At 72.4% G+C, this 57,671-nt stretch carries 43 protein-coding genes, 3 tRNA genes and 1 riboswitch (2 of these 47 running past the window's edge); of the genes, 24 read left to right on the plus strand and 22 right to left on the minus strand.

The window, feature by feature from the left end; all coding sequences use genetic code 11:
- Together ABD208_RS12270 and purD are read left to right on the plus strand one after the other, a co-directional pair.
- A protein-coding gene (locus ABD208_RS12270; RefSeq protein ID WP_344103127.1) for an adenylosuccinate synthase crosses the window boundary here: on the plus strand, nt 1-1,289 show its 3' portion. 4 nt of this gene lie to the left of the window's left edge; 1,289 of the gene's 1,293 nt are visible here — the last part of the coding sequence; its start codon lies beyond the left edge, outside the window; the stop codon is at nt 1,287-1,289.
- Nucleotides 1,290-1,314: 25 nt separating this feature from the next.
- Nucleotides 1,315-2,610 carry a phosphoribosylamine--glycine ligase gene (gene purD / locus ABD208_RS12275; protein ID WP_344103129.1) on the plus strand — a complete coding sequence of 432 codons (1,296 nt, stop codon included), beginning with the start codon at nt 1,315-1,317 and terminating at the stop codon, nt 2,608-2,610.
- 56 nt (nt 2,611-2,666) lie between these two features.
- On the opposite strand, the gene ABD208_RS12280 is transcribed toward purD, so the two are convergent.
- The 3 genes from ABD208_RS12280 to ABD208_RS12290 form a co-directional block, all read right to left on the minus strand.
- A complete protein-coding gene (locus ABD208_RS12280; protein WP_344103131.1) occupies nt 2,667-4,448 on the minus strand; it encodes a cellulase family glycosylhydrolase in 1,782 nt (593 codons plus the stop codon).
- 205 nt (nt 4,449-4,653) lie between these two features.
- A complete protein-coding gene (locus ABD208_RS12285) occupies nt 4,654-6,477 on the minus strand; it encodes a glycoside hydrolase family 6 protein (protein WP_344103134.1) in 1,824 nt (607 codons plus the stop codon).
- A 182-nt stretch (nt 6,478-6,659) separates the two neighbouring features.
- Nucleotides 6,660-7,673, minus strand: a complete 1,014-nt coding sequence (locus ABD208_RS12290) for a LacI family DNA-binding transcriptional regulator (RefSeq protein WP_344103136.1) — start codon at nt 7,671-7,673, stop codon at nt 6,660-6,662.
- Between the two features lie 193 nt (nt 7,674-7,866).
- Here ABD208_RS12290 and ABD208_RS12295 point away from each other — a divergent pair, with 193 nt between their 5' ends.
- The 4 genes from ABD208_RS12295 to ABD208_RS12310 all read left to right on the plus strand — a co-directional run bounded on the left by ABD208_RS12295 (nt 7,867) and on the right by ABD208_RS12310 (nt 11,844).
- Complete coding sequence (locus ABD208_RS12295) at nt 7,867-10,173, plus strand: substrate-binding domain-containing protein (RefSeq protein ID WP_344103138.1); 2,307 nt, start codon at nt 7,867-7,869, stop codon at nt 10,171-10,173.
- Between the two features lie 182 nt (nt 10,174-10,355).
- A complete protein-coding gene (purS, locus tag ABD208_RS12300; protein ID WP_344103140.1) occupies nt 10,356-10,625 on the plus strand; it encodes a phosphoribosylformylglycinamidine synthase subunit PurS in 270 nt (89 codons plus the stop codon).
- On the plus strand, nt 10,625-11,338 hold the full coding sequence (gene purQ, locus ABD208_RS12305; RefSeq protein ID WP_344103142.1) for a phosphoribosylformylglycinamidine synthase subunit PurQ: 714 nt from the start codon (nt 10,625-10,627) through the stop codon (nt 11,336-11,338). The genes purS and purQ overlap by 1 nt, the downstream gene beginning before the upstream one ends.
- A 2-nt stretch (nt 11,339-11,340) precedes the next feature.
- On the plus strand, nt 11,341-11,844 hold the full coding sequence (locus ABD208_RS12310) for a GNAT family N-acetyltransferase (protein WP_344103256.1): 504 nt from the start codon (nt 11,341-11,343) through the stop codon (nt 11,842-11,844).
- A gap of 19 nt (nt 11,845-11,863) precedes the next feature.
- Here ABD208_RS12310 and ABD208_RS12315 read toward each other — a convergent pair whose 3' ends face one another.
- Nucleotides 11,864-12,331, minus strand: a complete 468-nt coding sequence (locus ABD208_RS12315; protein WP_344103145.1) for a HEPN domain-containing protein — start codon at nt 12,329-12,331, stop codon at nt 11,864-11,866.
- A 653-nt stretch (nt 12,332-12,984) separates the two neighbouring features.
- Complete coding sequence (locus ABD208_RS12320) at nt 12,985-13,800, minus strand: MBL fold metallo-hydrolase (protein WP_425561105.1); 816 nt, start codon at nt 13,798-13,800, stop codon at nt 12,985-12,987.
- A 506-nt stretch (nt 13,801-14,306) separates the two neighbouring features.
- Between ABD208_RS12320 and ABD208_RS12325 the strand changes: the two genes are divergently transcribed.
- Entirely contained in the window at nt 14,307-16,748 is a 2,442-nt protein-coding gene (locus tag ABD208_RS12325) for a glycoside hydrolase family 3 N-terminal domain-containing protein (RefSeq protein ID WP_344103147.1), read from the plus strand.
- Between the two features lie 147 nt (nt 16,749-16,895).
- On the opposite strand, the gene ABD208_RS12330 is transcribed toward ABD208_RS12325, so the two are convergent.
- The 3 genes from ABD208_RS12330 to ABD208_RS12340 all read right to left on the minus strand — a co-directional run bounded on the left by ABD208_RS12330 (nt 16,896) and on the right by ABD208_RS12340 (nt 22,177).
- Complete coding sequence (locus tag ABD208_RS12330) at nt 16,896-20,204, minus strand: S8 family serine peptidase (protein ID WP_344103149.1); 3,309 nt, start codon at nt 20,202-20,204, stop codon at nt 16,896-16,898.
- Nucleotides 20,205-20,384: 180 nt separating this feature from the next.
- Nucleotides 20,385-21,587 (minus strand): O-succinylhomoserine sulfhydrylase, encoded by a 1,203-nt coding sequence (locus tag ABD208_RS12335; protein ID WP_425561108.1) that lies wholly within the window; start codon nt 21,585-21,587, stop codon nt 20,385-20,387.
- An 86-nt stretch (nt 21,588-21,673) separates the two neighbouring features.
- Complete coding sequence (locus ABD208_RS12340) at nt 21,674-22,177, minus strand: rhodanese-like domain-containing protein (protein ID WP_344103151.1); 504 nt, start codon at nt 22,175-22,177, stop codon at nt 21,674-21,676.
- Between the two features lie 222 nt (nt 22,178-22,399).
- A riboswitch (SAM riboswitch) is annotated at nt 22,400-22,515 on the plus strand.
- A gap of 30 nt (nt 22,516-22,545) precedes the next feature.
- Here ABD208_RS12340 and ABD208_RS12345 point away from each other — a divergent pair.
- The 3 genes from ABD208_RS12345 to ABD208_RS12355 all read left to right on the plus strand — a co-directional run bounded on the left by ABD208_RS12345 (nt 22,546) and on the right by ABD208_RS12355 (nt 26,152).
- Entirely contained in the window at nt 22,546-24,006 is a 1,461-nt protein-coding gene (locus ABD208_RS12345; RefSeq protein WP_344103153.1) for an aminotransferase class V-fold PLP-dependent enzyme, read from the plus strand.
- A gap of 122 nt (nt 24,007-24,128) precedes the next feature.
- Nucleotides 24,129-24,965 (plus strand): mechanosensitive ion channel family protein, encoded by an 837-nt coding sequence (locus ABD208_RS12350; protein ID WP_344103156.1) that lies wholly within the window; start codon nt 24,129-24,131, stop codon nt 24,963-24,965.
- 203 nt (nt 24,966-25,168) lie between these two features.
- Nucleotides 25,169-26,152, plus strand: coding sequence for a helix-turn-helix domain-containing protein (locus tag ABD208_RS12355; protein WP_344103158.1), 984 nt, complete (start codon nt 25,169-25,171; stop codon nt 26,150-26,152).
- A 24-nt stretch (nt 26,153-26,176) separates the two neighbouring features.
- Here ABD208_RS12355 and ABD208_RS12360 read toward each other — a convergent pair whose 3' ends face one another.
- Nucleotides 26,177-28,327 carry an acyl-CoA dehydrogenase family protein gene (locus tag ABD208_RS12360; protein ID WP_344103160.1) on the minus strand — a complete coding sequence of 717 codons (2,151 nt, stop codon included), beginning with the start codon at nt 28,325-28,327 and terminating at the stop codon, nt 26,177-26,179.
- A 61-nt stretch (nt 28,328-28,388) separates the two neighbouring features.
- Nucleotides 28,389-29,105: a TetR family transcriptional regulator gene (locus tag ABD208_RS12365; protein WP_344103162.1), complete on the minus strand. Its 717-nt coding sequence runs from the start codon at nt 29,103-29,105 to the stop codon at nt 28,389-28,391.
- A 130-nt stretch (nt 29,106-29,235) separates the two neighbouring features.
- Between ABD208_RS12365 and ABD208_RS12370 the strand changes: the two genes are divergently transcribed.
- Genes ABD208_RS12370 through ABD208_RS12380 form a run of 3 tightly spaced genes read left to right on the plus strand, consistent with a single transcriptional unit; the run spans nt 29,236 to nt 32,971 of the window.
- Nucleotides 29,236-30,573, plus strand: coding sequence for an acetyl-CoA C-acetyltransferase (locus ABD208_RS12370; RefSeq protein ID WP_344103164.1), 1,338 nt, complete (start codon nt 29,236-29,238; stop codon nt 30,571-30,573).
- A 59-nt stretch (nt 30,574-30,632) separates the two neighbouring features.
- Nucleotides 30,633-32,000: a 3-oxoacyl-ACP reductase gene (locus tag ABD208_RS12375; protein ID WP_344103166.1), complete on the plus strand. Its 1,368-nt coding sequence runs from the start codon at nt 30,633-30,635 to the stop codon at nt 31,998-32,000.
- 5 nt (nt 32,001-32,005) lie between these two features.
- Nucleotides 32,006-32,971 carry a MaoC/PaaZ C-terminal domain-containing protein gene (locus ABD208_RS12380; protein WP_344103168.1) on the plus strand — a complete coding sequence of 322 codons (966 nt, stop codon included), beginning with the start codon at nt 32,006-32,008 and terminating at the stop codon, nt 32,969-32,971.
- Nucleotides 32,972-33,070: 99 nt separating this feature from the next.
- On the opposite strand, the gene ABD208_RS12385 is transcribed toward ABD208_RS12380, so the two are convergent.
- Complete coding sequence (locus ABD208_RS12385; protein ID WP_344103170.1) at nt 33,071-33,400, minus strand: hypothetical protein; 330 nt, start codon at nt 33,398-33,400, stop codon at nt 33,071-33,073.
- 276 nt (nt 33,401-33,676) lie between these two features.
- On the minus strand, nt 33,677-34,444 hold the full coding sequence (locus tag ABD208_RS12390; RefSeq protein WP_344103172.1) for a DUF2599 domain-containing protein: 768 nt from the start codon (nt 34,442-34,444) through the stop codon (nt 33,677-33,679).
- 97 nt (nt 34,445-34,541) lie between these two features.
- On the opposite strand from ABD208_RS12390, the gene ABD208_RS12395 reads away from it, so the two are divergent.
- Complete coding sequence (locus ABD208_RS12395) at nt 34,542-35,228, plus strand: DUF222 domain-containing protein (protein WP_344103174.1); 687 nt, start codon at nt 34,542-34,544, stop codon at nt 35,226-35,228.
- On the opposite strand, the gene ABD208_RS12400 is transcribed toward ABD208_RS12395, so the two are convergent.
- A complete protein-coding gene (locus ABD208_RS12400; protein WP_344103176.1) occupies nt 35,177-36,067 on the minus strand; it encodes a hypothetical protein in 891 nt (296 codons plus the stop codon). The two genes, ABD208_RS12395 and ABD208_RS12400, sit on opposite strands and share 52 nt — an antisense overlap.
- A 338-nt stretch (nt 36,068-36,405) precedes the next feature.
- Here ABD208_RS12400 and purL point away from each other — a divergent pair, with 338 nt between their 5' ends.
- The gene (purL, locus tag ABD208_RS12405; protein ID WP_344103178.1) at nt 36,406-38,727 is read left to right on the plus strand and encodes a phosphoribosylformylglycinamidine synthase subunit PurL; all 2,322 of its coding nucleotides are present in this window, start codon (nt 36,406-36,408) and stop codon (nt 38,725-38,727) included.
- Nucleotides 38,728-38,868: 141 nt separating this feature from the next.
- Complete coding sequence (locus ABD208_RS12410; RefSeq protein ID WP_344103180.1) at nt 38,869-40,575, plus strand: RNB domain-containing ribonuclease; 1,707 nt, start codon at nt 38,869-38,871, stop codon at nt 40,573-40,575.
- On the opposite strand, the gene ABD208_RS12415 is transcribed toward ABD208_RS12410, so the two are convergent.
- Nucleotides 40,559-41,719: an endonuclease/exonuclease/phosphatase family protein gene (locus ABD208_RS12415; protein WP_344103182.1), complete on the minus strand. Its 1,161-nt coding sequence runs from the start codon at nt 41,717-41,719 to the stop codon at nt 40,559-40,561. The two genes, ABD208_RS12410 and ABD208_RS12415, sit on opposite strands and share 17 nt — an antisense overlap.
- A gap of 61 nt (nt 41,720-41,780) precedes the next feature.
- Here ABD208_RS12415 and ABD208_RS12420 point away from each other — a divergent pair, with 61 nt between their 5' ends.
- The 5 genes from ABD208_RS12420 (at nt 41,781) to purM (ending at nt 50,496) form a co-directional block, all read left to right on the plus strand.
- Nucleotides 41,781-42,149, plus strand: coding sequence for a sterol carrier family protein (locus ABD208_RS12420; protein ID WP_344103184.1), 369 nt, complete (start codon nt 41,781-41,783; stop codon nt 42,147-42,149).
- Between the two features lie 351 nt (nt 42,150-42,500).
- On the plus strand, nt 42,501-47,135 hold the full coding sequence (locus ABD208_RS12425; protein WP_425561109.1) for an ExeM/NucH family extracellular endonuclease: 4,635 nt from the start codon (nt 42,501-42,503) through the stop codon (nt 47,133-47,135).
- Nucleotides 47,136-47,287: 152 nt separating this feature from the next.
- Entirely contained in the window at nt 47,288-47,647 is a 360-nt protein-coding gene (locus tag ABD208_RS12430; RefSeq protein WP_344103188.1) for a hypothetical protein, read from the plus strand.
- 74 nt (nt 47,648-47,721) lie between these two features.
- Nucleotides 47,722-49,269 (plus strand): amidophosphoribosyltransferase, encoded by a 1,548-nt coding sequence (gene purF, locus ABD208_RS12435; protein WP_344103190.1) that lies wholly within the window; start codon nt 47,722-47,724, stop codon nt 49,267-49,269.
- Between the two features lie 117 nt (nt 49,270-49,386).
- Nucleotides 49,387-50,496, plus strand: a complete 1,110-nt coding sequence (gene purM / locus ABD208_RS12440) for a phosphoribosylformylglycinamidine cyclo-ligase (RefSeq protein ID WP_344103193.1) — start codon at nt 49,387-49,389, stop codon at nt 50,494-50,496.
- 82 nt (nt 50,497-50,578) lie between these two features.
- Here the strand turns inward: purM and ABD208_RS12445 are convergent, their stop codons facing one another.
- Nucleotides 50,579-50,806 carry a DUF3073 domain-containing protein gene (locus ABD208_RS12445; RefSeq protein WP_344103195.1) on the minus strand — a complete coding sequence of 76 codons (228 nt, stop codon included), beginning with the start codon at nt 50,804-50,806 and terminating at the stop codon, nt 50,579-50,581.
- A 517-nt stretch (nt 50,807-51,323) separates the two neighbouring features.
- Here ABD208_RS12445 and ABD208_RS12450 point away from each other — a divergent pair.
- Entirely contained in the window at nt 51,324-51,533 is a 210-nt protein-coding gene (locus ABD208_RS12450) for a BldC family transcriptional regulator (protein WP_344103197.1), read from the plus strand.
- 50 nt (nt 51,534-51,583) lie between these two features.
- Here ABD208_RS12450 and ABD208_RS12455 read toward each other — a convergent pair whose 3' ends face one another.
- The 5 genes from ABD208_RS12455 to ABD208_RS12475 all read right to left on the minus strand — a co-directional run bounded on the left by ABD208_RS12455 (nt 51,584) and on the right by ABD208_RS12475 (nt 53,714).
- Nucleotides 51,584-51,922, minus strand: a complete 339-nt coding sequence (locus tag ABD208_RS12455) for a DUF3618 domain-containing protein (protein WP_344103200.1) — start codon at nt 51,920-51,922, stop codon at nt 51,584-51,586.
- A complete protein-coding gene (locus ABD208_RS12460) occupies nt 51,919-52,347 on the minus strand; it encodes a phage holin family protein (protein ID WP_344103202.1) in 429 nt (142 codons plus the stop codon). Before ABD208_RS12460 ends, ABD208_RS12455 begins: the two co-directional genes overlap by 4 nt.
- A 926-nt stretch (nt 52,348-53,273) precedes the next feature.
- Nucleotides 53,274-53,346: transfer RNA gene (locus ABD208_RS12465), tRNA-Phe, on the minus strand.
- A gap of 66 nt (nt 53,347-53,412) precedes the next feature.
- Nucleotides 53,413-53,486: transfer RNA gene (locus ABD208_RS12470), tRNA-Asp, on the minus strand.
- A gap of 155 nt (nt 53,487-53,641) precedes the next feature.
- Nucleotides 53,642-53,714 (minus strand) — tRNA-Glu (locus tag ABD208_RS12475).
- Nucleotides 53,715-53,806: 92 nt separating this feature from the next.
- Between ABD208_RS12475 and ABD208_RS12480 the strand changes: the two genes are divergently transcribed.
- Entirely contained in the window at nt 53,807-54,151 is a 345-nt protein-coding gene (locus ABD208_RS12480) for a metallopeptidase family protein (RefSeq protein WP_344103262.1), read from the plus strand.
- Nucleotides 54,152-54,165: 14 nt separating this feature from the next.
- Here ABD208_RS12480 and ABD208_RS12485 read toward each other — a convergent pair whose 3' ends face one another.
- Nucleotides 54,166-55,308, minus strand: a complete 1,143-nt coding sequence (locus tag ABD208_RS12485) for a M15 family metallopeptidase (RefSeq protein WP_344103205.1) — start codon at nt 55,306-55,308, stop codon at nt 54,166-54,168.
- Between the two features lie 582 nt (nt 55,309-55,890).
- Here ABD208_RS12485 and ABD208_RS12490 point away from each other — a divergent pair.
- Nucleotides 55,891-57,378, plus strand: a complete 1,488-nt coding sequence (locus tag ABD208_RS12490) for a protealysin inhibitor emfourin (RefSeq protein ID WP_344103207.1) — start codon at nt 55,891-55,893, stop codon at nt 57,376-57,378.
- 51 nt (nt 57,379-57,429) lie between these two features.
- Here the strand turns inward: ABD208_RS12490 and ABD208_RS12495 are convergent, their stop codons facing one another.
- Nucleotides 57,430-57,671, minus strand: the 3' end of a protein-coding gene (locus ABD208_RS12495) for a glycerophosphodiester phosphodiesterase (protein WP_344103209.1). 844 nt of this gene lie beyond the right edge of the window; only the last 242 of its 1,086 coding nucleotides appear in the window; its start codon lies beyond the right edge, outside the window — the gene reads right to left on this strand; it ends in the stop codon at nt 57,430-57,432.

A 57,671-nucleotide genomic window follows, 5' to 3' on the forward strand; every position in this document is an offset into this window, starting at 1 on the left:
CAGGCGTGGTGCTCGTCGGTGCCCAGTGGGGCGATGAGGGCAAGGGGAAGGCGACGGATCTCCTGGGTTCGCGCGTCGACCATGTCGTGAAGTTCAACGGCGGGAACAACGCGGGTCACACCGTGGTCATCGGCGACGAGAAGTACGCCCTGCACCTCCTGCCCTCCGGGATCCTGTCGCCGGGAGTCGTGCCGGTGATCGCGAACGGCGTCGTCGTCGACATCGACGTGCTGTTCGAGGAGCTCGACGCGCTCGAGGCGCGCGGCGTGGACGTCTCGCGGCTGCTGGTCTCCGGCAGCGCGCACGTCATCGCGCCCTACCACCGCACGATCGACAAGGTGACCGAGAGGTTCCTCGGCAAGCGCCGCATCGGCACCACCGGACGCGGGATCGGGCCCGCGTACGCGGACAAGATCAGCCGCGCGGGCCTGCGGATGTGGGACCTGTTCGACGAGAAGATCCTGCGTGCCAAGATCGAGGGTGCGCTGGACCAGAAGAACCACCTGCTCGTGAAGGTCTACAACCGCCGCGCCGTCGAGGTGGACGAGGTGGTCGAGGAGCTGCTGCGCCACGCCGAGCGGCTGCGGCCCATGGTCACCGACACGTCGGTCGTGCTGAACAAGGCGCTCGACGAGGGCAAGAACGTCCTGTTCGAGGCGGGCCAGGCCACCATGCTCGACATCGACCACGGCACCTATCCGTTCGTCACCAGCAGCAACGCGACGGCGGGCGGCGCGGTCACCGGCTCCGGCGTCGGCCCCACCCGGATCGACTCGGTGATCGGCGTCATCAAGGCCTACACGACGCGCGTCGGCGAGGGCCCGTTCCCCACGGAGCTGTTCGACGACAAGGGCGAGTTCCTGCTCAAGCAGGGCGGCGAGTACGGCGTCACCACGGGCCGCGCGCGCCGCTGCGGCTGGTACGACGCCGTCATCGCCCGGTACGCCGCGCGCGTCAACGGCCTCACCGACCTCGTCCTGACCAAGCTCGACATCCTCACCGGCATGGAGAAGGTCCCGGTCTGCGTCGCCTACGACGTCGACGGCGTCCGCCACGACGAGATGCCCACGGACCAGACGGCGTTCCACCACGCCAAGCCGATCTACGAGGAGTTCGACGGCTGGTGGGAGGACATCTCCACCGCCCGCAGCCTGGCGGACCTCCCGAAGAACGCGCGCACCTACGTGGACGCCCTGGAGCAGATGTCGGGAACCCGCATCTCCGCCATCGGCGTCGGCCCGGCGCGCGACCAGATCATCCCGGTCCACGACCTGATCCACCCTCGCTGAGCCAACCGCCGTAGACTCGGGGTCCGTGAAGATCCTCGTCGTCGGGCCCGGGGCCCGTGAGCACGCCATCGTCCATGCCCTCGCCGCCGAGTCGGCGTCCGGCGAGGCTCACGAGCTCCACGCCGCGCCGGGCAACCCCGGAATCGCCGCCCGGGCCACGCTGCACGCGGTGGACGCGAGCGACGGCGCCGCCGTGACGGCTCTCGCGCAGGAGATCGGCGCGGAGCTCGTCGTCGTCGGCCCGGAGGCGCCGCTCGTCGCCGGGGTCGGCGACGCGCTGCGCGAGGCCGGCTTCGCCGTCTTCGGCCCGGGCGGCGAGGCCGCCCGCCTCGAGGGCAGCAAGGCGTTCGCGAAGGAGGTCATGGCCGCCGCGAACGTCCCGACCGCGATGGCCCACGTCTGCACCGACCTCGACGAGGTCGCCGCGGCGCTCGACGCCTTCGGCGCCCCCTACGTCGTCAAGGACGACGGCCTCGCGGCCGGCAAGGGCGTCGTCGTCACCGACGACCGCGCCGCCGCCCTCGCCCACGCCCGCGACGCCCTGGAGGCCCGCGGCGAGGAAGGCCGCGTCGTGATCGAGGAATACCTCGACGGCCCCGAGGTCTCGCTCTTCTGCGTCTGCGACGGCACCACGGTCGTCCCGCTCGCCCCCGCCCAGGACTTCAAGCGGATCTTCGACGGCGACGAGGGCCCCAACACCGGCGGCATGGGCGCCTACAGCCCGCTCCCCTGGGCCCCCGAAGGCCTGGTCGACGAGGTCGTGACCCGCGTCGCCCAGCCCACCGTCGACGAGATGGCCCGCCGCGGCACCCCGTTCAGCGGCATCCTCTACTGCGGCCTCGCCCTCACCTCACGCGGCCTGCGCGTGGTCGAGTTCAACGCCCGCTTCGGCGACCCGGAGACCCAGTCGGTCCTGGCCCGCCTGATCACCCCCCTGAGCGTGGTCATGCGCGCCGCCGCCCGCGGCGAGCTCGCCGCCCTGCCCCCGCTCCGCTGGCGCGACGACGCCGCGGTCACGGTGGTCATCGCCTCCGCCGGCTACCCGGCGTCGTCCCGCACGGGCGACCCGATCACCGGCCTGGGCGAGGCGGAGGCCGCCGACGGCGTCCACGTCCTCCACGCCGGCACCGCCCTCGACGACGAGGGCACCCTGATCTCCGCGGGCGGCCGGGTCCTCTCCGTGGTCGCCCTGGCCCCCGACCTGACGTCAGCCCGGGACAAGGCCTACGAGGCCGTCGGGAAGATCGACCTCGAGGGCTCCCGGCACCGCACCGACATCGCGGCCAAGGCGGCCGCGGGCACCCTGACCACCCCGGTCTGACCCTCGGCGCAGACGCGACGACGTCGTTCCGTCGTCGTCGCGTCCGCGCCGCGACGTCAGGCGCAGCTCACCGCCAGAGCAGCAGGCGCCGACCCGCTGGCCTGGAACCCGTACGTCACCGACGCAGCAGGTCCGATGTTCCCGTTCCACGCCAGGTTCTTCACCGTCACCGGCGAGGTCCCCGACATCGTCCCGTTCCACAGGCTGCCGATCGTGACCCCGCTCGGCAGCGTGAACGTCGTCGTCCAGCCCGACCTCGCAGCCGCGGCCGTGACCGTGACCTCGGCCTGGAAGCCGCCGGACCACGAGTTCACGACCCGGTAGGCGGCGGTGCACGCACCGGTCCCGCCCGTGGGGCTGACCGAGGGCGACGCCGTCGGCGTCACGCTCGGCGTCGGGGACGACGACGGCGTCGCGCTGGGCGACGGCACCGTGCCGCCGTTGAGCTCCGTCACCGAGATCCCGGTGGTGGAGCCGGCCCCGCCCAGCGGCACCTGGTGGTCGGCCGAGACGAACTTCCCGCCGCTCTGCCACAGCGTCGGCTTCAGCAGCGCGTACTTCTCCTCGTCCCAGCTCGCCCAGTCGTTGAGCAGCAGCCCGCCCGTGTCACCCGAGTTCGGGTTGAGGCACCAGAACGTGTGGCTCAGGCCGCGGTCCACGATGAGGTCCGCCATCGCCTGCATCCACTTCTCGTTCGGGCCGCCGTCCATGAACCCGCCCCACTCGCCGATGAGCAGCGGCGAGGTGCCCTCCTTGTGCAGGTAGAGCCAGTTCGGGTCCCACACGTCCCGCTCGAGGGTCGCGCGCGACCACTCACCCTTGAACCACGGCTGCTCGAACACCAGGGGCCCGTAGTCGTGCGGGCTGTAGACGAGCTGGTCCTGCTGCGCGCCCAGGTCGATCGGGTGCTGCCGGGCGCCGCGGAAGTTCCCGCCCCACCAGGTGTTGTGGTACTGCGTCTTGTCGGTCGAGGACCAGGAGACGCCGTCCTTCGGGTAGGTCTCGTTGCCCTCGACGAAGATCAGCAGGTTCGGGTTGATCGCCAGGATGCGCTGGGCCGCCGTCTCCGCGACGTGCTTCCAGTTGTCGGCATCTGTCGAGCCGTCCCACTTCGCGCGCGGCGTCTCGTCGGCCTTGCCGTGGGGCTCGTTCTTGATGTCGGCGCCGACGATCGTGTCGTTGTTCCTGTACGTCGTCGCCACCCACTCCCACGCCTGGTAGAACTGCTCCGTCGTGAAGCTCGCGTTCCACCACACGGGGTGGATGTGGCCCGAGTTGTCCGCGGCGGCCGAGTGCACGTCCAGCACGACCTTGAGGCCGTACTTCTCGCACAGGCTCAGGAACTGGTCGAACACCTGCTTGCTGTTCTTCCCCTCCAGCTCGGGGTTCGCGTAGGTGTTGACGCTGATCGGCTTGTAGGTCCCGGCCTTCCACTCCGTGAGGAGCTCCACCGAGATCGGCACGCGCACGGTGTTGATGCCGCGGTCGGCCATGCTCCTGGTGATCTTGTCCATGTTCCCCGACCACAGGCCGTGGAACACGCGCTCGCCGGCGTTGAAGCCGAACCAGTTGGCGCCGGTCAGCTTCACCTCCTTGCCGGCGGCGTCGACGATCTTGTTGCCGCTGGTGTGCAGCCAGTCGTCGCCGGAGGCGGCGGGTGCCGCCGCGGCGACTCCCGCGGCGGGCAGGGCGGCGCTCGCCGCGCCGGCCGCGGAGGCGGCGGGCCCGGTCAGGCCGACGACGGCGACCGCCGCGAGGGCTACGGCCGCCGTGCCGAGCCGGGCGGCCCGTCCGGCCACCGCCCGGGCGACGATGCCCGGGGCGTGATGCAGTCTCATCGGAGACTCCTTACTTTCTGTTGCGGGGTTTCCCTCGTGCTGCCCGGCACGGGCCGGGAGCCCGAGGGCGGTGCCCGGGGGACCGGACGGTCCCGGACACGAGCCGCGCGGGGGAGGTCGCCGTCCGGCGACGCTCCCCCGCGCGGGGTTTCACTGCTGCGGCACCATCGTGCCGGTCTTGCGGGTGGAGCTCAGCGGGTCAGGCTCAGGCGCAGGTCAGGGCGCCCGCGGTCGGGGCCGTGCCGTTGCCGATGAAGCCGAACGCTGCGGTGCCGCCGGCACCGAGGTTGCCGTTCCACCCGACGTTCGAGACGGACGTACCCGACAGGGTGCCGTTCCAGACCTGGTTCACGGTGGTGCCGGAGGGCAGCGTGACCTTCCAGCCCGTGATCGGGGCGGAGCCCGCGGTCACGGTGACGTCGGCCTGGTAGCCGCCGCCCCACGAGTTCGTGATCCGCAGGACGGCGGAGCACTTGCCGGTGACCGGGTTCGACGGGGACGCCGAGACCGACGGGGAGACCGAGGGCGACGCGGACACCGAGGGGGAGACCGACGGCGACGCGGAAGCCGACGGGGAGACCGAGGGCGACGCGGACACCGACGGGGAGACCGACGGCGACGGGACCGTGCCGTCCGGGCTGATCACCGGGTAGGCGTTCTGCACCAGCATCTCGAACTGGGCCTGGAACCACTGGCCCGAGAGCGGGGCGCCGGGCAGGGCGCCCGTCAGGTTGCCGCCGAGCGTGCCCGAGGAGTACGTCGGGTCGCACATGCGGTCGAGGCGCTTGCCCTCGTCGTTCGGGATCTCCTCGGAGGAGCCGTCCGACTCACCCGGGGGCTTCACCCAGACGTAGGCGTCGAGGTGCGAGCTCGTGTAGCCGGACGGAGCGACGGTGGGCCGCTCGCCGATGCCGGCGCCGGACGGGTTGCACCACGCACCGCGGTGGGTGCGGCGGTCGATGCGCGACTCGTTCACGTAGGTGTCGAGCGACGTCGACGTCGAGACCTTGGTCGGACGGGCCGAACCGCCCCAGCCGTTACGCGAGGTGTCGACGAGCATGCCGATGCTCGACGGCGCGCCCTGCGCGGTCATGAGCGAGTAGAGGCGAGCGGTCCAGTCGACCTCGTCGAAGTTCGAGTTCCACTCGTAGAACTTCGAGGAGCGCACCTGGCCGCCGCCGACCTGCAGGGTCGGGTCGGTCAGGTAGGGCTCGACCAGCGGGGTCGAGTTCGCCGTGTTGGTGACGAAGCCCGCCACCGACGCCCAGCCGTACCGCGAGCCCTTGATCACGTTCGAGAACTCGGTCGCCATCTTGGTGGCGTTGTCGTCCCAGCCGAGCCAGCCCGAGTGGGCCGCGTCGATGTAGGAGTAGACGTTGCCGACCTCGTACAGCTCGCTGAGCGCGTACTGCACGCCCTCGCGGTAGTACGGCGCGGACACGCTGCAGTCCGGGTCGGACATGTTGGTGACCATGTTCGGCAGCGAGTCCGGCTCGATCGTCGCGACGATCCGCAGGTTGTCGTAGGCCGGGTCGTCGAGCAGCGCGACGATCGGGTCGATGTACTCGGTCTTGTAGCGCGTCATGCCCTCGGCCGTGGGGGGCAGCTCGCCGTTCGAGGCGAGCGCGAAGCAGTCACGGCCGGGCAGGTCGTAGATGACCAGGTTGAAGACCAGGGCCTCGCCGCCGGACTGGGCGTCCGCCTGGTCGAGGTGCCACTTCAGGCCGTGCTGGCGGTCGGTCCCCTCGATGGCCCGGATGCGGTCCATCCAGACCGAGGTCGGCTGCGTGCGGATGGCGGCCATCTGCTTCGCGAGGGTCGGGTTGCTGCCCGCCACCTGCGCCGCGGCGCCGTCCACGGATGCCTGCCAGTCAGGGTTGATGTACTGCTTCGCGCCGACGAACGGGTTGTCGACGAGGGCTGCCGATGCCGTCGGGGCGGTGGCTACCGCGATCATTGCCGACGCGGCGATGAGCGCCCCCGCGGCCCCGGCCGCGGCGCTCGCCCGCAGCCTCTTGTTTCGTTGCACGATGACCTCCCGGGTCGTTCTTGGCGGCGCCGCCGGTCCTCCTTCATCGGTGGGACCGGCAGGCGCGCGCACCCCGCAGGCCTTTCTGCGGCGGCTGTCGAATCGTTGCCCGGTCGGATCTTTGGCCGACACCTGACGAATCGTTTAGGTACCCGGATCCGCAGGGCGGCGAAAACCTCCGCCTAGGGGGTGGGGGGTGCCGTGGAGCCGCGGATCAGCAGGCCTCCGACGTCGACCGGCTTGGTCTGCGGGGCCTTCTCGCCCTTCGCGTCGTCGGCGCGCAGCACGCCGAGCAGCGCGTGCCCGACGGCGTTGCCCAGGGCGTGGACCGGGTACGGCACCGCCGTGAGCGACGGCGTCGTGAGCCGGCACGCGGGTGAGTCCGTGCCCGCGACGACCGAGAGCTGCCATGGCACGGCGATGTCGAGCCGGCGTGCGACGTCGAGCACGATCCCGGCGGTGACGTCGTCGTCCGTGACGACCGCCGTGGGCCGGCTGCCGGACGATAGGAGCGATCCCACCGCCGCGGCGGCGCGATCCACGCCGTCGCCGGACACCGCGTCGAACTCGATGCCCGATCCGGCGAGCGCGCTGCGGATCGCGGTGGCACGACGGCGCGTGGCCAGCAGTCCCTCCGCCCCGGTCAGCATCGCCACGCGCCGGTGCCCCAGGTCCGCCAGGAACTCGCCGACCTGTGCGAAGGCGGTCGCGTCGTCGAGCACGACGCTGCGCCACGCGGCCGGCGTCGGCACCAGCGGCTCGTCGATGAGGACCACGGGCGCGGGCAGGTGGCGCAGGGCCGCCAGGCGCGCGTCCTCGGTCCGCAGGCCGGTGACGACGAAGCCCGCGTACCGGCGTTCGGCCCACCACCGGCGCATCAGGTGCGCCGCGTGCTCGACGCTGCTGGCCGCGTGCACGGCGAGCGTGACGTCGCCGTCGTCCAGGATCTCCGAGGCCGCGGTGACCAGGTCGAGCGTGGAGCCGGCCCGTGCGCCCGCGGCGCCGTCGTGCACCGCGACGAGCGCGGCCGCGCCGGGCCCCGCGCGGAGCGAGCGTGCGGCCGTGGCGGGGCGCCAGCCCAGCTCGTCGGCCACCCGGAGCACGCGTTCGCGCGTGACCTCCGCGACGCCGCGCCGCCCGTTCAGGGCGTACGAGACCACCGCGGTGGACACCCCCGCAGCCCGTGCGACGTCCACGATCGTGGGTCGCCGTTTACCGCCGCCGGGGCGCGATGGAGCGCCCCGGGGGCGGGGTGAGGGCCGAACTTCGCCCTTGCCGGTCGGGTTTTCAGAATCTTCGTGATGATTCGGTCGCGCCGTCGAGACCATTCCCGTAGCATGCCCTGTCAGCACATACTTTGCACAGCGTCGACGAGGACGGGGTGTAGCCATGACATCCGTAAGAGGCAAGTACTCACTGGCAGTGTTGTCGCCGGTGGTGGGAGGGCACTACTTCGGCAAGGTGCTTGCCGGGGTGTCGCGTGCGGCGCGCTCCGGGGGACACCGGGTCGTCGTCGTGCAGACGTATCCGGCGGATCTCGAGCGGGCGCAGTTCCCCGAGGAGCCGCCCATCGGCGTGCCCGTGGGGCTCGACGCCGCCGACGGCCTGATCATCGTGACCCAGGCCGTCGACGCCGACACCATCGAGCGGCTGGGGAACGAGGAGCGGCCGATGGTGCTGGTCGGGGAGCATGCGGCCGGGCCGCAGGCCCCCGCCGTCGCGCCCGACAACGCGGGGGGCACGCGAGCGGCGGTCGAGCATCTTGTGAGCCATGGACACACCGAAATCGGTTTCGTGGGGAACCTGCGGCAGTCCGACATCGTGGAGCGCTTCGAGGCGTACCAGGCCACGCTGCGCGATCACGGCATCGAGCCGCAGAACAAGTGGGTCTACCACGCCGCGGACAACCAGGAGGCGTCGGGCGCGGCCGCCGCGCGCGAGGCCCTGGCCGCCGGGATGCCCACGACGGCGACCTTCGCCGCGACGGACCGCAACGCCGCCGGTTTCACGCGGATGCTGCAGGTCAGCGGGCTCGCGCTGCCCAAGCGGCAGGCGGTCATCGGCTTCGACCACTCCGACCTGGGCGCGCGCATGCGGCCCCGGCTGGCGACGGTCGACCCGCACCACGACGGCGTCGGCGAGCTCGCCGTGTCGCTGCTCGTGGCCCAGATCCGGGGCGAGCGGCCGCGCGGGCGGCACCTGTCGGCGGCCAGCCTCATCACGCGCGAGTCGTGCGGGTGCCGCGAGCCGAGCGTCGGCCTGGTGCAGGGCGGCGACGAGGCGGCGTCGTCCTGGGCGCGGCTGGCGGGCGTCGCGGGGATCGTGCTGGACGGCGCGGGGGCGACCCCGGGCGTCGAGGCGTGGATGCGCAGCGTGCAGCGGATCGTGCGCAGCGCGGACACCCTCGCGCTGCTGCCCGACGCCGATGCGCTGGCCTCGCTCTCGGACATCACGCGGGCCCTGCGCCCGCACCCGGAGGCGCTCGAACAGCTGGTCCCGGCGCTGCGGGAGCTCGAGGAGGAACTCGCCCGGGCGCGCAAGGCGGGCACGGGCCGGACCTCCGGGGACCCGGGGCCGACGGCGCGCCGGCGCGCGGTGGCGCGCGCGATGACCGACGTCGTCGTCGCCGTGAGCACCGGCTGCACGCAGACCCTGCTGGCCCGCGCGGGCCGCCTGGAACGGACCATCGGCGAGCAGTACGAGCTCGACCTGGGCCTGCTGCACGCGGACGCCGCCACGATCCGGACGCTGCGCTGGCTGCCGAAGGGCCACCAGGGCCCGGCGACCCTCGCGCTGTGGTCGGACGCCGCCGAGCGGCTCGCGCATCCGCCCGTGCCGGACGAGGTGCCGCGCCCGGGGCTGCCGGACTACGCCGGGGAGATCGACGGCCCGGCGCCGCGCCCGCCGGCGGGGACGGCCGCGGATCCCGCGCGGCTGCTCACCGTGGTGGGAACGACGGCGACGTCGCCGCAGGTCAGGTCGCTCGTGGGGCAGAAGCTGCCCGTGTCGCAGTTCCCGACCCGCGCGCTGCTGGACTCAGCGGACGGCATGGCGTTCGTGATCCCGGTCACGTTCGACACCAGCGACTGGGGGCTGCTGCTCATCGGCGGGGCCGTCGACACGCACGCGACCAGCGCGCGCGACAAGTTCGACCACTGGGCGGCGATGCTCGCCGTCGCGCTCGACCGGGAGGCGCGCCTGGTGTCGCTGCGCACCCAGCGGGCCGCGCTGGCGGACATGGCCGCCCGGGAGCGGGCGCTCGCGCTCGACCTGCGGGCCGGGCAGGTGCGGTACCGGCTCGTGGAGGAGGTCGCCCTGGAGGGCACCTGGGACTGGGACATCACCACGGGTCACGTCTACTACTCGAAGACGTGGAAGTCCCTGCTGGGGCTGCCCTGCGACGCGGTCGGCTCCGGCATCGAGGAATGGACCGGGCGGGTGCACCCGGACGACCAGCGATCCGTGCAGTCGGCCATCGCGAAGCAGCTCGCGGGGGCGCCGGAGCCGCTGGACCTGGAGCACCGCCTGCGGGCCGCCGACGGGCGCGAGCTGTGGGTGCGCGCGCGGGCCACGACGGTCACGGACGACGCCGGCGTGCGGGCCCGGATGGTGGGCGTCCTGATGGTGCTGGGCCGCGAGGGCGAACGGGGGCCCGTGCGGGTCGCGGGCGGCGTCGAGAGAGGGCTGGGGACCTGAGGGCCGGCGGCGGCCGGGGGCCGGCTGACCGCCGGCCCGCTGTCGGCGGAGGGCCAACCGATAGCCTCAGCCAACAACCTTGGCCAACATCACAGTTGTGACTTGTGAATCGCCGCGACGCCCGGGGCGTGCCTCCCAGTAGAATCGGCCCCGGTATCCCAACGTCATTCAAGGAGCCCCGCGTGGGACGCGTCGTCGTCGAGGTCATGCCCAAGCCCGAGATCCTGGACCCCCAGGGCAAGGCTGTCGTCGGGGCGCTGCCGCGCCTCGGCTTCACGCAGTTCAGCGGTGTCCGGCAGGGCAAGCGTTTCGAGCTCGAGGTCGACGGCGAGGTCACGCCGGAGATCCTCGAGCAGGCGCGGAAGGCCGCCGAGGAAGTGCTGTCGAACCCGATCATCGAGGACGTCGTGTCGGTGACGGCGTCCGACGCCTCGACCGCCCCGGCCGCCTGATGGGCACGCTGAACAGCGCCCGGATCGGCGTGGTCACGTTCCCGGGCACGCTCGACGACCGCGACGCGGCGCGCGCGATCCGGCTCGCCGGCGGCGAGCCGGTCGCGCTGTGGCACGCGGACGCGGACCTGCAGGGAGTCGACGCCGTCGTGCTGCCGGGCGGCTTCTCGTACGGCGACTACCTGCGCGCCGGTGCGATCAGCCGGTTCGCCCCGGCGATGGCCTCGATCGTGGACGCCGCGAACGGCGGCATGCCCGTGCTCGGCATCTGCAACGGCTTCCAGGTCCTCACCGAGGCCCACCTGCTGCCGGGCTCGATGATCAAGAACGACCACCTGCACTTCGTCTGCCGTGAGCAGACGCTCAAGGTCACCAACGCCAATACGGCCTGGACCAACGAGTTCGCCACGGGTCAGAGGATCACGATCCCGCTGAAGAACCAGGACGGCCAGTTCGTCGCCGACGACGCCACGCTCGACCGCCTCGAGGGCGAGGGCCGCGTCGTCTTCCGCTACGACGGCCGGAACCCGAACGGCTCCCGCCGCGACATCGCGGGCATCACGAACGAGCGCGGCAACGTCGTCGGCCTCATGCCGCACCCGGAGCACGCGGTGGAACCGGGCTTCGGCCCCGCGGGCGCCGACGGGCCGCGCTCGGGCACGGACGGCCTGCAGTTCTTCCGCTCGGTCCTGGCGTCCCTGGTCCGCGCGTGACGATGACGACCGGCACCACGTTCGGCCGGCTCACGGCGGTCCGGGTGCCATTCGATCACCCGGACGCCGTCGCCCTGCGCCAGGCCGCCGTCCGCGAGCTCGCCGAACGCTACGGCAACGACGAGGACAGCAAGGAAGTCATCGAACCGGCCACGATCGCCGCGACGATCGTCCTCCGCGTCGCCGACGTCGCCGCCGCGGGCGGCAGCATCCGCGACGTCTCGCTGTCCGACGACGGCGTCGGCGGCCACCACCCTCCGGCCACCGGCGAGCTCAAGCGCATGTTCGTCGTCAAGGACTTCCGCCGCCGCGGCCTGGCGAAGCGCCTGATGGAGGAGCTGGAGTCCGCGGCACGGGAGGCGGGCCTGACCCGGCTGGTCCTGGAGACGGGCACGGGACAACCGGAAGCCGTCGCCCTCTACGAGAAACTCGGCTGGACCCGCATCCCGCCCTACGGCAAATGGGCGGACAGCGACGACCAGCTCTGCTACGGCAAGAGCCTCTGATGTTCCACTTCCCCACGCCTCAGTAGACCGGCATCTGGTCCAGGACACGTGCGGCCATGTCGATGATCTTCTCTGCCTTGGGAAGGTCCTCGAGTACGTCGTCCTTCTCTGCGTGCGGCCCGTCGAAGTCCGGGTACTCGTTCTGGTTGCGGGTCCGGCGTATGAGATCGAAGGGGCGGAGTACCTGACCGAGAGGAGGTACGAGTTGCGCTGCGACTGCCTCGTGGGTGGCGATGTGGCCGCCACTGGATGTCGGACGCAGGCCCTGGTTCGCCAGGACGGCTACCAGTGATTTCCGTGCGGCGTCGTACAGCGCCGTGTAGGCCAGGGCCGGGTCTGTCATCGCCAGGTCGCGCGCTGCCGAGGCGTGCAGGCGAGCTTGCTCGAGCAAGAAATCTGCCTGTTCACGACTCGCTGGTACTCGCTGCAGGTGGCGCTCCTTGATCATCCTGTCGATGTGCTCGCGTCCCTGTTCCCATCGAAGCATTCCTGGATTTTCCCTTGCCTGGTCTGATGTCGATCCGTGGCCTCGTGAGGACCGACTGGACGAACGGATCGGGACTGTCTGCGTTCCAGGCAGCGGGCCTTATCCGCCGGATATTGACCTCGAACCCGCCGAGCCGTTCGCTGGATCGCGTTGCGACGTCGTACAGGACATCGCGATCTGCGGTACCGACGACGAGCACGTCGACGTCGTTCGGGGGAGGTCCGGGCTCGCCCTCGTATCGGGCAGCCCATGATCCGTAGATAAAGGCTAGATCAATTCCGTCGATCTCGCACAGTTCGTCCTCGAGGACCGGAAGTGGGCCAAAGGTCGCGATCAGGAGGTCCGTGAGCGGGCGGGTCAGGCGGCTGCTCTCGCCTCGCCTGACCAGGCGGACGTTCCCGAGGCGCCGGTCAGTGAGCAATCCCGCTTCCACCAGTCGGCTCACCTCGCGAGACGTGGCGCCGTGGGTCGCGTGGGCGGCCTCGGTCAGTTCGCCGACCGTGTACTCACGATCGGGCCGGAGGTAGGTCTGAGCGAGGATGCTGCCCTGAACGCGAGAACGCAGGATCGGGAGCAGTTCGGGATGGCCAGTGTGCACAACTCTCACCGTAGCGTGCCTGATGTGGATTAAGTCTATGTAACTTGATCCTAGCTTACAACCCCCCGCGGAGGTAGCGGAGCTGGGCCAGGACGCTCTGGCGGGCGGCGGGAAGGACCGACGGGTCGACGTCGTCGTACACGGCACGGACGACGTCGTCCGTCAGGGTCGAGAGGTCTCCGTCAGGGATCGCGTCGTCCGTCCCCAGGTGCTTGAGGGCCTTGCGGATCTGTTCGAGGCGGTCGATGCGGTGGGCCCGGTAGAGGCGGACCGCCGCTGCCAGGTCGGGGAGGGGGTCGCCGTGGGCGGGGAGGCCCGTCGTCGACTCGCCCGCGACGGATTCCAGGAGATCGAGGCTCTCCAGGTAGGCGCCGAGGGAGCCGTCCGGTTCGGCGATGACCGTGGTGCCCTTGCCCAGGACCGTGTCGCCGGTGAGGACGACGGTCTCCGGGAACGGGGTGAGGCCGTTGGTCGGGCCCGTGACCGCGAACGACACCGAGTCGCCGGTGTGGCCGGGGGTGGCCAGGACCTCGATGCGGAGGCCCGCCGCCCGGATCAGCTCGCCGCCGCGGAGCGGTTCCGCGCCGAGGCAGTGCGCGGGGTCCATGGCCCGGACCGGGGCGCCGGTGCGGTGGCGCAACCCCGCGGAGCCCGCCGTGTGATCGGCGTGCCGGTGCGTGATCAGCACCAGTTCCACCGGGCCGGCTGCCGCGAGGGCATCGAGGTGTGGCCCCAGGTCCGGCCCCGGGTCGACGACCACCGAACTCTCGGAACCCGGTGCGCGCAGCACGTAGGAACGCGTCCCGTCGAGGGTCATCGGCCCGGGGTTCTCGGCACGTTGCACGGAGACGAACGGCGTCACGGTCCTCACCCGCCCCACGCTACGCGTCTCGCCGGGGTCGCGGGCTCCGGCGGGAGACCCACGACCCGGCGTGCCGGGATCACCCGATCGTGTAGGCGCGCTGGATCGTCTCCTTGACCGTGTTGCCCGCGGCGTCCGTGGCCTCGGCGCGGAGGGCGATCACGCCGGCGCCCGAGGGCGCGTTCACGGTGGCGACACCGTTGGTGAGCGTGGCGCGGTGCCAGGTGGTGCCCTTGTCCGCCGACCACTATGAGGGCCGACGGTATGCCAGACCTGGACGGAGGACGTCCTGCGGTTTGTTCCGGACGGTTCTGTGTGTGACTCCGGCGCCCTGTGTGAGCCGTCTCCCCGTCGTAACGTTTCGGGTCCTGGAGGCCGGCGGTGGGATGGCCTGCACTGGTGGAGCGCTCTCTATCCATTCCAGGTAAAGATCTGGCCATTCTGACGTCCCGGGCGGGCTCGATCACGAGCACGCCGGCCAGTTCGCGTGTCCGCTCACCGACGAGAGGAACGTCATGCACCGCACCAGCAAGTCGCCACGGCCCGGACATCGCCACCGGCAGATACCCGGGAAGCCCGTCCGCGCCGTCGTCGTCCCCGCGATCCTGGCCGCGGCCACGCTCGCGTCGGCCGGGATCGTCGCCGCTCCGGCGTCCGGGAGCGTGACGAGCGCCGAGCGCGGAGCCGCCCCGGCCGCCGTCGTCTCCGCCGCGGCACCGGCCGTTCCGCTGAGCGACGCCGCCTACCGCGACGCCGAGCTGCCGACCGAGGATCGTGTCGCCGATCTGCTCGCCCGCATGACCCTGGCCGAGAAGGCCGGTCAGATGACCCAGGGCGAACGCGGCAGCCTGGCCGGGAACCCGCAGCACATCGCGGAGCTCGGCCTGGGGTCCGTCCTGTCGGGTGGCGGTTCGGCGCCCGGCACGAACACGCCTCAGGGCTGGGCCGACATGGTCGACGGCTTCCAGAGGCAGGCCCTCTCGACCCGTCTCGGGATCCCGATCCTGTACGGCGTCGACGCCGTGCACGGGCACAACAACCTCGCCGGCGCCACGATCTTCCCGCACAACATCGGCCTCGGCGCCACGCGCGACCCGGAGCTGGTCCGTGAGGCCGCCCGCGTGACGGCCGTCGAGACGCGCGCCACCGGCATCCCGTGGACGTTCTCGCCGTGCGTCTGCGTCGTCCGTGACGACCGCTGGGGCCGCACCTACGAGTCCTTCGGCGAGGACCCCGAACTGGCCACCACGCTCGGGGCCGCCGCGATCGGCGGTTACCAGGAGGCCGGCGTGCTCGCGACCGCCAAGCACTTCGCCGCCGACGGCGACACCCAGTTCGGCACGGGCGAGGGCAACTACACCGTCGACCAGGGCATCACCGTCCAGAGCCGCGAGCAGCTCGGCAGGATCAGCCTGCCCCCGTACAAGGCCGCCGTCGCGGCCGGCGTCGGCTCGGTCATGCCGAGCTACTCCAGCGTCGACCTCACCGACGACGGCACCGGGAACCCGGTCAAGATGCACGCGCACCGCGACCTGATCACCGGCTGGCTCAAGGGGCAGCAGGGCTTCGACGGCTTCGTCGTCAGCGACTGGGAGGCCATCCACCAGATCCCGCCGCGCGCGTCGGACTCCCCCACCCGCGCCCAGATCGTCGCGTCCGTCAACGCGGGCGTCGACATGGCCATGGAGCCCACCCAGTACCGGCGCTTCCACACCCGCCTGATCGAGGCCGTCCAGGCCGGTGAGATCCCCGTGTCGCGGATCGACGACGCCGTCTCGCGGATCCTGACCGCCAAGTTCGAGCTCGGCCTGTTCGAGAACCCGTGGGCGGATCGAACCGGCGCGGCCCGCATCGGGTCGAGCGAGCACCGCGCGGTCGCCCGCGAGGCGGTCGCGGCGTCGCAGGTGCTCCTGAAGAACGACGGGGGCGCCCTGCCGCTCGACCCGTCCGGCACCGTCTACGTGGCCGGCCGCAACGCCGACGACCTGGGCAACCAGATGGGCGGCTGGACCCGCACCTGGCAGGGCTACTCGGGCAACGGCCACACCGGGACCACCATCCTCGAGGGAATCCGGGCCACCGGCAGCGCGGTCACGTACAGCAAGGACGCGTCCGCGCCGATGAACGGGGCCGACGCCGCGGTCGTCGTCGTCGGCGAGACGCCCTACGCGGAGGGCTGGGGCGACGTCGGCGGGCCGCGGTGGTCCGACGGCGGCGTGCTGCGGGAGCCCAGGTCGATGTCGCTGCAGTCCGGCGACGCCGCCCTGGTGGACCGCGTCTGCGCGGCGATCGAGACCTGCGTGGTGCTGGTCGTCTCGGGCCGTCCCCAGGTCGTGACCAGCCAGCTGGCCGGCATCGATGCCCTGGTGGCCTCCTGGCTCCCGGGCTCGGAGGGCGCGGGCGTCGCGGACGTCCTGTTCGGCCGCACCCCGTTCACCGGCAAGCTCCCTGTGTCGTGGCCGCGGGACGCGGCATCGCCGGTCACCAACGTCGGCGACGCGAGCTACGACCCCCAGTTCCCCTACGGCTGGGGCCTGACGACCGGCGGCCCGAGCCCGACGCCGTCGCCCACGCCGACCCCGACGCCCACGCCGACCCCGACCCCGACGCCGACCCCGACCCCGTCGACGAGCCCGTCGCCGTCGCCCACCCCGTCGACGTCGCCGACGCCGTCACCGACCAGCGGAACCTGCTCGGCGAGCCTGCGCGTCGTCAACTCATGGGGCGGCGGCTATCAGGCCGAGGTCACCGTGACCGCCGGATCCGGCGGTCTCAACGGCTGGCGCACCACGCTTCCGTCCGGCGTCACCGTGACCCAGGTCTGGAACGGCACCCTGAGCGGCAACACGGTGTCCAACGTCAGCTGGAACGGCAACCTCGGCGCGGGCCAGTCCGCGAGCTACGGCTTCATCGGCTCCGGCTCCACGCCCTCCACCACCACGTTGACCTGCGGCTGAACCGGTAGCCCTGGCCCTGCGGCGAGTCTCGCCGCGCGAGGTGGCCCTCCGGTCCCGGCGTGGCACCGCGAAAGCGCATCGCCGGGGCGGTACCCCTGTAGCGGGTACCGCCCCGGCGATGTGGCGCTCACGATCCGAGGGTGCGGACTACTCGATCGTGTAGGCCTTGCGCACCGTCTCCTTCACCGCGTTCCCGGCGGCGTCGGACGCCTCGGCGCGGAGCGCGACCGCGGTCGTGCCCGCCGGGGCGTTCACGGTGGCGACGCCGTCGTGCAGCGGCGCACTCCGCCACGTGGTGCCGTTGTCGGCGGACCACCAGAGGCGAACCTCGGAGGCGCCGTCGGCGCCCTTGACCTTGACGCCGATCTCGGTGCGGCGCGGGGCCGCCCCGCGGGTGGTGATCCCGTCGACGTCGTAGCGGACGTCGAGCAGGGTCCGCGTCGCGAACTCCTCCTCGGCGACGGGCTCGGCCCGGAAGGTCCACTCGCCGGTCACCTTCTTGCCCGTGTACCACCACGAGGAGCCCGGGGTGGAGCTGTAGGAGACCTGATACCGCGCCCCGGCCTCCGGCGTCGTCAGCTCGGCGAACTCCGCGTCCCCGTCGAAGACGGTCTCGCCGTCCTGGACCACCGTGATGTGGCTCGCGTTCTTCTCGTCGATGCTCCAGTACTCGTGTCCCGCGGCGTCCGACCAGCCGCTCGGCACGACGGCGAGCTGGTCGCCGAGCTGCTGGACGGTGCCCAGCGGGGAGCGCGGCGCCCCGGCGAACTCCGTCGCGTGCCGCGAGCCGGGCGCGTAGGAGGCCAGCGGTGAGGCGTAGATGCCCGTCAGCCAGTCACCGTCGTCCTCGAACCGGTCGTACCACGCGTCCTGGTACCACCGCACGTTCCGGGTGCTGACGTAGTCGACCCGGCGGCCGGGCTCGGCCTCCGTCAGCATGCCCATCGCGAAGGTGCGCCCGGTCGCCAGCGGTGCCCAGCCGGCCGAGACGACCGAACCGCGTGCCGCGTCGTGGAACGTCGTCCTCATCCGGGCGAGGTCCTCGGCCCGCGCGACGAAGCTGCCCTTGCGCACCACGGTCTGCCGGAAGGCGAGCTGGTAGTTGTAGGCCGGGGTCTCGCCGCGCCGGGTGGGCTGGCTGAGGTCGCCGCCGACCACGAGGTCGAACGTGCCGACGGTCACCGGCTTGGTCGGCGAGACGAAGGTCTTCGTCTCGGCGCCGAGCATGGTGCCCGCACCCATGCTGAACCCCTTGGCGTCCGTGCGCTCCGTGTCGAGTGTGAGCAGGTTGAGGTCCGCCGGCTTGGGCGTGTCCATGGAGACCGGCATCGCCTTGCGGGCGTCCAGCGTGATCGTCCTCGGGCCCGTCACGGTGAACTCCGGGGCGTACGCCTGCACGATCCTGGTGAACGACGAGTTGGCCATCGTCGTCGTGACCGAGTACCTGCCCGCCGGGACGCGGAACTTCTTGGCGGAGCCCTCGGAGAAGCCGAACTTCGCGTACTTGCCGGCGTCGTTCACGTTGAGCACGGAGTGGTCCCCGAGGCCGTTGAACGGCTTGCCGTTCTGCCCGGTCATCTTGACCGTGAGGTCGAAGAGCTGCGGCTGCTTGCGCCAGCCCACGACGGTCCGCACGGCCTCGCCGTCGGCCGCGGTCGCGACGAGCGTGCCGCCGTACAGGCCGATGCGGCCCGGTCCCTGGTCCACGGTGATCGTCACCTTGGCGGTCCCGCGGGCCGGGACGGTCACCTGCTCGGCCGAGAGCCGCGCGCCCGTGGCGGGCTTGCCCGACGGGCCGTTCACCGCGAGGTCCAGGTCCAGCACGGCCTCGGTGTCACCGGTGTTCCGGTAGGTCACGGTCTTGCTGACCGTGTCGTCGTGCGGGTACTCGAACATCCCGAAGGACACCGACCCCGGCAGCGCCAGGACCTGCTGCTCGATCGCCGTCGGCAGGAAGATGCGCCCCGCGCCCTCCTGGAACACCGTCGCCCCGGTGGTTTCGGCCGATCCCATCAGCGCGGCCTTCAGCCGAGCGGCGGACAGCTTCGGCCGGGCCTCCAGCAGCACGGCCGCGGCCCCCGCGACGTGCGGCGCGGCCATCGACGTGCCGCTCGCGGCCACGTACCGGGTGCCGACGACCTCGCCCATGGTCGTGCCCGCGGCGCGCGCCGCGACGATCCCGTCACCGGGGGCGACGACGTCGGGCTTGATCGCCCCGTCGACGCGCGGACCCCTGCTCGAGAAGTCCGTCAGCTTGTCGTCGTCGCCCACGGCGCCGACGGTCAGGGCCGACGACGCGGCGCCGGGCGTCCCGATCGTCTCGTCGCCGCCGTCGTTGCCCGCGGCGATGACGAACAGGGTGTCGTGCTCGGCGGTGAGCCTGTCGACGGCCCGCGACATCGCGTCGCTGCCGTCCGTGTACCGGGACGAGCCCAGGGACATGTTCACGACGTCGGCGCCGTTGACCGCGGCCCACTCCATGCCGTCGATGATCGACGACGTGTCGCCGTACCCGTCGTCGGTCAGCACCTTGCCGACCATGAGGTCGGCGCCCGGCGCCATGCCGGAGTTCTCGCCGCCGGACGCCTCGCCGGAGCCCGCGACGATCGAGGCGACGTGCGTGCCGTGCCCGTGGCCGTCCTTGACCGAGCCCGTGCCGGAGAAGTCCTTCTTCGCCACGACCAGCTCGTCGAGGTCGGGGTGTGTCGCGTCGATGCCGGTGTCGAGCACCGCCACCTTGACGCCCGCGCCGGTGTACCCGGCCTCCCAGGCCTGCGGCGCGCCGATCTGCGGCGCCGAGTCCGCGTCGAGCGCCTGGACCGGGGCGTCCAGCCAGACGTGCGCGATCTCGGGTGCGTCGCCCGCGGCGAAGGTGGTGACGCCGGCCGTGCCGGTCTGCTCGAGCAGGGCGTCGATCAGCTTCGCCCCGGCGGCGGCGTCGACGTCGTCGGACACCGCGTTGACGGACTCGAGGACGCGTGCGGGCGTGACGCCCGCCTCCGCCCAGCCGGGGCCGGACGCGAGCGTCGAGGCGTTCCCGCTCCGGGCCGAGGTGCCGTGCTCCGCCTGCTGCACGATCACCGGCAGCGTGCCGCGGTTGCCGAACCCCGCGTCGGCGAGCCCGGCGACGTCGAACAGGGCCTCGTCGAGCTGTTCGCCCACGAGCCCGGCGACGTCCGCGGGGATGACGTAGAAGCGCTCGCCCGCGGTGCGCTGGAAGAAGGCGATGTCGCCGCGGCCCGCGGCGGGGCGGACGGCGACCGACCGGGTGCCGTCCGGCGCCGTGGTGACCTGCACGCGGTCGCCGGTCAGGAGCGTGACGGTGACGGGCTTCGCGACGGTCCGTGGAGCTGCCGCAGGTGGTGCCGTGGGCGCGGCGAAGGCGCTGGGTATCGCGCCTCCGCTGGTCAGCAGCGCCACGGCGAGGGCCGCGGCGGCGGTTGCTCGGGTACGCATTGAGGAGATCCCTTCCTCGTTCTGGGGAGACGATCACCGGCGTCCGCCGGCGATCGTTCCCCGAACGTAAACCCGGCCTACCAGGCGAAACAATCAAAGTAGGCAGGGTGGATGGTGACCTGGATCACACGGTCCAAAGCGTTGTGGCCGAAGAAGGAAGTTTTTCGGAGATCGCGTGAATCAGTGCGCCGCGAGGGCCTGCTCGACGTCCTCGACGAGGTCCCGGACGTCCTCCAGGCCCACCGAGAGCCGGACCGTGGTCCCCGTGATGCCGACCGCCGCGCGGCCCTCCGCGCCGAGCTTGCGGTGCGTCGTCGTCGCCGGGTGCGTGATCAGGGACTTGGCGTCGCCGAGGTTGTTGGAGATGTCGATGACCCGCAGCGCGTCGAGGAAGGCGAAGGTGCGCTTCTTCGCGGCGTCGTCGTCGGACCCGGGCGGGACCCGCAGGTCGAAGGTCACGACCGTCCCGCCGCCCGACATCTGCGACCGGGCCAGCTCCACCTGCGGGTGCGAGTCCAGGAACGGGTAGCGCACGCCTGTCACGCCGTCGAACCCTTCCAGCGCCTGCGCCACCTCGACGGCCGACGCCGACTGCGCCGCCACCCGCACCGGCAGCGTCTCCAGCCCCTTGAGCAGCGTCCACGCGTTGAACGGCGACAGCGACGGCCCGGTGTTGCGGATCAGCGTCTGCACGGGCCCGGTGATGAACTCCTCGGAGCCGAGGACGGCGCCGCCCAGCACGCGGCCCTGGCCGTCGATGTGCTTGGTCGCGGAGTAGACGACGACGTCGGCGCCGAGCTCCAGCGGCTGCTGCAGCAGCGGCGTCGCGAACACGTTGTCGAGGATCACGGTGGCGCCGGCCTGGTGGGCGAGCTCGCACACGGCGCGGGCGTCCACGATGTCCTGCATGGGGTTCGACGGCGTCTCGAAGAACACGACGTCGGCCGGCGTGGCCAGCGCCTCCTCCCACTGGGCGAGCACGTGCCCGTCCACGTAGTCCGTCCGCACGCCCCACTTGGCGAGGATCTCGTCGAAGATCACGACGCTCGACCCGAACAGGGCCCGCGCCGCCACGATCCGCGAGCCGCTCCGGACCAGCGCCGCCAGCGCGGTGAACACCGCCGACATGCCGCTGGCCGTCGCGTAGCAGGCCTCGGCGCCCTCCAGGACGCGCAGCCGCTCCTCGAACGTGTGCACGGTCGGGTTGCCGTAGCGGGAGTACACGAACCGGTCGAGGTCGCCCTTGAAGGCGGCCTCGGCGTCGGCGGCGGAGTCGTAGGTGTAGCCCTGCGTGAGGAAGACGGCCTCGCTCGTCTCCTGGAACTCGGAGCGCGCGTGGCCCGCACGCACGGCGAGGGTCCGGGGACGGGCGTTGGCGGGCAGGGGCTTGCGCCCGGACCCGCCCGGGATGCCGCCGGCGGGGGAGGCGCCGGTGCTCAGCCTCCGTCGCTCCTCGTGCTCGCCGGTCGTCACGCGCCGGCCTCGTCGATGATGCCCTTCCAGGGCAGCTCGCGGACCTTCCAGCCGTTGTGGTTCCGCACGCCGTCGGGCCCTGCCGGGCCCTCGAAGCCCTCGAGCACGTTGTACGACGGCGCGATGCCCGCGCTGGTGGCGAGCCGCGCCGCGCCGATCGAGCGCTGGCCGGAGCGGCACAGGAAGACGACGGGGCCGGTGCTCTCGCCGACGCCCGACTTCAGCTCCTCCAGGAACGCCGGGTTCGGGCGGCCGTCGGCGTGCACCCACTGCGTGAACACGACGTCCTTGCCCAGGGAGGCGGCGTCGGGCACGCCGATCGTGCGCCACTCGCCCTCGGTACGGACGTCCACGAGGACGGCGCCGGGCTCGCCGGCGAGGAGGTCCCAGGCCTGCTGCGGGGTGATGTCGCCTGCGTAACCGGCGGCGGGACGCACGCTGCTCGCGTCGAAGGGCCGCGGTTCGGGCTGGGCCTGGGTGGGGTTACCGGGGTCGGTCATCGCACTCCTCCATCGGTCGTGGCGGTAGCACCCTGGGCCGGTCGCCCGCGTCCGGTGCGCGCGGGTCTCCCGCGGGTTGCTGCGGGGTCGACGTGCCACGTCACTCGCCCGCTCGGGATGGTCGTTCGGAATCGTACGCCAGGGCCGCGGGCTGCCCACAGGACGGGACCAAAATGTGGACGCTCGTTGACGCTGCTGCAACCGGGTCGCAGGATGACCGCGGGTCATGAGATTCAGCGCTAAGCCCCGGCTGGCTGACCGGCAACCCTCCTACCGCGGTGGGGTGCCCCGGGTGACGACCTGGTCGTACGCGAGAACGCGTGCGACAAGTGCGGGGAGGGTTCCCCCAGGATGTACTGGAGGACGGCATGACGGCGACGACCGGCATCACCAAGATCGACACCACCGAGGCTTCCGGGGCAGCGGCTCCGGGCGATGTGACGAACGTCGCCCCGCTCCTGCCCGTCGTCGGGCACGACACGTACGTGCCCCTCGTGGACGGGCGGCGGGTCACGTACGCGAACCTCGACGTGGCCGCGTCGGCACCGGCCCTGGAGTCCGTGGCGCAGCGCGTCGCGGAGACCCTGCCGCTGTACGCGAGCGTGCATCGCGGCGCCGGCTACCTGTCGCAGGTCTCCACGGCGCTCTACGAGGCGGCCCGCCAGGCGATCGGCGCGTTCGTCGGGGCGCGCGAGGGCGACCTGACGGTCGTCACCCGTAACACCACCGACTCCCTCAACCTCCTCGCGGGCTGCGTCCCGGCGGGAGCCGACGGCGGACCGGGCCGCGTGCTCGTGCTCGACGTCGAGCACCACGCCAACTTCCTGCCCTGGCAGCGCGAGGCCGACGCGACGGTGCTGTCCGGCGGCCCGACCGTCGCCGGGACCGTGGCCCAGGTCCGGGAGGAACTGGCCGGCGCCGCCGCGGCGGGTGCGCCGTACGCGCTGCTCGCGGTCACCGGCGCGTCCAACGTGACCGGCGAGTCCCTTCCGGTCGGCGACCTGGTGGCAGCCGCCCACGAGAACGGTGCGCGCATCGTCCTCGACGGCGCGCAGCTCGTGCCCCACCGCCGCTTCTCGCTGGCGGACACCGGCGTCGACTACCTGGCCTTCTCCGGGCACAAGACGTACGCGCCGTACGGCGCGGGCGTGCTGATCGGCCGCCGCGACTGGCTCGACGCCGGGACGCCGTACCTCGCGGGAGGCGGCGCCGTCCGGCGCGTGCGCACCGGCACGACGGAGTGGCACGAGGGCCCCGCCCGGCACGAGGCGGGCTCGCCGAACGTCATCGGCGCCGTCGCGCTGGCCGCGGCGTGCGAGGCGCTGGCCGCGCTGGACCCCGCCCGCGTGCACGAGCACGAGAGCGCGCTGCGGCGCCGCCTCGTGGACGGCCTCGAGGCGATCGACCGCGTGTCGGTCGTCCGGGTGTGGACCGACGCCGCCGACCCGGTCGGCGTCGTCACCTTCAACGTCACGGGGTACGACCCGGGGCTGGTGGCCGCGTACCTGTCGGCCGAGCACGGCATCGGGGTGCGCGACGGCAGGTTCTGCGCGCACCCGCTGCTCGGCCGTCTCGGGTTCGACGCCGGGGCCGTGCGGGCGTCCGTCGGCGTCGGCACCGCCGGCGAGGAGATCGAGCGGCTGCTGGCCGCCGTGCGCGCGCTCGTCGAGGACGGGCCGCGGGGGAGGTACGACGTCGTCGACGGGCTGTGGATCGTCGTCGACGACCCGCGGCCGGTGCCGGAGGGGTCCGGGCTGGCCGGCCTGCTGGCCACCGCCGCGGCGGGCTACCTGGCCGAGGCAGTGGGCTGCCTACCCGACGAAGTCTGACATGTGTGAAATTCCCTTGAATGGCGGCTGACCTGGGGCGATAGCCCCAGTACCGTTATTGATTTCCCTTCACCGCATTTCTTGCGCGCGCGAGTTAGCCCTCGTCGGGCTACGTTCGAGAGGTGCCGGACGTGCCCGGGGGTAAAACCCCCGGGCATCACGAGAATCATCTCGGAGGGGGAGAGGGGAAAATCATGGACTGGATGTCAGGCCTGACAAGTGCGTGGAGCTCGGTCGCAAGCTTCGTCCCGAAGCTGCTCGTGTTCCTCGTCATTCTTCTGATCGGCTGGATCATCGCCAAGGCGGTGTCCAAGTTCGTCGGCATGATCCTGAACCGGATCGGGTTCACCAAGGTTCTCGACAAGGCGGGCGCGGGGCGTTTGCTGGGCGGCTCGGGAATCGAGCCGATCACGCTGCTGACCAAGATCATCTACTACTTCATCCTGCTGATCGTCCTGCAGCTCGCGCTCAGCGCTTTCGGGCCCACCAACCCGGTGACGCAGATCGTCAACGACATCGTCGCGTGGCTCCCGAAGCTCGTGGTGGCAATTGTCATCGTGGTGATCGCCGGTGCCATCGCGAATGCCGTCAAGGATCTGATCATGGCGAGCATGGGGGGCGTGTCCTACGGCCCCATGCTGGCGAAGATCGCCCACATCGCGATCCTGTTCTTCGGAATCGTCGCGGCGCTCAACCAGGTCGGTATCGCGGTTTCCGTGACCACCTCGGTGATGACCGCGGTTCTCGCCGCGATCGTCGGCGTCGTCGTCGTGGGTGTCGGCGGTGGTCTCATCGGCCCGATGCGCGCGCGCTGGGAGGGCTGGCTGGCCGCGATGGACAGCGCGTCCGCCCAGGCCGGTACCCGCGGCGTGCACCGTGGTGCGACGACGCAGGCGACGCAGCAGGTCCCGCCGCAGCAGCCCCCGGCGGGCGGCTACAACCCGCCGGTGAGCGGCTGACGGCACGACCACGTCGAACCGGCACGTCGAGGCCCCGCATCCCGAGGACGGAGTGCGGGGCCTCGCCCGTGCCCGCGGCGCCCCTGACCGGAGCATCGACCGCGGCGATTCCCGCGCGCCACGCGTGAGATCCCCTGGCGGTATCCCGCCATGGCGTATCCTCGCCGCATTCTCGATGCATCGGTATCGGCTGGAGGTGAGAGATGTTCGGGAACGTCCTCGGTCTGTCGCAGGCACAGGCCCTCGCGTACCGCGAGCTCGTCGGCACGCCCTCGCTCGACGCGGGCGACCTGGCGCGGCGGATGGGCACCGAGCCCGGTGAGGCGTACGCCGTGCTCCAGGTGCTCGAGGAGCACGGGCTGGCCGCCCGGCAGGGCACCGACGACTCCCGGTTCCAGGCCGCGCCCCCGGAGATCGCGCTCGGCGCCATCCTCGCCCGGCGCACGGACGAGCTCCGCACCGCGCAGCTCGAGATGCTGGACCTCGAGGAGGAGTACCGCCGCGCCGCCGACCTGCGCCCCGCGAGCGACATCGTCGACCTCGTGCGCGGTTCCGACGCCGTGCTGCAGCGCATCCTGCAGTTGCAGGCCGGCGCCCGCGAGACCGTCGAGACGTTCCAGCGCCCGCCCGTCCTGGTGATGGGACCGGACGAGAACACCGCCGAGGAGGACGCCGTCCGGCGCGGCGTGCGCTACCGGGCCGTCACCGACCGCTCGATGATCGACGAGGGCATCACCACGATCGACGTGATGACGGAGGACATCCGCGCCGGCGAGGAGATCCGGATCGCGGACAACGTCCCCATCAAGGCGTTCATCATCGACCGCCGGCTCGCGATCGTCCCCGTGCAGAGCCAGCTGCGGCCCGACGACGAGGTCGACACCGTCTCGGCCCTCATCATCCACGAGAGCGGGCTGCTCGACGGGATCATCGCGTTGTTCGAGGCGTTCTGGCGGGACGCGGTGCCGCTGCGCGTCCAGCCCGACGGGATGACCGGCGAGCTGGACGACGTCGACCTGAAGATCCTGGGGCTCATGCTGTCGGGGCTGACGGATCAGGCCGTCGCCAAGCACCTGGAGCTCGGGCTGCGGACGGTGCAGCGCCGGGTGAAGTCGATGATGGACACGGCCGGGGTGGCGACGCGGATCCAGCTGGGCTGGCACGCGGCGCGCAAGGGGTGGCTCTGAGGAACCCCTTGCGCGCCGGCGGGCTCAGGCCTTGCGGAGGGACTTCTCCGATCGCGGGGCCCGGCCGGAGGCGGCGAGGGTCTGGTAGTAGGTGATGGCCTCGTTCTGGCGTTCGCGTTCCGAGCCGTCGGCGATGGGCGCGCGGAGGTGCTCCGGGCCGTAGCCGAAGGCGTCCACCAGGTCGACCGCGTGGGGGCGGAGCTTCTTGAGCAGGTGGTGGATCGTCGTGGTGACCGCCTTGGCCCGGGTGGCGGAGAGGCGGTTGTTGGCGAGGTACCAGTCGAGATGGCGCTCGATGACGGTGAGGCCGTAGACGTCGCGGACCGTCGTCATGATCTTCCGGGTGGCCGGGTCCTCGAGCTGCGTGAGGGCCTTGGTGAAGGCGTCCCAGCGGACCAGCTCGGCCCATGCCGCGGCCGAGGTGATGAGCTCGACCTGGTTGTCGTCGAAGATCTCCTGTGCCCGGGCGACGTCCTTCAGGCCGACCGCGGGGCGCATGCCCGTCGCGACGGAGTGCAGCAGGCCGTCGAGGCGCTCCTGGAGGAGGGCGCGCTGGGTGGCGGCGTCGAGCAGGTGGCCCGGGGCGCGGTTGCCGGCGTCGGACAGGTTCTGGCCGAGCTTGCGCAGGGGAACCTTGTGCAGCAGCGCGTCCTTCACCTGGCCGCCGACCAGGCCCGCCATGCCGGCCGGGGTTCGCGCGGCGCGCGCCAGGTTCTTGCCGTAGTCGCCCACCAGGCGCTTCGCCGCGAGCTGGAGCAGCACGTGGTTGTCGCCCTCGAACGTGGTGTAGACGTCGAGGTCCGAACGCATCGACGTGAAGCGGTTCTCGGACAGGAAGCCCGCGCCCCCGCACGCCTGGCGGCAGGTCTGCAGCGTGTCCATCGCGAACCAGGTCGACGTCGCCTTCAGCGCGGCCGCCGTGGTCTCCAGGTTCTCCCGGCTCTCCGGGGTGTCGTTCTCGCCGGAGAAGACGCCGTGGAAGAGGTCCAGCAGCTCGTCGTGCGCGAACGAGATCGCGTACGTCTCCGCGATGCGGGGGAACAGGCGCTTGCGGTGCATCGCGTAGTCGAGCAGCGTGACCTCCTCGTGGCCCGCGCCCGGCGTGAACTGGCGGCGCTCGGCCGCGTACTTCGTCGCGATCGCGAGCCCGATCTTCGCCGCGACCGAGGCCGAGCCGTCGAGGGAGACGCGGCCCTGCACGAGGGCGCCGAGCATCGTGAAGAAGCGCCGGCCCGGGCTGTCGATCGAGGAGGTGTAGGTGCCGTCCGCGGCGACCTGCCCGTAGCGTGCCAGCAGGTCGCGGCGGGGGATCCGGACGCCGGTGAAGTGCAGCTTGCCGTTGTCGATGCCGTTCAGGCCGCCCTTGTGACCGTCGTCCTCGCCGCCCACGCCGGGCAGGAACTCCATGGTCTCGGGGTCCCGGATCGGCACGTAGAAGCAGTGCACGCCGTGGTTCACGCCGTTCGTGACGAGCTGGGCGAAGACCGTCGCCGCCACGCCGTGCCGTGCGGCGTTGCCGAGGTACTGCTTCCAGGCGCCGCGGAACGGGGTGTCGACGACGAACTCCTCGGTGGCGGGGTCGTACGTCGCCGTCGTGCCCACCGAGGCGACGTCGGACCCGTGGCCCGTCTCGGTCATCGCGAACGCGCCGGGGACCGACAGGTCCATGGCGCCCGGCAGCAGGCGGTCCTGCTGCTCCTGGGTGCCGAGGTGGAGGATGGCGGCTGCGAAGAGGCCCCACTGCACGCCGGCCTTGATCTGCAGCGACGGGTCCGCGACGAACAGTTCCTCGAAGCTGACGAGGTTGCCGCCGGCGTTGTCACCGCCGCCCAGGCGCCCGGGGAAGGCGCGCAGCACCTGGCTGCCCTCCTCGGCGCACATCGCCTTCATGATCGCGAGCGTGCGCTCGCGGTGCTCCTCGAAGCCGATGCCGTCGATCTTCCAGATCTCGGACCGTTCGCCGACGAGGCGCCGCGCGTTCGCGCGCTCCTCCTTCCAGCGCCCGAGCAGCAGGCGGTCCAGCTCGGCGACGTCGAGCCGCGGCCGCCTCGCCGACGACGACGGCCGGGGCTCGGCGGGTGCGGAGCGCGGGGTCGCGTCCGGGGCCTCGGGGAGGGGGGTCCCTGCGGCAGGTGCGGCCGCCGTCGTCTCCATGGGTCCGGAGGTGGTCGTCATCGGTTCTCCTCGGGGGATCGGCGGCGGGTCGCCGCGTGATGAGGCGGGGTGGATGGAGGGATCAGGCGGGATCCCCGCCGGCGTCCTCGGGGTGCAGGACGCCGACGGGCCCGGTCCAGAGCCAGAGGCTGACGCGTTCGGTGAGCTGCTCGCGGCTGACGGACTTCCCGGCGACGCCGTGGCCGAGCCACCACTCGCCGGAGCCCCGGACGAAGCCGACGGCGCCGGATGCCCAGGCCGCGGCGTCCTCCGGGGTGACATGGGTGGCCTGCGCGAACGGCTCGGCCACGAGTTCGATCACGGAGTCCAGGTAGGCGCCCAGCGGGGCGTCGGACGAGCCGACGGGCGACGGGGCGGACTGCTCGTGGCCCGCCCGCCCGCCCGCGGCGTCGCCGGGCGTCGCCGGGTCGTTGCCGCCGATCGACGTCCGGGTCACGAACCAGTACACGTTCGGAGAGGATTCGATCATCTCCAGGTAGACGCGGACCATGGCGCGCAGGGCGCCCTCCGGCGTCCGCGCGCCGTGCGCGGCCTCCCGGAGCGTGTCGTGCATCTGCGCGACGACGGCCTCGGCCACGGCGAGCCGCAGGCCCGCCTTGTCGTCGAAGTACCGGTACACGATCGACTTCGACGTCCCCGCCTCCGCGGCGATCTCGTCCATGGATACCGTGGGACCGAGACGGTGCACGGCCTTGCGGGCCGCGCGCACGAGTTCCGCGCGGCGCGCGGTGCGGTGGTCCGCCCAGCGGGTCGATCGCCCGTCGACGCTGACGCTCATCGTGTGGTGCCTCCGGCTCTTGTGCTCCGCCTCACGAGACTGACAGTATCAGGTACTGTGAGTCTCGGACACCGTCCGAGTTCGTTTCCGCCCAAGTTTTCCCAACGACGACGTGAAGGACCTGACGAACATGGCCTCTTCCATCCCCACCACCCGAGAGGCCGTCATCATCGGCGGCAACCGCATCCCGTTCTCCCGGGCGGGCAAGAAGTACGTCCGGACCAGCAACCAGGACATGTTCACCGCCGCGCTCGAGGGCCTGGTCGCCCGCTTCGGGCTGCAGGGCGAGCGCCTCGGCGAGGTCGTCGGCGGGGCCGTGCTGAAGAACAGCCGGAACTTCAACCTGATCCGCGAGAGCGTGCTGGGCTCGTCGCTCTCGCCGGCCACGCCCGCCTACGACCTGCAGCAGGCCTGCGGCACCGGGCTGGAGGCGGCGATCGCGGTCACGAACAAGATCAAGCTGGGCCAGATCGAGTCCGCGGTCGCCGGCGGCACCGACACGATCTCGGACGCGCCCATCGCGGTCGCCGACGACCTGCGGCGCCAGCTGCTCCAGGCGAACCACGCGCGCGGCACGGCCGACAAGATCAAGGCGCTGCTGCCCGTCCTGGCCCACCCGAGGTGGCTCGCGCCGGAGGCCCCGGACACCGCCGAGCCCCGCACCGGCCTGTCCATGGGCGAGCACCAGGCGATCACCACCGCGAGGTGGGGCATCAGCCGCGAGGCGCAGGACGAGATCGCGCTGGCCTCGCACCAGAACCTCCACCGCGCCTGGGAGGAGGGCTTCTTCGACGACCTGGTGACCCCGTACAAGGGCCTCACCCGCGACGACAACCTGCGCGGCGACACATCGGCCGAGAAGCTCGCGAGGCTCAAGCCGGTCTTCGGCACCAAGCTCGCCGGCGACGACGGCGCCCCGTTGCCCGCCACCATGACCGCCGGCAACTCCACCCCGCTGACCGACGGCGCGTCCGCGGTGCTGTTCGGCTCGCGCAAGTGGGCGCAGGAGCGCAACCTGCCGGTGCTGGCGAAGTTCGTCGACGCCGAGACCGCCGCCGTCGACTTCGTGCACGGCCACGAGGGCCTCCTCATGGCCCCGGCCGCCGCCGTCCCGCGCCTCCTGGCCCGCAACGGCCTGACGCTGGAGGACATCGACTTCCTCGAGATCCACGAGGCGTTCGCCGCCACGGTCCTCACCACGCTCGCGGCCTGGGAGGACGAGGAGTACTGCCGTACCGAGCTCGGCCTGCCGGGCGCGTTCGGCAAGGTGGATCGCAGCAAGCTCAACGTGAACGGCTCCTCGCTCGCGGCGGGCCATCCCTTCGCGGCGACGGGCGGCCGGATCGTCGCCACCGCGGCCAAGCTCGTGCACGCCCGCGCCGCGGAGACCGGGGCGCCCGCCCGCGCTCTCATCTCCGTCTGCGCGGCCGGCGGCCTCGGCGTCACCGCCCTGGTGGAGTCCGCCTGACGCCTGGCCTCCTCCCGGGCCCGGCACCACGAGAACCGCACAACCACGATGAGGACACCGTGACCGACAGCTACACCCGATTCGCCAATGGCGGACTCAAGCCGCTCGTCAAGAAGCTCGGGCTGCCGCAGCCCGCGATCCTGCGCCGGCACCAGCCCGGCAGCCCGCTGACCGTCGGCCCGGTTCTCGTGGTGTCCGACGCCGCCTCGGCCGCCGACGCCGACGCCGTGGCCACGGTGCTCACCGGCTGGGAGCTCGACGTCCGCCGGTCGCCCGAGCTGGGCGAGCGGGAGAGGTTCGGCGCCGTCGTCGTCGTCCTCACCGGCGCGCAGCGGCCCGAGGACGTCTCGGCGCCCGTGCTCGCCGCGGGCGGGACCCTGCGTCGGCTGGCCGGGAACGGCCGTGTCGTCACCGTCGCCCGCGCGCCCGAGGCGGGCGACGCCCCGGCGCTCGCCGCGACCCGGGCGGGCGTCGACGGCATCGTGCGCTCCCTCGGCAAGGAGCTGCGCGGCGGCGCGACCGCGAACGGCGTGCAGCTCACCGGCGGCGCCGCCGTGGACTCGCCGTCCGCCGTCGCGACGCTGCGGTTCTTCCTGTCCGCGAAGTCGGCGTACGTGGACGGGCAGATCCTTCCCGTGGGGCCGTCCGAGGCCTCCGGCGACATCGACTGGGAGCGGCCGCTCGAGGGCAAGGTCGCGGTCGTGACCGGCGCGGCGCGCGGCATCGGCGCGGCCATCGCCCGGACCATGGCGCGGGACGGCGCGCGCGTCGTCGTCGTCGACGTGCCTGCCGCCGGGGAGGCGCTGGCCGGCGTCGCGAACGCCGTGAACGGCGTCGCGCTGCAGCTCGACGTCACCGCCGACGACGCCGCGGACAAGATCCTCGCCGCGGCCGCGCCGCTGGGCGGGCTCGGCGTCGTGGTGCACAACGCGGGCATCACCCGGGACAAGCTGCTGGCCAACATGAAGGCCGACCGCTGGGACCCCGTCGTCGCCGTGAACCTGGCCGCCCAGCTGCGGATCAACGAGCGGCTGCTGGCCGCGGGCGTCGCGGGGCTGCTGGCCGCGGGCGTCGCGGGGCTGCGGATCGTGTCGCTGGCCTCGACGTCGGGCATCGCGGGGAACAAGGGCCAGACCAACTACGCCTACTCGAAGGCGGGCGTCATCGGGCAGACCGCGGCGACCGCGGGGATCGTCGCGGAGACCGGCGGGACGGCCAACGCGGTCGCGCCGGGCTTCATCGAGACGGAGATGACGGCGAGGATGCCGTTCGTCACGCGCAACGTGGCGAGCATGCTGCCGTCGCTCGCCCAGGGCGGCAAGCCCGTGGACATCGCCGAGGCGATCTGCTTCCTCGCCTCCGACGCCGCGCGCGGCGTGAACGGGCAGACGCTGCGGGTGTGCGGTCAGCACCTGGTGGGCAAGTGACCGCCGTGACGGCTCACGCGGGCACGACGGCGGAGCCGGGCGGGGCGGACGGCTCCGCCGCGCCGGCGTCCGCGGCCGTGCCGTACCCGGTGACCGACCTGGCGGACGTCCCCGCGCTCGGCGGGCTCTACGTGAAGGGCGTCGCGGGGTCGGTGACCAAGCGGCCGGGGCGCGGCGTCGTGCTGCCCCCCGTCACGTACCGCGTGGCCGACGTCGCCACGACGGGCGGGGCCGCGCAGCTCGCCGCGTACCAGCGGGTGGTGGGGGAACCGTCGTCGGACGTGCTGCCGGCCGGGTTCCTGCACGTCCTCGCGTTCCCGCTGGCGACGGCGGTGATGGTGCGGCCCGACTTCCCCCTCGGGCTCCTCGGGATGGTCCACCTGCGCAACGTCGTGCGCGTGCCGCGGCCCGTGCGGCTCGGCGAGCGGCTCGAGATCCGCGCCTGGGCCGAGAACGCCCGGCCGCACCGCCGCGGCGTCCAGGTGGACATGATCGCGGAGGTGCTCGCGGGCGGCGAGCTCGCCTACCGCGGGGTCTCGACGTACCTGGCCAAGGGATTCCGGGTCGACGACGCCGGCGCCGGGCACCAGGAGCGAGTGCCCGCCCCGTGGGCACAGCCGCTGCCGACGGCGCGATGGCGGCTCGGCAAGGGCATCGGGCCGCGGTACGCGGCCGTGTCCGGCGACCGGAACCCGATCCACATGTCGGTGCTCGGGGCGCGGGCGCTCGGGTTCCCGCGCGCGATCGCCCACGGGATGTACACGGCGGCGCGGGCGCTCGCGGAGGTGGGGCCCGCCCGGCGCGGCGACGCGTACGAGTGGAGCGTGGAGTTCTTCCAGCCGGTGCTGCTGCCCGGGTCGGTGGACGTGGCGATCCGGCACCCCGCCCCGGGGGACGCCGGCTACGTCTTCGACGGCTGGCGCACCGGCAGGCCGTCCCGCCACTTCAGCGGGACCGTCACCCCGCTCTGAGCAGCCGGACGGCCGCGATCCGCCGCGCTTCCGGTCCTGGAAGCGCGGCGGACCGCGGTCGCTCGACGGCCGGGTGCCGTCACGCCAGGGCGGGTGCCGTCACGCCGCGGTGGGCACCGGGGCGTTGGGGTTGAGACGGAGGACCGGGGCGGGCTCCCGGGTGGGAGCGGTGTCCGGTTCGGTCTCCGGGTCCGGCGCCTCGGGATCCTCCTCGAGTTCGACCGTCGGGCTGACGACGGGTCCGCTGAGGATCACGGGCGCGACTGCGGGGACGGGTTCGGTGCCGGCGAGGGCGACGACGCTCGCGCCGCCCACTCCGAGGATCAACGCGCCCATCGCGAAGACCCATTGCTCGTAGGCGACGGTGGCGCCGAGCAGTACTCCGCACCCGATCGCGACGATTGTTCCCAGGACAAGCACACGGATCATGAGGAGCCTCCCTGCCGAGGTTCTGCCGTGCTGGTGCTGGTAGCCCCTGCGCGGGGCTCCCACGTGCTCTGGGGACACGGGGTGGTGCTCGGCGGGTCGCCGAGATCAGCTGGGGCTGCTGACGGTTGTTCACGGATACCGCGACGCCCTCTGCCGGCGACCGGCACCACTCGTCCCAGGAAACCTCATCACAGCCTGACACGCACGCCGAGAAGTGTTGTGGTAAGTCACGATCCCGTCACGGCTCCGTCGTCCCGGGCCGCCGGGGCCGGCGGGCTAGTCGACGGGGTTGCAGCGGGCCGCGACGGTCCCGATGATCCCGGCGTCGGGCCGCCACGGCTCGAGGTTCCACGACGCCTTGTCGGGCGCGCCGAGGTGGTGGCAGGTCAGCTGGTCGCGCATCGTGTCGCTGCCCGCGTCGGGCTCGGCGGCGGTGAGCTGCGCGGCGAGCAGCTCGAGCGTGGCCTCCCCGCCGCCGCGGATCCAGGGCGCCGGGACGACGGCGAGCGACAGCCCGCCCTCGAAGTCGCGCTCCGCCCAGGTCGCGGACTCCAGCGCGGTGTCACCCGCGACGAGGGCGGACCCGGCCCGGGACGTTCCCGTCGTCCCCGCGGGTTCCCGGGCGGCGGTCAGCGCGGCGACCGGCGTGCCGTCGAGGAGGACCGTGACGCTGTCGTCGCCGTGCTCGTCGACGCGCGCGCCGGGGGTCCCGGTCGAGTAGGCGATGCGGCCCGACGTCGTGATCCGGCGCGTGCCGTCGGCCCGGGGCTCGCCGGGCCGGACCTCTGCTGCCGTGATCGTGAGGTCGACGCCGCCGAGCCGGATCGTGCGCGAGGTGCGCGCGGGTTCCGGGGAGGGTTCCCCGGACGGCGCGGGAGCGGCGTCCTCGACGCCCGGGGAGGGGGGTGTCGGTGTCCCGGAGGATGATGCCGCCGGAGCCGGGTGGTCGGTCGCGGGCGCCCCGTCGTCACCGACGCGGGTCGCGATGAACGCGGCCAGCACGAGGGCGGTGGCCGCGACGGCGATGACATGGGTGGCGCGCACGCGGTCATTCTCCCGGACGTGTCGGCTGGCGGCTCGCCCCGGGCAGCGCTACGGTTAGAACACCTGTTCGAACAGCAATGGCGAGAGGGTGAGTCGAGTGATTGTTACCACCAGCGGTTCGGTCGTCGTGACGGAAGGTTCGGCGGTGAAGGCCGTCGCGTCGGGACGGCGCGGGTTCGAGTCCCTGGCGGAGGCGATCGACGCGGTCGCGGCCGTCGACGCGCTCCTCGCCTCGCTCGCCGCATCGCGCGCGGTGCTGATGAGCGAGGTCGGCGCCTGGGCGGCCGGGCACGTCGAGGAGATCGCCGAGGAGTGGCTGCCCGGCCCTGACGGCGCGGAGCCGCCGGCCGACGAGATCGCGGCCGGCATCGTCGCGGGGCGGCTCGCCGACGTGCTGCGGGTCTCCCCGGAGGGCGCGGCCTCGCTGGTCGAGGAGTCCCGCGTGCTCGTGCACCAGCACCCGCGGACGCTCGCGGCCCTGCGCAGCGGCAAGATCACCTACGGGCACGCCCAGACGATCCTCGGCTACACCTGCGGGCTGCACCGGGGCGGCCGTACGGCGCTCGAGACGAGGCTGCTGCGGTACGCGCGCACCGCGACGGTGGCGGAGCTGAGCGGGATCGCCCGGATCGAGCGGGAGCGCCGGCTGCGCACCCCGCGGCCCGGGGGGCACCGCCGCGCCGCGGAGGGGGCGCCTGGTGCGGAGGCGAAGGCCGGCGCGGGTGCCGGGACTCAGCGGCGCCAGAGCTCGTCCCAGGCGGGCGGGTCGCCGGCCTGGACGTAGCCACCGGCCTGGACGTAGCCACCGGCCTGGACGTAACCGCCGGTCTGCGCGAACTCGCCGGTCTGCGCGAAGGGCCGCGGGTCCTCGTGCGGGGTGTCCGGAGGGGTCGCGGAGTGCCGCGGGGCGGCGTGCGGGTCCGCGAAGTGCGCGCCCCTGGTGGTGCGCGCGTCGTGGGCGGCCGCGGCCTGCGGGTCGTAGTGCGGGAACGTGCCCGTCTCGTACGCGGCGCGCGCGTCGTCGACCGGCAGGTGGCCGTAGGGCCCCACCACCGCGAAGGAGCCGGTGGGCGGGTGCGGCTCGGCGTAGGCCGGGTGCGCGGTGTCGACGCGGACGGGCGGCATCGTCGTGGTCCAGTGGGCGGCCGCCGCCTGCGGCTGCGGTGCCTGCTGGTAGGCGGGTGCCTGCGGCTGCGCCAGGGCGGTCTGCCGGAGCTGTTCGTGCATCGTCCCGGCCCAGTTCAGGGCCAGGTCGAACCGCATGATCATCAGGGTGTCGGCCGTCATGTCCCCGCCGAGGGCGGGATGCGGGTTGAAGGTGAAGATGTCCTTCGGGCCCGGCCTCAGCCCGCGGTGCTCGGCGTCGCGCACGAGGTCGTCCATGAGGTACGTCGTGCGCCCCTCGGCCGATTCGAGCTCGGCGTACATGTCGACCGCCGTCGACCAGCGCAGCTCGAGCGTGCCCTCCATCGTGTCCATGAACCACCAGCCCTCGAGCGACTCCAGGAAGACGTCGCCGAAGCAGGTCGTGAACCGGGGGGTCTTGCCGCTGATGCCCAGCCACCGCCAGGACGTCAGCCCGAATCGGAAGGCGTCCTTGGCAAAGGTGCGGAGCATCTGCATGTGCGAATCAAACCACCTTATGGTATGAGCGCGAAACCCCCTGGCCAGAACCAATTTTTACGCAGCTCAGTAAGGCAGGCAAGGGCGAAATATCCGATCTAGCGGGCACGAAACGATTCGGAGGTCGGCACTGTGGCGCGTCTCTCAGAGTGACCTGCGCCCGTCCGCCAGGTGGACACCGGATGTCCTCCCAGCCCGCCGCGCCGCGGCCCGTGCGCCGCCGCCGGAAAGCCCGCCGGAAGTGTCCTCGGCGCATCACGGATAGAATGTGCCCGCGCCCACGGCGCACCGTTCCCGCGCAGCCGAGCGCTGCGTTCCCCACTGCACGCGAGGGATACATGACCGCGCCCGCGCCTCAGGCCGCACGTCCCGTCCTCGACACCGTCGAGCACGCGAAGGTCACGCCCGACGAGGTCCAGCCGTATGCCGAGCTGGGCCTGAAGACGGACGAGTACCAGCGCATCCGCGACATCCTCGGCCGCCGCCCGACGGCCGCCGAGCTCGCGATGTACTCCGTGATGTGGAGCGAGCACTGCTCCTACAAGTCGTCCAAGGTGCACCTGCGCAAGTTCGGTGAACGCATCACCGACGAGATGAAGCAGCACCTGCTCGTCGGCATCGGCGAGAACGCCGGCGTCGTCGACATCGGCGACGGCTGGGCCGTGACGTTCAAGGTCGAGTCCCACAACCACCCGTCGTTCGTCGAGCCCTACCAGGGCGCCGCGACGGGCGTCGGCGGCATCGTGCGCGACATCATCTCGATGGGCGCGCGCCCGGTCGCCGTCATGGACCAGCTCCGCTTCGGCGACGTGAACCACCCCGACACCGCACGCGTCGTGCACGGCGTCGTGTCCGGCGTCGGCGGCTACGGCAACTCCCTCGGCCTGCCCAACGTGGGCGGCGAGCTCGTCTTCGACGGCTCCTACCAGGGCAACCCGCTCGTCAACGCGCTCTGCCTCGGCGTGCTGCGGCACGAGGACATCCACCTCGCCAACGCCACCGGCAAGGGCAACAAGGTCGTGCTGTTCGGCGCCCGCACCGGCGGCGACGGCATCGGCGGCGCGTCCATCCTCGCCAGCGAGACGTTCGAGGACGGCGTCCCCGCGAAGCGCCCGTCCGTGCAGGTGGGCGACCCCTTCATGGAGAAGGTCCTCATCGAGTGCTGCCTCGAGCTGTTCGGGGCCGACGTCGTCGAGGGCATCCAGGATCTCGGCGCCGCCGGCATCTCCTGCGCCACCAGCGAGCTCGCGTCCAACGGCGACGGCGGCATGCACGTCGACCTCGACGACGTCCTGCTGCGGGACCCGACGCTGAACGCGGGCGAGATCCTCATGTCCGAGTCGCAGGAGCGCATGATGGCCGTCGTCCGGCCCGAGAAGCTCGACGAGTTCCTCGCGATCACCGGCAGGTGGGACGTCGAGACCGCCGTCATCGGCGAGGTCAACGACTCCGGCCGCCTCACCATCGACCACCACGGCCAGCGCATCGTCGACGTCGACCCGAAGACGGTCGCCCACGAGGGCCCCGTCTACGACCGCCCGTACGCGCGTCCCGCCTGGCAGGACGAGCTCAATGCGAACGGCAACGTCGCCGCGGGCCTTGCCCGCCCGGCGTCGGGCGACGAACTGCGCGAGACCGCGCTGCGCCTGCTCGGCTCGCCGAACCTCGCCTCCAAGGCCTGGGTGACGGACCAGTACGACCGGTTCGTCCAGGGCAACACGGCCCTCGCCCAGCCCGACGACGGCGGCGTCATCCGCGTCGACGAGGAGACCGGCCTCGGCGTCGCGCTCGCCACCGACGCCAACGGCCGCTACGGCAAGCTCGACCCGCGCACGGGCGCCGCCCTCGCGCTCGCGGAGGCGTACCGCAACGTCGCCACCGTCGGCGCCGAGCCGCTCGCCGTCACCGACTGCCTCAACTTCGGCTCGCCCGAGCACCCCGACTCGATGTGGCAGCTCGTCGAGGCGATCGAGGGCCTGGCCGACGCCTGCCGCACGCTCGCCGTGCCGGTCACCGGCGGCAACGTCTCCCTCTACAACGGCACCGGCGAGCCCGGCCAGATCGACTCGGCGATCCACCCCACCCCCGTGGTGGGCGTGCTCGGCGTGCTCGACGACGTCCGCACCGCCCTGCCGTCCGGCTGGCGCACCGAGGGCCTGTCCGTGATGCTGCTCGGCACCACGCGGGACGAGCTCGACGGCTCGGCCTGGGCCGACGTCGTCCACCAGCACCTCGGCGGGCTGCCGCCGCAGGTGGACCTGGAGGCGGAGCGGGCGCTCGCGGAACTCCTCGTGGCCGCGCGCAGGGAGGGCCTCGACGTCGCCGCGCACGACCTCTCGGAGGGCGGTCTCGCCCAGGCGGTGCTGGAGGCGTCGTTGCGGTTCGGCGTCGGGTCGAGGATCGCGCTGGAGGGCGTGACCGGCCGCGACAAGGTGGACCCGTTCGTGGCCCTGTTCAGCGAGTCGACGGCGCGCGTGCTGGTCGCCGTCACGCAGGATCACGAGGGCGACCTGATCCACCTGGCCGACGAGCACGGCGTCCCGGCGCTGCGGCTCGGCGTCACGGGCGGCGAGTCCGTCGAGGTCGAGGGGCACTTCGAGATCTCGCTGGCGGAGGCGCGCGAGATCCACGAGAGCACGCTGCCGACCATCTTCGGCTGACGAGCGCGCCGCGGGTCGGCGGCGGGAGACCCGCCGCCGGCCGCACCGCCCGTCGACCGGGCGGGTTGTCCGGTTCCGGCGTGGCGGGCGTGTCGCCGCGGTCAAGTCGCGAGATCTGGCATTCGTTGTACCTTCGGCACCATGCCGAACCGTCAGCTGCGCCTCGTGCCCGCCCCGCCCGACGACGTCGTCGGCGCCCTCGCGGCGCTGCGCGCCGAGACCGGACTTCCGCCGATGTTCCCCGAGGACGTCCTCGCGGAGGCCCGTGCCGCCGCCGAGCGCACCTTCACCCCCGCACCCGGCGGCGGCGACGCCCCGGATGCCGTCGCCCGGCAGGACCGCCGCGACATCGAGTTCGTCACCATCGATCCGCCCGGCGCGATGGACCTCGACCAGGCGGTCCACGTGGCCCATTCGGGCGACGGCTACATCGTCCGGTATGCCATCGCCGATCTGGGCGCCTTTGTCACCCCGGGCGGCGCGCTCGACGCCGAGGTGCATCGCCGTGGCCTCACGGTCTACGGCCCGGACACCAAGACGCCCCTGCATCCCAAGGAACTCTCGGAGGGCGCCGCGAGCCTGCTCCCGGGCGTGGACCGCCCGGCCGCGTTGTGGACGATCGGGCTCGACGCGCGCGGTGAGATCACGTCGGCCACCGTGGTCCGCGCGCTGGTCAGCAGCCGCGAACGCCTCACCTACGCGGAGGCGCAGGCCGCCCTCGACGACGGCACGGCCTCGGAGTCGCTCCAGCTCCTGGCCGACGTCGGCCGCCTGCGCCAGGAGATCGAGCGGGGCCGGGGCGGCGTCCACCTGGACGTCCCCGAGCAGGAGGTCGTGGAGACGGAGGACGGCACCTACCAGCTGACCTTCCGCCGCAACCTGCCGGTCGAGGAGTGGAACGCGCAGATCTCGCTGCTCACGGGGATGGCCGCGGCGAAGATGATGCGCGACGCCGGCGTCGGCGTGCTGCGCACGCTCCCCGAGGCCGACGACCGCGACGTGGCCCGCCTGCGCCGCACCGCCAAGGCCCTCGGCATCGAGTGGCCGTACAGCCTGCCGTACGCCGGGCTGCTGCCGGGCCTGCAGTCGCGCGTCCCGCAGCACGCGGCGTTCCTCAACGAGGCGACGACGCTGTTCCGCGGGGCCGCCTACGTCGCGTTCGGCCACGAGGCCGAGGACGGCACGGGCACCGTCCCCGTTCCCGCCGACACCCTGCATCACGCGCTCGCGACCGACTACGCCCATGTCACCGCCCCGCTGCGCAGGCTCGTGGACCGCTACACCACCGAGATCTGCCTGGCGCTGGCGGCGAGCGAGCCGGTCCCGGGCTGGGCGCTGGACGCCCTGGGAGCGCTGCCCGGCGAGATGGCGGCGGCCGGGCGCCGCGCCTCGGGCTTCGAGCGCGCGGTCCTCGAGATCGTCGAGGCGACGCTCCTCGCCGGCCGCGTCGGCGAGGTGTTCGACGGCGTCGTCGTCGACGTGGAGGACGACGGCGACCGGGGCACCGTCGTCGTGGGCGAGCAGGCCGTCCGGGCGACCGTGACGGGGCGGGGGCTCCCGCTCGGCGCGGCCGTCAGGGTCCGGCTGACCGTGGCCGACGTCGTCGGGCGCAAGGTGGAGTTCGCCCTGGCGGACGCCTCGGTCCCTGCCCGGGACGCCGGGGACGCCGCAGCGGGCCGGGACGAGACCGCCGGCGGGGTGGCGGACACGGCCAGGGACGGGGCCACCGGCGAGGCCACGGCCTCCGGCGGCGACGCCGCCGCCGGGGATGCCGCCGGCGGCGCGCAGACCGCGGCCGGCAGGGAGGCACCGGCGGCCGAGGGCGCTCCGCTCAGTCCCGCCGGCTGACGACGATCGTCGACAGCACCGCCCGGTGGTCGGTGCCCGGCACGATCTGGGAGCGGGTGTCGCCCACCCGCATCGTCTCGTCGACGACCACGTGGTCGATCGCGACGAGCGCGGGGATCGCCGTGCCGGCCACCGGGAGGGTGCGGCCCTCGGGCCAGGTGCGCTCGAGGCCCGCGCCCGTGTCCCGCCAGGCGTCGTGGAAGCGGTCGCCGAGCAGGGCGCGGAACGTGGCGTGGTCCCACGTCGCGTTGAAGTCCCCGAGCAGGATCTGGGCCGTGTCGTCCGTGCGCGCCGTCAGCCCGAGCTCGCGCAGCTCGCGCTGCCACACGTCCGTGCTGCCCGGCACGGGCGGAACGGGGTGGACGCAGCGGATCCGCACGTCGGTGCCGTCGGCGTCGACCACCGCGGACGGCATCGCGAACGTCGAGTTCTCGCCCGGGTTCCGCTCGGTCAGCTCCGTCGCGGAGTAGATCCCGCCGCCGGCGGCGCTCCCCGGGGCCACCTTGCCGGTCACCTTGTAGGGCAGCAGCTCGTCCAGCCCGGCCGCCGTCAGCGCCTCCTCGAACTCCGGCGTGAGTTCCTGGACCGCGAGCACCTCGACCGCCTCGCCCGCGACGAGATCGACCACCCGTTCCGCGTCGGCGCGGCCGTACTCCGTGTTGACCGACATGACGCGCAGCGTCCCCGGCGCCGCCCGGTCGGCGCCCGTGGCCTGCTGGGCGGAGGGGAAGAACGCCGGCGCCGTGAGGTACCCGCCCACCGACACCGTCACGAGGAGCAGCAGCGACAGGACGTAGCGCCGCCCCATCACCGCGAGGACGGCCAGCGGGACCGCCGCCACCACGCCGTACGGGAAGAAGGGCACGACCTGCGCCACGGGCGTGATCGAGTCGTCGGGCACGAGACGCGCCGCGAAGAGGGCCAGCACCGGCAGCGACAGGATCCACAGCAGCCAGGTCACGAACCGCTGCAGGCGGCCGGGCCGGTACCGCTCGTCGTCGTACCGCGCGTCGTCGTAGTAGACGTCGTCGTACCGCTCGGCACCGCCGTCGTCGTACGTGCCGCTCCCCTCGTACCCGCCGCCCGGCCGGCCGGTCCCCGGGGTCGTCGCCTGGGCCGTGAACGGATCGTGGTGCTGGCTCATCCGCGAAAGAGTGCCACAACTCGACGCGGCCCGGACACCACGCGCCACGTAGGGTTCTCGCATGCCGCCTCGTCGTCGCACCGATCCCGTCGCCGGTCGCAAGGCGCTCGTGGCGTGGGCCGACGGCGAGGCCGAGCGGGCCGACGTGACCACGGCCGTGCGGTTCACGCTGGAGGAGCTGGCCGCCGTCGCCCCCGGCAACGCCGTCGAGGTGCGCGTCCCGCCTGCCGGCGCCGTGCAGGCGGTGGCGGGTCCCCGCCACACTCGCGGCACCCCGCCGAATGTCGTCGAGATGGCTCCGGAGACCTGGCTGTCCCTCGTGACCGGGCGTGTGGCCTGGTCCGACGCGGTCTCCGACGGGCGGGTCAGCGCCTCGGGCGAGCGCTCGGACATCTCGGATCTGCTGCCCCTGCACCTGCGCGTGAGCTGATCCCGGGGCGGGAACGCGTCTCTGCCGGATCCGTGTCGGTGACCCCCGCTACAGTCCCGGTGGTGATCGTGACAAGGATGCGATGGCGTGACAGCCCTTGCCATGCTGTGACATTGCCGCCCACGTCCCGACGTGTCGCCGTAACCCGCGGTTCACGGTGTGGTGATGGGGTGCGATCTGATGCCGTACCCGGCCGCCCGCGCCAGAGCGTGGTGAGCCGATGACCATGCGGTCGACGCCGTCGGCGTCGCACACCATTTTTCACGCAGTTGTTGCAGGCAATTTTTCCCACGGCAGAGCTGTCCCCCTGGCCGCACCTGGCGGCCGGCCACTGCAGAAGGAGTCGGCGTGATTCCCAGCACGCTGCGGTCCCCGCGACCGCGCAAGAAGCTCCCCGGGAGGCCCGCGGTCGCCGCGGTCCTGGCCGGGGTCCTCACCGTGCCGCTCGGTGCGGTCCTCGCAAGCCCCGTGATCGCGGCCGACGGCCCCGACGCCGGGCACGTCGTCATCAGCGAGGCCTACCTCGTGGGCGGCAGCTCCGGCCAGCCGTTCACCCACAAGTTCGTCGAGCTGCACAACCCGACCGGCCAGCCGGTCAGCCTCGACGGCTGGTCCGTGCAGTACAAGTCGGCCACGGGCGCCTCGTTCACCGGGATCACCGCGCTGAGCGGCACCATCGCCGCCGGCGGTCACTTCCTGGTGCAGGGCGCGTCGAACTCGACGAACGGGGCGCCGCTGCCGTCGCCCGACGTCGTCGGCACCCTCAACCCGAGCGGCACCTCGGGCGTCATCGCGCTCGCGTCGCAGGCCACGGCGGTCACGCCGGCCAAGGGCGCGGTCCCGGCGGATGGCGTCACCGGCGTCGTCGACCTGCTGGGCTACGGCGCGGGTGACACGTTCGAGGTCGCCGCCGCCCCGGCCGGCCAGGGCACCGCCGTCGTCGGCTCGCTGACGCGCGGCGGCTCGGCGAACGACAACTCGGCCGACTTCGCCTTCGGCGCCGCGGTCACCCCCACAGGCAGCAGCTCGGGCACCGAGCCGAGCCCGACCGCGAGCCCGTCCCCGTCCGCCAGCCCGTCGCCGTCGGCCCCGGCTGAGGTCACGCCGATCGCGCGGATCCAGGGCACGGGGGACGCCTCCCCGCTCGCCGGGCAGACCGTCACGACGCGCGGCGTCGTCAGCGCCGTCTACCCGACCGGCGGCTTCAACGGCTTCTACCTGCAGACGGCGGGCACCGGCGGGACGACGGACGCGACCCCGGGTGCGTCCGACGCCGTCTTCGTGTTCTCCTCCGCGGCGGCGCAGCAGCTCACCGCGGGCGACCACGTCGAGGTCACCGGCGCGGTGTCCGAGTGGAACGGCCTCACCCAGATCACTCCTGCCGCCGGTGGCTGGACGAAGCTCACCGAGCCGGCCGCCGTCGAGCCGACGGCGACCACCTGGCCCGCCGGCGCCGCCGAGCGCGAGGCCCTGGAGGGCATGCTGCTGGCGCCGCAGGGCGAGTTCACGGTGACGAACAACTACGACACCAACTTCTACGCCACGATCGGCCTGGCCGCGGGGGACAAGCCCCTGGTGCAGCCCACCTCGGTGGGCCGCCCGTTGTCGGCCGCGTACGAGGCGCAGATCGCGGACAACAAGGCACGCGCCGTCCAGCTCGACGACGGCTCGTCGATGAACTACAACTCGACGGCCAACAAGTCGCAGCCGCTGCCGTGGCTCACCGGCGGCGCCCCGGTGCGCGTCGGCGCGGCCGTCACCTTCACGCGGCCGGTCGTCCTGGACTTCCGCTACGACGAGTGGAGCTTCCAGCCGACGGCGCACCTCACGCCGGCCGTGGCCGACGCCGTCCAGCCCGCCACGTTCGAGAACACCCGCGAGGCGGCGCCGGCCGAGGTCGGCGGCAACCTCCAGGTGGGCACGTTCAACGTGCTGAACTACTTCAGCACCACGGGCGACGAGCTCACGGGCTGCACGTACTACACCGACCGCGCCGGCGACCCCGTCACCGTGTCCGGCGGCTGCGACGCGCGCGGCGCGGCGGAGGACGAGGACCTGGCCCGCCAGCAGGTGAAGATCGTCGAGGCGATCAACGCGCTCGGCGCTGACGTCGTCTCGCTCCTCGAGGTCGAGAACTCGCGGCACTTCCTCGGCAAGTCGCGCGACCAGGCGCTGTCCGACCTGGTCGACGCCCTGAACGCGGACGCCGGCGCGGGCACCTGGGCGTTCGTCGCCTCGCCCGCCGAGCTGCCGGAGTCCGAGGACGTCATCCGCAACGCCTTCATCTACCGGACGGCCTCGGCCGAGCCGGTGGGCGACTCGACGATCCTGCTCGGCGGGGACGCGTTCGACAACGCGCGCCGTCCGCTGTCGCAGGTGTTCCAGCCCGCGGGCGGCGCGGCCGGCGCGAGCGACGACGTCGTCGTCATCTCGAACCATTTCAAGTCGAAGGGCTCGGCGGGCCCGTGGCCGGGCGACGCCGACCAGGGTGACGGCCAGGGTGCCTCGAACGAGTCCCGGGTGCGCCAGGCGAACGCGCTGGTGGCGTTCGCCGACGCGCAGGCCGAGGCCGCCGGCACCGAGAAGGTGCTGCTGGTCGGTGACTTCAACGCGTACGAGCACGAGGACCCGATCAAGGTCATGACCGACGCGGGCTACGTGGACCTCGCCGCGGGCACGGGCGAGTTCTCGTACAACTACCAGGGCCTCGTGGGCTCGCTCGACCACGAGCTGGCCTCGCCGGCCGCGGCCGCGGCGGTCACCGGCGTCGACATCTGGAACATCAACGCGTACGAGCCGGTCGCCAACGAGTACAGCCGGCACAACTACAACGCGACGATCCTCTACGACGAGACGCCGTTCCGGTCCTCCGACCACGACCCGGCGCTCGTCGGCCTCGACCTGACCGGCGACGGTACGAGCGGCGGCACCACGACGATCGACCTCGTGGACATCAACGACTTCCACGGCCGGATCGACGCCAACACCGTCGCCTTCGCCGGAACGGTCGAGGAGGTCCGCGCGCAGAACCCCGAGGGCACCGCGTTCGTCTCCGCGGGTGACAACATCGGCGCGTCCCTGTTCGCCTCCTCGGTGGCGAAGGACAAGCCGACCCTCGACGTGCTGAACGCGCTCGGCCTCACGGCGTCGGCCGTGGGCAACCACGAGTTCGACCAGGGCATGAGCGACCTGACCGGCCGGGTCGACGACATCGCGGAGTTCGAGTACCTGGGGGCGAACGTCTACACCGCCGCCACGGGCGAGCCCGCGCTGCCCGAGTACAAGGTGCAGGAGATCAACGGGGTCGACGTCGGCTTCGTGGGCGTCGTCACGCAGGAGACGCCGACACTGGTCACCCCGGCCGGCGTCGCGGGCCTGGAGTTCGGCGACCCGGTCGAGGCGCTCAACCGCGTGACCGGGCAGCTCAAGGACGGCGACACCGCGAACGGCGAGGCCGACGTGGTCATCGCGCTCGCGCACGACGGCGCCGGCTCCGGCACGCCCGAGGGCGCCACCCTGCAGGAGGAGCTCGCCGCGGGCGGTCCGTTCGCCGACCTGGTGCAGCACACCGACCCGCGGGTCGCCGCGATCTTCACCGGTCACACGCACAAGCAGTACGCGTGGGACGCCCCGGTCCCCGGCGCGGAGGGCAGGACCCGCCCCGTCATCCAGACCGGCAACTACGGTGAGTTCGTCGGCCACCTGTCGCTGACGGTCGACACCGCCACGGGCGACGTCACCGCCTACACCGCGAGGAACGTGGCCCGCACCAAGACCCCGGCCGCGGATCTGATCGCCGCGTACCCGCGGGTCGCCGCCGTGAACGACATCGTCACGGCGGCGCTCGCCGAGGCCCAGGTCATCGGGGCCCAGCCGGTCGGCAAGGTCACGGCCGACATCACGACGGCCTTCTCCGGAGGCTCCTACGCCGACGGCAGGTGGACCGGCGGGAACCGGGACGACCGCGCCTCGGAGTCGGCGCTCGGCAACCTCGTGGCGAACTCGCTGCGTGACTCGCTGGCCGCCCCGGAGCGCGGCGGCGCCGACCTCGGGGTCGCGAACCCGGGTGGCCTGCGCAACGAGCTCTACCACGGCCCGGACGGCGTGATCACCTACGCCGAGGCCAACGCGGTGCTGCCCTTCGTCAACAACCTGTGGACGGTCACGCTCACGGGAGCGCAGCTCGACGAGCTCCTGGAGCAGCAGTGGCAGACGGACGCGAACGGCAACCGCCCGTCGCGCCCGTACCTGGCGCTGGGCCTGTCGGACAACGTGACCTACACGGCCACCACCGCCGACCCGAGCGCGACCCCCGGCGACAACGTCTCGTCGATCATGATCGACGGCGTCCCGGTGGACCCGGCGGCCGAGTACCGCGTGGCCACGTTCTCGTTCCTGGTCTCCGGGGGCGACAACTTCCGGGCGTTCACCCAGGGCACCGACGGCCGCGACTCCGGCCTGGTGGACCGGGACGCCTGGATGGACTACATCGGGGCCAACTCGCCGCTGTCGCCGTCGTTCGCGCGGTCGCACGCCGTCGTCGGCGCCCTGCCGGGCACCGTCACCGCGGGCGAGAACGTCGCGGCGGAGCTCTCCGCACTCGACCTGACGTCGCTCGGTTCGCCGCGGAACACGCAGGCGGAGGCCGCCCTGGTCCCCGCCGGCGCACCGGGATCGGAGGCCGGTGTCGCGCTGGGCTCCTTCCCGGTCACGGAGGGGGCGGCGTCGGTCTCGGCGACGGTCCCCGCCGCCACCGCCGCGGGCGAGTACACCCTGCGGGTCGTCGCGGAGCCGTCCGGCACCACGGTGTCGCTGCCGGTGACCGTCGAGCAGCCCGAGCCGGCCGCCCCGGCGTGGCGCCCCTGGCGGCTCTACTGGTGGGGCGACCAGGTGACGTACGACGGTCACCTGTGGGAGGCGAAGCGCGTCAACCTCCACTCCAAGCCGGGCACGAAGAAGAACAGCCCGTGGATCCTCGTGAGGTGACCCTTGTGAGGTGACCGGGCGAGGCGCGAGCCTCGCCCGAGGCCGGATCGTGCGCCGCATCCCTTCGGGGTGTGGCGCACGACTCGTTCCCGGGCGGGCATCGGAGCGCAATCGCACTACTACCGGAGTGGGTGAGTCGTTAGGCTGGGGGCGTGAGCGACGGGACTTCGAACGCGGCGTCGTCCGGCCCCGAGAGGGACGGCCAGGGCGGCGAGACGGTGGCGTCCGACGTCGACCTCCACGACGTCGTGGACCGGGCGGACGTGCGGCGTGCTCCGCGCTACAGCCGGTTCCTGCTCGTCGGCGTGGTCGCGGGACTCGTGATCGGCCTGGTCGTGAGCTTGATCTTCCTGCAGACGCCCGAGGCCGAGGCGATGATGAAGCCCGGCGTCTACGTCACGGTCATGACCGCCTTCATCGTCACGTTCACGACGCTCGTGGCCGGCCTGCTCGCGGTCCTCGCGGACCGCCGCAGCCTGAGCAGGTTCCAGCGCGGTCGCGCCGGCCGCTGAGCCGGTCACCGACGTCACAGCGGTCCGCCGGAACCGCGGGCCCCGGCTCGGCTCCGTCGTGGGATACTCGGGGCATGCCTCTGCGCCCGGACGGCCGTCTGAACCATGATCTGATGCCCGGGGAGAAGGGTCCCCAGGACGCCTGTGGCGTCTTCGGAGTGTGGGCTCCCGGCGAGGAAGTCGCCAAGCTCACCTACTTCGGCCTCTACTCGCTGCAGCACCGCGGGCAGGAGTCCGCCGGTATCGCCACCAGCAACGGCGAGCAGATCCTCGTCTACAAGGACATGGGCCTCGTGTCCCAGGTCTTCGACGAGACCGCCCTGAACGCCCTGACCGGCCACATCGCCGTCGGTCACTGCCGCTACTCCACGACGGGCGGGGTGACCTGGGAGAACGCCCAGCCGACGCTCGGCCCGACGGCGTCGGGCACCGTGGCCCTGGGGCACAACGGCAACCTGACGAACACCGCCGCGCTCGTCGACCTCGTCGCCGAGCGCCACGGCGCGCAGCGCCGCGGCGAGCTCGCCCGCGGCAACACCACCGACACGGCGCTGATCACCGCGCTGTTCGCGGGCGACGCCGATCACACCCTGGAGACGACGGCGCTCGAGGTGCTCCCGCGCCTGCGCGGGGCGTTCTCGCTGGTCTTCATGGACGAGAACACCCTGTACGCCGCCCGCGACCCGCAGGGCGTGCGCCCGCTGGTGCTGGGCCGGCTGGAGCGCGGCTGGGTGGTCGCCTCGGAGACCCCGGCGCTCGACATCGTGGGTGCCTCCTACGTGCGCGACGTCGAACCGGGCGAGCTGATCTGCATAGACGCGGAGGGGCTGCGCTCGACGCGGTTCGCGCCCGTGGAGCGGGCGACCTGCGTCTTCGAGTACGTCTACCTGGCCCGCCCGGACCACACCATGAACGGCCGGTCCGTCCACGCGGCCCGCGTCGAGATGGGCCGCGCGCTCGCGCGCGAGCACCCCGTGGACGCGGACCTCGTCATCGCGACGCCCGAGTCGGGCACGCCCGCCGCGATCGGGTACGCCACCGAGTCCGGGATCCCGTTCGGGCAGGGCCTGACCAAGAACGCCTACGTGGGGCGCACGTTCATCCAGCCGTCGGACACGCTGCGGCAGCTCGGCATCCGCCTGAAGCTGAACCCGCTGAAGGAGAACGTCCGGGGCAGGAGACTCGTCGTCGTCGACGACTCGATCGTGCGCGGCAACACCCAGCGCGCCCTGATCCGGATGCTGCGGGAGGCCGGCGCGGCCGAGGTGCACGTGCGGATCTCGTCGCCGCCGGTGAAGTGGCCGTGCTTCTACGGCATCGACTTCGCATCGCGCGCGGAACTCATCGCCAACGGGCTGAGCCCCGACGAGATCGGGCAGTCGCTCGGCGCCGACAGCCTCGGCTACATCTCGGCGGAGGGCATGATCGCCGCGACCGAGCAGCCCGCCTCGCAGCTGTGCGCGGCCTGCTTCACGGGCAAGTACCCGATCGAGCTGCCGCCGGCCGACCAGCTCGGCAAGCACCTCCTCGAACAGGCCGAGCTGCCGCTCGGCGCGCCCGAGGACGGCCTGCGGTCCCTCGCCGTCTCGGCGGGCGGCTCGGGCGCGCTCGAGCGCCCCTGACGCCACACACGCCGGACCTCCCGATGTGTCCCGCCCGTCCGACATCCCGCACCTCGCCGTACGGCCGCAGCGCCGTCGTCGTACCCGAACACCGACCCGACCAGTGATGGAGTACCAGTGACATCCGAAGGGCTCACCTACGCGGCCGCAGGGGTCGACACCGAGGCCGGCGACAAGGCCGTCGAGCTGATGAAGGACGCCGTGCGGCGCACGCAGGGGCCCGCCGTGCTCGGCGGCGTCGGCGGGTTCGCCGGGCTCTACGACCTGTCGGCGTTCCGGGACTACCGGCAGCCGCTGCTGGCGACGTCGACGGACGGCGTCGGCACCAAGGTGGCGATCGCGCAGGCGCTGGACAAGCACGACACGATCGGGTTCGACCTGGTGGGCATGGTCGTGGACGACATCGTCGTGGTGGGCGCGAAGCCGCTGTTCATGACCGACTACATCGCCACCGGCAAGGTCGTCCCGGAGCGGGTCGCGGACATCGTGCGCGGGATCGCCCAGGCGTGCGAGGTGGCCGGGACGGCCCTCGTGGGCGGCGAGACGGCCGAGCACCCGGGGCTGCTCGCACCGGACGAGTACGACGTCGCGGGCGCGGCGACGGGCATCGTCGAGGCCGACCGCGTGCTGGGGCCGGACCGCGTCCGCGAGGGCGACGTGCTCATCGCCATGGCGTCCTCGGGGCTGCACTCGAACGGCTACTCGCTGGTCCGTGCGGTGGTGAAGCACGCCGGCTGGGAGCTGGACCGCCACGTCGAGGAGTTCGGCCGCACGCTCGGCGAGGAACTGCTCGAGCCCACGCGGGTCTACGCCGCCGACGTGCTGGCGCTGGCCGACGACGACGCCGCGCGGGTGCACGCCTTCACGCACGTGACCGGTGGCGGGCTCGCGGCCAACCTGGCGCGCGTGCTGCCCGAGGGCAGCGTGGCGACGGTGGACCGGGCCTCGTGGGAGGTGCCCCCGGTCTTCCGGATGGTCCGTGAGCTGGGCGGGGTACCCCGCGGCGACCTCGAGAACACGCTCAACCTGGGGGTGGGCATGATCGCGGTGGTGGACGCCGAAGGCGCCGACGCCGCCCTGCGGAATCTCGCTGCCCGGAACCTGCCGGCATGGGAGCTGGGCCGGGTCGAACTGATCGACCCGGCGGCAGGTCCGTCCGAGGATCTGGTGCGGGGCACCAAGGGCGTGCAGGGCGGCGCGGTGCGGTTGGTGAACGACTACCGATGAGAAGGGGCCCGCCTCGGCGGGCCCTGCTCTCGCTGCGGCCGACTACCGCCGGCCGCAGGTCAACTACGGGCGGGCACGGGAGTCAATGCTCCTTACGCCCGTTCGAGTCGTCGAAATCGGCCCAGTCACCATAGCGATTGTCCTGGTCCCCGTCCTCGGGGGCCTCCCAGCGCGAATCATCTGTCGCTACATCCGTCGACGAGTTACCACGCAGCTCCTGCTCGAGGGCGTGGTAGTTGGTGTCAGGGCTGTAGTACTTCAGCGCTCGAGCAACCTTGGTCTGCTTTGCCTTCTGACGGCCGCGGCCCATGGCTCCGACCCCCTCAACGTAGGAGCGGGGCGGCTACGTACAACAGACGTGCGGCCCCGGAGTGTGCTTGATCTGTCCAGGCTCCAACGGTACATGGTTGTACGCGGTTTCCTCCAGTCTGCCGGTGTGATTCGTCCGATGCGCCGGTGATCTTGGGCACCTTTGGCGGGCCGATGCGGCGCGCCTGCTGACCTGACGCGGCCCCGTGGATGTGTCGTGAAGGTTCCTTGTTCGCGCGTCGCGAACTGGTCGCGTGTAACAATTTGGCTGCCAGGTGGTACCGGATGGTGGCGGAAGGCGGCGACATATGATGACGAATCGTTTTCCCGCCGACGGTTCGCGCTATGGTTGCGTCATTAGGCGCTCCGTTGCGGTCACACGCGTCGGAGTATGTGAGGGAAATGAGTTCGCTCCCAAGTCGCCTAAATCCTGTTTGCTGCTAACAATGGTGAGAGAGCGGGAGCCGTCAAGAACCTGGTACCGCCAGGGCCGGCGCCGTTCCGGAGGAGGTGCAGGGATGTCCATCCACGGAGAATCCGAGGTCCTGCTCACGCCTGCCGAGGTAGCGAGCTTGTTCCGTGTTGACCCCAAGACAGTAACGCGTTGGGCAAAGGCGGGAAAGCTTTCTTCGATCCGCACGCTCGGTGGACACCGCCGGTACAAGGAGTCCGAGGTGCGGGCGCTACTTGGCGCGGCGTCCGAGAACCCCGAAGATTCCGACGCGTAGCCGACGAAGTCGGCAGGTAGTGACAACGACGCGCCGGGTGCTGCCCCAGCTCAGCCCCGTGCGCGTCGCAGGACCACCACGGTGATCGTGGCCGCGCCCAGGGCTGCAAGGCCCAGCGCGGTCACCACGAGAAGCTTGGTGTTTCGAGCCCGGTGCTCCTCAGGCACCGGGTTCTTCTTGTCCCGGTGGAAGGCGCCCGCGGCCTTGCTGCCGGCGCCCGCCGCAGCCTGCTTCGCGCTCTGCGCGAGGCGTTGTGCCTGGTGAGCGGGGTTGAGCTTGAGCGTGAGCTCGTCGATCGTCGCCGCGATCTCGGCGCGGGTCCGCAGGACCTCCGCCTCCATCTCCTCGCGGCTCGGCGTGCGCGGACCCTGGTGCTCGGCGGTGCTCATCGGTGCAACCCTTCCTGAAGACCGGTGCGGATGGTCGTGACGTCGTCCTTGATGCGCTGGACGCTGTCGGGCTTGCGGGTGCCCTTCTTGAGCAGCGCCGCGCCGATCAGGGCGAGGATCAGCGTCACCAGGACCAGGAAGCCGCCCACGGCGAGCGCGGCGAGCCACAGCGGCCAGACGGTGCCCAGGCCGTACACGGCGGCCAGCAGGAGCACCCCGACCCCGTAGAGCAGCACGACGAGGGCGCCGATCAGCAGCCCGGCGCCGATCCCGGACTTCTTCGCCTTGTCGGTGAGCTCGGCGCGGGCGAGGGCGATCTCGGCCCTGACCAGGCGTGTGGCCTGCTCGCTGAGGTGCTCGACGAGCCCCCCGAGCGAGGTCGGGCGATCTTGCGGTGGTGCGCCGTTCATCGTGTCCTGACTCATGACCCCTCCTTTGCCCGGCCACCTGCGCCGGGCCTCGTGGCCGCGACCGTGCGTTCTCTGAGGTCAACTCAACAGGCATGGGGCGCCGACGGCAATTCCAAGGGGCGGCGCGCCTCCGATCGCCCCGCCACGCCCTGTCTCACGCCCCGCCCATGTGAAGGCAATGTAACAGTCTCACCACAAAGTTGGACGACCGACCAACTCTGAAGCACACACTGCTCACACGCGCGGCTTCAAGGCCGCCTCCCACCCACAGTTGTAGAGGGTGAATTCCACCGCACAAGGTCAGCCCCTCCCGCGACCCCCACCGGACCCCGCCCCGACTCCTTTGAGCACCCGCGATCCGCCCCGCTCCCACCCTTCATCCGCGACACATCACACCTACTCAACGGCCCTCACAACGGAGCCCCACCAATGCCCGGGAAAGGGACGCGCGACCCGACCGCTCCCGGCAGCAACCCGCAACCCGCAGCTCGCCGGCCCGCCCGCCGGCCCGAGGCCCCACCACGCCCCCACCCCAGCATCAACGGCCTCCTACCCCACGCGGGTAACAGCCTCACCGATCAGGCTTCCGAGGCCCGGAGGATCAGAGAAGGCACAAGCCGCCCGCCGAGTCCCCAGCACACGAGGGCGCAGGTCACAGAGGCAGCTGCTCATGGGACGCGCGTCACAGGGACACCAGCTGATGGGGACACGAGCACGCAGGCCGGCCGGAAGGCCACCTCACGGAGAAACAAGCCAGAGGACCCCCGCCCGCAACCGGAGCGCACCAGCCCCGACGGCCACCAAAGCCGCGGAGGCCCTCACCAGGGGGGTCCGGGGGGACGAAGTCCCTCCCGGGGCGGGGCGCGGGGGCTCCGCCCCCGCAAGAAACAACGAGGCGGAGTGGTCTGGCTCAGCCAGACACACCCCGCCCATCCGTCTCGTGGCTCCGACCGGCGTCGATCCGGTGACCTTTCGATTTTCAGTCGAACGCTCTACCAACTGAGCTACAGAGCCGTGGCACCTGACGTGCCGTGCGCGAAAGCCTGGCGCGTCATACCGACGATGCCGGGCGATGCTGCGCGACCCTGACGGGACTTGAACCCGCGACCTCCGCCGTGACAGGGCGGCGCGCTAACCAACTGCGCTACAGGGCCTCGATCGCTGCTGCGATCAAGTGGTCCGGCGTGCGAACCGAGAGAAGCCTAACCCACGCTCCGACCGATCCGGAAATTGAATCCCGGCCTCGCTGTCATGGCGTGGATCACACCCGATGAAACCTGGTCTCAGCTGGTGCGACGACGACTGCTCGTACCCCCAACGGGATTCGAACCCGTGCTACCGCCGTGAAAGGGCGGGGTCCTGGGCCGCTAGACGATGGGGGCTGGACGCGAAGAGTCTACAGCCCTCGCGTCCTGCGTCCACGCGGTTTCCGTCACACCGTCCCGCCGTCGGCGATGATGGGCCGGTGGTGGAGATGACGCGCGAGGAGTTCGAGGCGGCTGTCAGCGAGGGCCTCGATCTGGTCCCGGAGGATCTGGCGGCACGGATGGACAACGTCGTCGTCCTCGTGGAGGACGACGCGCCCGCCGAGGACCCTGAACTGCTCGGGCTGTACGAGGGCGTGCCGCTGACCGAACGGGACCACCACTGGGCGGCCGGCTCCCTCCCGGATCGCATCACGATCTTCCGCAACCCGACCCTCGCGTTCTGCGAGACCCGCGAGGAGGTGGCCGAGGAGGTGGCCGTCACCGTCGTGCACGAGATCGCGCACCACTTCGGTATCGACGACGACCGCCTCCACGAACTGGGCTGGGCCTGACCCGTGCCCGGGCGTCAGCCCGCGTACTCCCAGTGCCACGCCTCGGGCTTGGACCCCGTCGGCTCCGCCCAGTCCGGGTGGACCCACCCGAACCCGGGGGCCTTGGCCTTCATCCAGTTGTACTCGGCCGAGCCGAAGGTCGAGATCCCGCCGCCCAGGTCGAGGGCCTGGCCCCAGCCGTGGTTCGACGTGCCGGGAGGCGCGGCGAGCGCGCCGTGGGTCGCCTTCACGGCCACCTGGTCCTCGTAGGACCGGTACGCGTCGTTGACCGTCAGGTTCCGCCCGAACGCGGACCGGAAGGCGGCGTTCAGCTTCTCGGCGGCCACGGCCGCGTCGCAGCGCAGGGAGTCCGAGGTGAAGGAGACCCCGCAGAGCAGGCTGCCGGGCAGCTGGCCGTTGCCGTACTGCTGGGCCTCGGCGGCGAGGTTCTCGACCACCCGCAGCTTCGGCGCGGCATTGGCGGGCGCCTTGGACCGCGCGCCGGCCCGCGAGGCCTTCGCCTGAGCCGCGGCCTTCTGCTCCGCCTTCTTCTCCGCCTTCCGTTCGGCCGCCTCCTCGGCGGCGGCGCGCGCTTCGGCCGCGGCCCGTTCCTTGGCGGCCGCACGCGCCTTCGCGGCGGCGATCTCCCGCTTCGAGGGCCCGGGGACGACGTCCGACGCCGTGCTGGTCGCCGGACGCGCGATGAGGGTCGACAGGTTGTCGGTCGCCTCGGCCAGGCTGGCCGCCGAGACCTCGCGGACCTTGGCGGTGCCGGTCGACGCCTTCGCGCCGGCTCCGTCCTGCCCGGCCGAGGCCGGCAGGGCCGTACGCCCGCCGGAGCGGGACGCGCGCTCGGCGCGGTTCGCGCCGGCGCCCGCCGGGACGGCGGTCGCGTCGGCCACGAGGGTGGTGACCTCCTGGACGGCGGCCTCGATGCGCTTCGCGCGCTTCGGCGTCAGTTTCGAACCGCCCGTGAGCTGCTGGGCGCGTACCAGGGTGCTGGTCGCCTCGGCGAGTGCCTCGCGGGTTCGCGGTTCGAACCGCGCGGTGGCGCCGGCCAGAGCGGTGACGGGGAAGACGGCCGACGTGTCGGCCACGACCTGCTCGGTCCAGGTCGCGACGGGCGCCAGGGCGTCCGCGGTGCTGCTGACAGGGGAGGCCGCGGCGGGTGCGCTCATGCTGAGCGCGCCGATCAGGACGACCGCGGCGAAGGCTGTGCCACGTGCAAAAGGGCGTGCGGTGGCAGAGGTGTAGTGCGTCACGTAGCGTTTCCGTATCTGCACCGGCGCGAGGCGCTGGGGAACTCGCGGATCCGTGAGGGGAAGACCCCTCCAGGGGACGGATCCGCTGTGCGCTGATGCTTTGTCGGTGCCACGGCGCGCGCTCGTCCTCGGACGAGGGCCATGGCTGTCACCGGGAAGACCCAGGGGGGTTCTGACTCAGGGGTGTCGAGTCGGTCTTCCGGAACTGCGGTGCCGGATTGTCCTGCGGCCCGTTGGCTCGCACGGCGGGCCTCGGTGGGCCCACGCCGGCATCGGCGACTCATCCATGGTGGAGTACGCCGGCGGTCAGACCACGGAACATTTCGCCCCTCTTGGAAGTGGAGTCAGTAGTCTTTTCGTGGAATTCCTGTGAAGATCGGGACGCAGGTTATAGGCCGATCCTCGAAATGTGGGACCGCTCTCACCCGCAACGCCCGCCGGTCGGCCGACCGGTGCACCCTCTGGCGCGTCAGTCGCCGACGTGGTTGGTTGGGACTTATGAGTCGTTCCGGATTCGTACCGCCGTACCTCCTCCAGCAGGTGGCCCAGGCTGCCTCGTCCGGGCTGCTGCCCGAACCCGCCCTGGGTGACGCCTCCCGTCACACCCTCGAACTGGACGCGGGGTTCCGTGGCGGCCGCAGCCGGCACGCCGCCCGTCCGCAGGCCGCCGCGCCCGCGCCCGAGCCCGCCCCCGGACAGCCGGAACCGGCCGCCCTCGCCTGGACGGTCCACACCGCGAACAACACGCAGAACCTCCCCGGCGAGCCCGTCCGCGACGAGACCGCGGCCGAGCCGTCCGGCGACGTCACGGTCGACGAGGCGTGGGACGGCGTGCGGGCCAGTCTCGAGATGTTCTCGGAGGTGTTCGCCAGGACGTCGTACGACGGCGCCGGGGCCCGGGTCAGCTCGACCGTGCACTACGGCCGGAACTACCAGAATGCGTTCTGGGACGGCACGCAGCTCGTCTTCGGCGACGGCGACGGGCGGATCTTCAACCGCTTCACGATCGCCGTCGACATCCTGGCCCATGAGCTGGGGCACGCGGTCACCGAGCACACCGCCGGCCTCGTCTACCGCGGGCAGCCCGGTGCGCTCAACGAGTCGATGTCCGACGTGTTCGGCTCCTGCCTCAAGCAGCGCGTGCTCGGCCAGGACGCCGCCGGCGCCGACTGGCTGATCGGCGCCGGCCTGTTCACCGAGCAGGTCCAGGGCAAGGCGCTGCGCTCCATGTCCGAGCCGGGCACCGCGTACGACGACCCCGCGCTCGGCAAGGACCCGCAGCCCGGCCACATGGACGACTTCGTGGACACCGCCGAGGACAACGGCGGTGTGCACATCAACTCCGGCATCCCGAACAAGGCGTTCTACCTGGCGGCGACCGCGATCGGCGGCAGCTCCGCGGAGGGTGCCGGCAAGATCTGGTACGACGCCCTGCTCGCCGTCGGCCCGGCCACCGATTTCGCCGGCTTCGCCGCCGCGACCATCGCGGCGGCGGGCGATCACGCGGACGCGGTCCGCACGGCGTGGGAGGGCGTGGGCGTCGTCACGGCCGACGACGGCGCGGACGCCCCGCAAGACGAGGGCACCGGCCGGCCCGCCCCGGGCGAGCCGGGCGACGACACCGGCCCGGCCGAGCCGCCGTCGGACACCGGCGGCGAGACGCCGCCCGTCCCGCCGTCGGACGGCGACGTGCCCGGCGGCGTCGTGGAGGTGCGCCGCAGCGGCGGCGTCGCCGGTCTCACCATGACCGGCGAGCTCGACCTGGACGGCGACGACCCGCGCGCCGAGGAGGCGCGGATGCTCGTGCACCGCGTCGACATCGTGATGCTGGCGCAGGAGGCGTCGGCGTGGGAGGAACAGCCGGGCCGCCCGGACTCCTTCACGTACGTCATCGTCGTGGCGGGCTACGAGGCGGTCGTTCCCGAGGACCACGCGGCCCCGGAGATCCTCCGCCTCGCCGAGATCGTCCTGACCCCGCCGAACTGACCCCTCCGCCGGCGAGGCAGGCCCTCGGGTTCGTCTCGCCGGCGGGCGCGGTCAGCGGGAGAGCCAGCCCAGGAGGCGGTCCGGGCGGTCGGTGATGACGGCGTCGACGCCCGCGCCGTCGTCGACCGAGATCAGGTGGGACCAGCCGGACGGGTCGTTCTCGGTCCAGACCATGACGCGCAGGCCCGCGCGGTGCAGGCGCGTGACGATGCCCGGGTCGCGCCGCACCATCTCCGCCGACGGGTTGCAGGCGATCACGCCCAGGCCGGCGCAGACGTCGAGCACGTCCGGCG

Origin of the sequence: Myceligenerans crystallogenes (assembly GCF_039529775.1) — a bacterium.
GTDB classification, from domain to species: domain Bacteria; phylum Actinomycetota; class Actinomycetes; order Actinomycetales; family Cellulomonadaceae; genus Myceligenerans; species Myceligenerans crystallogenes.

Excerpts from the sequence above, each read along its gene's own strand:
- ABD208_RS12280 (WP_344103131.1), bottom strand. The coding sequence starts at position 4,448 with ATGAGACTGCATCACGCCCCGGGCATCGTCGCCCGGGCGGTGGCCGGA.
- ABD208_RS12295 (WP_344103138.1), top strand. The coding sequence starts at position 7,867 with ATGACATCCGTAAGAGGCAAGTACTCACTGGCAGTGTTGTCGCCGGTG.
- purQ (WP_344103142.1), top strand. The coding sequence starts at position 10,625 with ATGGGCACGCTGAACAGCGCCCGGATCGGCGTGGTCACGTTCCCGGGC.
- ABD208_RS12310 (WP_344103256.1), top strand. The coding sequence starts at position 11,341 with ATGACGACCGGCACCACGTTCGGCCGGCTCACGGCGGTCCGGGTGCCA.
- ABD208_RS12315 (WP_344103145.1), bottom strand. The coding sequence starts at position 12,331 with ATGCTTCGATGGGAACAGGGACGCGAGCACATCGACAGGATGATCAAG.
- ABD208_RS12325 (WP_344103147.1), top strand. The coding sequence starts at position 14,307 with ATGCACCGCACCAGCAAGTCGCCACGGCCCGGACATCGCCACCGGCAG.
- ABD208_RS12330 (WP_344103149.1), bottom strand. The coding sequence starts at position 20,204 with ATGCGTACCCGAGCAACCGCCGCCGCGGCCCTCGCCGTGGCGCTGCTG.
- ABD208_RS12340 (WP_344103151.1), bottom strand. The coding sequence starts at position 22,177 with ATGACCGACCCCGGTAACCCCACCCAGGCCCAGCCCGAACCGCGGCCC.
- ABD208_RS12345 (WP_344103153.1), top strand. The coding sequence starts at position 22,546 with ATGACGGCGACGACCGGCATCACCAAGATCGACACCACCGAGGCTTCC.
- ABD208_RS12355 (WP_344103158.1), top strand. The coding sequence starts at position 25,169 with ATGTTCGGGAACGTCCTCGGTCTGTCGCAGGCACAGGCCCTCGCGTAC.
- ABD208_RS12360 (WP_344103160.1), bottom strand. The coding sequence starts at position 28,327 with ATGACGACCACCTCCGGACCCATGGAGACGACGGCGGCCGCACCTGCC.
- ABD208_RS12365 (WP_344103162.1), bottom strand. The coding sequence starts at position 29,105 with ATGAGCGTCAGCGTCGACGGGCGATCGACCCGCTGGGCGGACCACCGC.
- ABD208_RS12370 (WP_344103164.1), top strand. The coding sequence starts at position 29,236 with ATGGCCTCTTCCATCCCCACCACCCGAGAGGCCGTCATCATCGGCGGC.
- ABD208_RS12385 (WP_344103170.1), bottom strand. The coding sequence starts at position 33,400 with ATGATCCGTGTGCTTGTCCTGGGAACAATCGTCGCGATCGGGTGCGGA.
- ABD208_RS12400 (WP_344103176.1), bottom strand. The coding sequence starts at position 36,067 with ATGCAGATGCTCCGCACCTTTGCCAAGGACGCCTTCCGATTCGGGCTG.
- purL (WP_344103178.1), top strand. The coding sequence starts at position 36,406 with ATGACCGCGCCCGCGCCTCAGGCCGCACGTCCCGTCCTCGACACCGTC.
- ABD208_RS12410 (WP_344103180.1), top strand. The coding sequence starts at position 38,869 with ATGCCGAACCGTCAGCTGCGCCTCGTGCCCGCCCCGCCCGACGACGTC.
- ABD208_RS12415 (WP_344103182.1), bottom strand. The coding sequence starts at position 41,719 with ATGAGCCAGCACCACGATCCGTTCACGGCCCAGGCGACGACCCCGGGG.
- ABD208_RS12420 (WP_344103184.1), top strand. The coding sequence starts at position 41,781 with ATGCCGCCTCGTCGTCGCACCGATCCCGTCGCCGGTCGCAAGGCGCTC.
- purF (WP_344103190.1), top strand. The coding sequence starts at position 47,722 with ATGCCTCTGCGCCCGGACGGCCGTCTGAACCATGATCTGATGCCCGGG.
- ABD208_RS12445 (WP_344103195.1), bottom strand. The coding sequence starts at position 50,806 with ATGGGCCGCGGCCGTCAGAAGGCAAAGCAGACCAAGGTTGCTCGAGCG.
- ABD208_RS12450 (WP_344103197.1), top strand. The coding sequence starts at position 51,324 with ATGTCCATCCACGGAGAATCCGAGGTCCTGCTCACGCCTGCCGAGGTA.
- ABD208_RS12455 (WP_344103200.1), bottom strand. The coding sequence starts at position 51,922 with ATGAGCACCGCCGAGCACCAGGGTCCGCGCACGCCGAGCCGCGAGGAG.
- ABD208_RS12460 (WP_344103202.1), bottom strand. The coding sequence starts at position 52,347 with ATGAGTCAGGACACGATGAACGGCGCACCACCGCAAGATCGCCCGACC.
- ABD208_RS12480 (WP_344103262.1), top strand. The coding sequence starts at position 53,807 with ATGACGCGCGAGGAGTTCGAGGCGGCTGTCAGCGAGGGCCTCGATCTG.
- ABD208_RS12485 (WP_344103205.1), bottom strand. The coding sequence starts at position 55,308 with ATGAGCGCACCCGCCGCGGCCTCCCCTGTCAGCAGCACCGCGGACGCC.
- ABD208_RS12490 (WP_344103207.1), top strand. The coding sequence starts at position 55,891 with ATGAGTCGTTCCGGATTCGTACCGCCGTACCTCCTCCAGCAGGTGGCC.